Consider the following 56,589-nt stretch of genomic DNA (forward strand, 5'->3'; position numbering starts at 1 on the left):
GCGTCGGAAGGTCCCCGCAGTACGCGTATTCGTCAGATTCATCAGATGCGTCAGACCGTCTCGGCGCGCTGCGCCTGCCGGAAGTCACCCGGGGTGACCCCGGCACGGCGGGTGAAGAACTTGCCGAAGTTGGTGGGTTCGGAGAAGCCCAGCCGCCGGGCGACGACGGAGACAGGGTCGTCGGTGTGGGCGAGTAGCCGTTTGGCCTCCAGGAGCACACGGGCGTCGATGAGCTGCTTGACCGGCTGCCCGGTGGCCGCGAGGCAGGCCCTGGTCAGGGACTTGACCGAGTAGCCGAGCGCGGTGGCGTACTCCTCAGCCCGGCGGGTGCGGCGGTACGAGCGTTCCAGTTCGGCGCGGAACCGTGCGTACACCCCCTGCGGGTCGGCGCGCGGGACCGAGGGGTCCGGGCGGGGCAGGCGGTCGATGTGGAGCAGCAGGGTGGTCAGGAGGGATTGCAGGATCTCCGGGGACACGGTGCCGGGCTGGCGCCCGTACTCGGCGGCGATCTGGTCGAACAGGGTGGCGAGCGCGGTGCGGTCCGGGCCGTCGTCCAGGTCCCAGCGGGTGGGGCCGAAGCCGTCCGCGACCAGGCGGGCCGCCGCGCCGAAGATCGGCGGGGCGACGGTCGGGAAGTCCGCCGTGAAGATCACATGCGGTCCGGTCGGCTCCCCGGCGGCGTGGAAGCGCTGCACCTGTCCGGGGCGTACCCACAGCAGGGTGCCGGGGCGGCACGGAAGGTCGACGAAGTCCACCGTATGCAGGCCGTCACCGCCGGTGACGAGGGTGAGGGTGTGGAAGTCGGCCCGGTGCACACGCTGGAGCACCCGCTCCGGGACGCGTCGCCGCAGGTCCGCCAGGTCCGTGACCTCCAGTCCCGGCACCGGGGCGCCGGGGGCGTGGAAGCCGTAGGACGGGATCGCCTCGGGCTCGGCGGCAGGGTCGGGGGACGGGGCAGGAACCGGAAGGTGTCCGTTTCTGACCATCATGGGTCTTCAGCGTATCTCGCCTTTCGGATACCGCGCGGGCGAGAGTGGAGCAGACCACCCGCCCCATCCATCCCCGTCCCACCGGAGAACGGAGCGACCCCCCATGCACGGCATCGTCACCATCATCGACAAGGGCCCGGTCCGGGTTCACAGCTATATGGCCCCCGACGACAGTCTGAATGTGACCACTCAGCTGATCGAGACCCCCGGCCGGGTCATCGCGGTGGACGCGCAGTTCGCGCTCGCGTACGCGGACGAGGTCGTCGCGTATGCCCGGAGCCTGGGCAAGCCGCTCGACCGGCTCGTCATCAGCCATGCCCACCCGGACCACTTCCATGGCGCGGCCCGGTTCGGTGTCCCCGTCCACGCGCTGGCCTCCGTCCGGGACCAGATCGCCGCGCAGGGCGACGGCCAGGACCCGACCGGCACCGTCATCCCCGTCGCCGACCTGCTCCCGACCCGGGTCGTCACCCCGGGCACCGAGGTCGTCGACGGCGTGACCCTGGAGTTCGTCGCCGTCGCGGGCGGCGAGGCCCCCGACGAGCTGGTGATCAAGCTGCCCGAGTACGGCGTGCTGATCGCGCAGGACCTCGTCTACCACCGGACCCATCTGTTCATGGGCAACAACGACATCACCGGCTGGCAGCGCGCGCTGGACCGGCTCGCCGCCGACCCGGCCTACGACACCGTGCTGCCCGGCCACGGTCTGCCCGCCGGGCGCGAGGTCTTCGCGGACGTGGCGCGGTATCTCGCCGACGCCCGCGAGCTGCTCGGCGACGACGGCGAGGCGTACAAGAAGGCGATTCTGGCGCGCTACCCCGACTGGCGCGGCCCGTTCCTCGTCGACATCGGCAATCAGTACCTCTTCGGCACACGGGCGGGCTGAGCCGGGCGGAGCCGGGTCCGGCTCCCCTCCGGACGGGAGCCGGGCGGAGCCAGGTCCGGCTCCCCTCCGGACGAGGACCCGGCTCGCAGGGACTCGCCGGGGAACCGTCCGAGGGCCCGGACGCGCCGCGAGCGCGCCGGGCCCTCGTCACGCACTGCGGCGCGGCGGCGGTCTCAGGTCGTCGTCATGTGCCAGAGGTGGTCGGGCCGGTCGCTGCCGTCGGTCTTGCAGGGCCACTGGATGACCTTGGCGCCCGCGGTGTGGCTGTTGCCCTCGACGGCGAGGCAGTGCCCGCTGAAACCGTTCACCACGCGGTACTGGCCCCGCCCGGTCCGTTCGACGAAGTACCAGAAGTGTTCGAGGACGTTCCCGCACTCCGACTGGACCGCCTGGGTGCCGGGCCGGCTGTTCCCGGGCGGCATGGAGAGGCACAGCTGCTTGTCGTTCGCGGTGCGGTTCTTGCTGACGACGCGGTAGATCACACGGTCCTGGTAGGTCCAGGGCTCCACGGCCCACCAGTGGTCGACGTTGCCGGCGCAGCCCCACTGGATCAGCCCGGTCCCGGGCCGGTTGTCGGCGCCCTGGACCGCGAGACAGAAGGTCCCGTCCGTCCCGCCGTTGCGAAGGTGAAGCCAGGTGACGGGCGCCCGGGTGGCGGCCGGCACCCCGGGGACCGACCGGACCGGCGCGCCGTCCAGGAGGGGTGTCCCCGCCGGTGCCGTCGCGGGGACGGGGACACGCTCGGACGGCTCCGCGCCCGCGGCCGTGCCGGGGGCGGCCTGCGCCGGGAGGCCGACTGCGGTGGTCAGGGCGAACGCGATCGCGCCGAGTACAGCGGAACGCAAGCGCATGGAGGTACTCCTCTGCAAGCATGCCGACAAAGCGGCGTACTGATGAGTCGACAACGGGGCGCGGAGGACCATTCTTCGCCGGTAGGTACGGCTCCGCCTGTCCTCTTCCAGCCACTTAGCCGGGCCGCCGGGGAACCACTCCGACGGGAAAGCGACTTGCCGGACGGGGACACCGTCCACACGACCGGACCCCGGGGAACAGCCGGGCGGGAAGTGGGTTCGCGCCACCGCGGGCTCGCTCCGCGTACCCATCGGGTTTCAGCCATCGGAAGGCGTCTCACGCTGTCCGGTGCCGCCGGTTCTCGTACCCTCACGTCCCGCGCCCCGTCCCCCGTACGCTACGCAGAGCCCCTTATCGCCCTGCCTGTCACTTTTATCCGACACCTTCGTCCCGCACTCGACGTTCAGCACGCCCCGCCCGCACTCCGCACCCCACCCTCCGTATGCTCACGCAAAGGAGAAACCGTGCAGCCTTTCCCCCGTAGACGCTTCCTCACGGCCGCTTCCGGCACCGCGGTCACCGGTCTGCTGGTCCCGGATGCTCTCGCCCAGTCCGCCGGGGCCGTTGAGGCAGCCCCACCGACGGCACCGGCGACCCGGGGCGCGGAAGCGGCGGTGGCGGCCGGACCGCCGGGCGGTGTGGTCGAACTGCGTTTCACCGAGGCGACCAACGGCGCCGCGTCGGCGACCGCCGACGGCCGGCGCCTGGTCGCCGAGGTGCAGAACATCCTGTGGTCCCTGGACCGGGACGGCTCCCCGGCCGTGCCGCTGACCCCGCCTGATCTGGAGCCCACCCGTCCGGTCATCTCCCCCGACGGCCGGGAGGTCGCGATGGCGGCGTACCGGGGCGGCTTCTTCTCCATCTGGGTGATGCGGACGGACGGTTCCCGGCTGCGCCGCCTCACCGGCGGCCCCTTCGACGACCGTGGACCCTCGTGGTCGCCCGACGGCACCCGGATCGCGTTCTCCTCCGAACGGGGCGGCGACCCGGTCGCGGGCAGCCCGTACCGGATCTGGACCGTGAACGTGCGCGACGGCGGGCTGACCCGGCTCACCGGGCTGCCGGGGCAGCAGGGCCCCGCGCAGGACGGCCCCTGGGAGGACTTCGACCCCGTCTGGTCCGCCGACGGCTCGCGCGTCCTCTTCGTCCGCGGCCGGTTCACCGCCCCGGCGCTCGTCTCCCGGACGATCGCCTCCGTACCGGCCGACGGCGGCGGCGGTCCCGTCGTCACCGAACACACCGCCACCGAGGGCAATCTGCTCACCCCCGCGGTCTCCCCGGCCGGGCGGACCGCCTGGCTCCGCAGTGTTCCCGGACCGGCCCGGCCGGAGACGATCACCCTCTTCGTCGACGGTGAACCGGTGGCCCTCGACGGCGATCTCGCCCCCGCGCCGCCGCGCTGGATCGGGGACGAGCAACTGCTGATCACGCTCGGCGGCCAATTCCAAATCATCCGCCCGCACCGGGAGCGCACGGGCACACTCGTCCCGCTGGACGCGACGCTGCGGGTGCGCCGCCCCGCGTACACGGTGAAGACGTACGCGCTGGAGGCCGAGCGGCCCCGCCCCGTGCGCGGGGTCCACCTCCCGCAGCTCTCGCCGGACGGCCGGACGGTCGCCTTCGCCGCCCTCAACTCCCTGTGGACGGTGCGCGCGTCGGGCGGCGCGCCGCGCCGGATCGTCCGCTCCTCCCCCACCGCCTACATCCAGGGCCCGGTGTGGACACCGGACGGCCGCGCGCTGATCTACACCGACGACCGCGACGGGCTGAACGCCGTCCGCCGCCGGGACCTGGCCGACGGCACGGAGACGGTGCTCGCTGCGGGCGGGCGGGTGCAGGGCGTGCCCTCGCCGGACGGCACCCGGCTCGCCTGCCTCGACATGGCGGGCAACCTGGTCGTGCGCGACCTCGCCGCCGGGACGGAGCGGACGCTCGTCGCCGCGCTCGGGGCGGGCGGACTGCCGGGCCGTCCAAGCTGGTCACCCGACGGCCGCTGGATCGCTCTGTGCGATCGCAACCGGCTGAACCACCGCTTCCGCGAGGGCCACAATCTGATCCGGATCGTGGACGCCGCCACCGGCGCGTCCCGGCTGCACGGGATGGGCCCGTATGTCTCCCTCTCCGACCGGTATGCGTCGGGCCCCGTCTGGTCGCCCGACGGCCGCTGGCTGGCGTGCGTCAGCGAGTCCGCGCTGTGGCTGCTTCCGGTCGGTCCGGACGGCGTCCCCAGCGGCGAGGCACGGCGGCTGAATGACGAGCCCGCCGACCACCCCTCCTGGTCAGGGAACTCCCGAACGCTGCTGTACCAGTCGAACGGGCGGCTGCGGCTGCTCGGCATCGACGCCTCGGGACGGCCCGCAGGGGCGCCGCGCACCGTGCCCGTCTCGCTGGACGTCCGCCGACCCGCCCCCGTTGACACCGTTGTCCACGCCGGGCTGCTGTGGGACGGCACCGGTTCGGCGCCCCGCGCCGACGTCGACATCCTCATCCGGCGCGGACGGATCACGGCCGTCGAACCGCACCGCGGGGGACGACGGGCCGCCCGTCGGGTCGACGCGTCGGCGCGGACCGTCCTCCCCGGCCTGTGGGACGCGCACACACACCCCTGGCAGTACACGTACGGGGCCCGGCAGGGCGCGCTCCAGCTCGCGTACGGCATCACCACCACCGTCTCGCTGGGCGGTTTCGCGTACGAGCAGGCGCGGCAGCGGGACGACATCGCCGCGGGCAGGCTCCTCGCCCCCCGGCTGCTGACGGCGGGTGAGCTGCTGGACGGCTCCCGGGTCGGCTACAGCATGGGGCGGGCGCACCGCACCCGCGCCGGGCTCTCCCGCTCGCTGGCCCGCGCCACCGCCCTCGACTGGGACTTCGTCAAGACGTATGTCCGCGCCCCGTACGACTACATGGAGGCGGCGGCCCGCCGCGCGCAGGAGCGGCTGGGCGTGCTCAGCGGAAGCCACCTGTGCTCGGCGGGGATCCAGGCCGGACAGGATCTGACGACGCATCTGGTCGCGACCGAGCGCGCCGAGTACGGGCACGGGAGCAGCGGCGGCGGATACACGTACGAGGACACCGCGCGGGTCTACACGGACGGGCGGTTCCATCTGATCGCGACGCCGTTCACGGCGGCGGCGCTGCTCGGCGCCGATCCCGGGCTGGCGGCGGACCCCCGGGTGCGGGTGCTGATGCCGCCGTGGGACGTGCAGTCGGCGGACGCGCGGGCGGCCCGGCCGCCGTCGGCGGCGGAGCTGGAGGTGCTGGCGCGGGAGGTCGGCGCGTACCGGCGGATTCTGCGGGGCGGCGGCGATGTCGTCCTGGGCACCGACGCGCCCCTGGTCCTCGTGGGTCTGCATCAGCATCTGGCGATGCGGGCGCTGCACCGGTACGGGCTGAGCGCGGCCGAGGTGCTGACGACGGCGACGGCGGCTCCCGCGCGGGTCTTCGGCGTGGAGCGGGATCTCGGCACGGTGGAGACGGGCAAGCTGGGCGATCTGACGATCGTCGACGGGGACCCGTTCACCGACTTCGACTCGCTGATCCGCGTCGACGCGGTGGTCCGCGCCGGTACCGTCCATGAGCGGGCCGCGCTCATGGACGCGTACCCGGCGCGGACCTACGCGGCCCCGTCGTCCGCCCCGCTGTCCGGCCCGGCGTCCGGCCCGGCGGGCGACGGCCACGGGCACGACCGGAGCGACGCCGAGGGCTGGGCGGCGGTGGCCGAGCAGATGACGCGGGACGGGTGCTGCGGGACGTCGGCGTACCACTGACGCGGGGCGGGTACCCGGCCCGGGGCCGCGACCACGCTCTCCCCGGCCTGCGTCACGGAGGTCGTCGAGCCGGCCCCGGGAGACCCCGCCGCCCCGGGCCGCACGCACCGGACCGCTGGGGGCGTGCAGGCGCCCACCTCTGTGCGGCACGGGGCGACGGGAGACGGCGGGGGACAACGGGAGACGAAGACCGGCCAGATCAGCGTCCCTCGGGCAGGGGGCGCCTGGCCGGAGTCCGCCTTCTCAGTCCAGCGGCCGTTGAGAATACTCAGGAGTGATCAACGCTCCGCCGTCGCGCGCGGCCGGCCGCCTCCCCGCATCCGGCCGCGCCGCCGCCCTGTGCGCCCCCGCTGTCGGCCCTGCGAGGAGATCCCCCGATGACCATCTCCGTTCCCCAGCTCGACTGCCCGCTGAGCCGTCCGGTCCACCCGGAAGGAGAACGGGCCGACGCGTACGCCGTGGAGTGGTTGCGCGGCGTGGGCCTCATGGCGGACGAGGCCGACGCCGCCCCGGTCCTGGCCGTCGGGCTCGGCAGGCTCGCCGCGTGCTATGTCGACGAGAACGCCTCCTGGGACACGTTGGCCTTCATGACCATCCTGATGGCCTGGTACGCCGAGTACGACGACCGCGCGATCGACTCCACCGGCGCGATCGACGGTCTGACGGACGCGGAGGTGGCGGAACTCCACCGCGCCCTCGGGGAGATCCTGCGCGACCGGCCCGCACCCGACCCCTCCGACCCCGTACAACGCGGACTGGCCGACGTCTGGCGGACGCTGAACGGCCTCGCGTCCGACTGGGACCGCGCTGCCTTCGTCGACACCACCCTCCGCTACTTCGAAGCCAACCGGTACGAGCGGGTCAACATCCGCCGGGGAATCCCTCCGACTCCTTCCGCCCATATCGGCATGCGCCGCCACGGCGGCCATGTGTACGGCATGTACATCCTGGGTGCGGCGGTCAACGGCTACCGGCCCGAGCGCCGGGTGCTCGACCACGCCGCCGTCCGCGAACTGGAGACCCTCGCCGCGAACTACACCTCGTGGGCGAACGATCTGCACTCCTTCGCCCGCGAACACCGCATGGGCCAGGTCAACAATCTGGTCTGGTCGGTCCACCACCACGAGGGGCTGACCTTCCAGCAGGCGGCGGACCGGGTCGCCGATCTGTGCGACAAGGAACTGGCCGCCTATCTGGAGCTGCGGCAGACGCTGCCCGAGTTGGGCATCCCCCTCACCGGGGCCACCGGACGGCATGTCAGGTTCCTGGAGGACATGATGTGGTCCATGGTCGACTGGTCTGCGCGGAGCGCGCGCTACGACGTCGTGCCCGAGGCCGCCTGAGCCGCCACGGGCGGCCCGCCGCGGCGGGCCGCCCGTCAGGAACGCGCTCGGCCGACGGTGGCCGCGGCGGTGGTGGCGGGGGCGCCGAACCACCGCGGCAGCCGGCCGAGCAGTTCCCGCTGGTCCTCGCCGACCCATGCGACATGGCCGTCCGGACGCAGCAGCACGGCGGGGACGTCCAGCTCGGCGCCGGCGTCGACGACATGGTCGACGCGGTCCGCCCAGCCCGCCACGGAGAGGCGGCCGGTGCCGTCGAGCAGCAGCCCACGGCCGTGGTGCATCCGCCCGTAGAGACGCCCCCGCCTCAGCCCCACGTCCCGCAGCCGACGGCCGAGCAGTTCATGTCCCTCGCCGAAGTCGTAGCGGACCCCGATCGCGGTGATCTTCTCGATCAGATGGCGGTTGACCTCCTCGAAGTCCATCAGTTCCGCCATCAGTCGGCGCACCGCCCGGGCACCCGGCTCGGCGGACAGCAGCTCCGTCTGCGCACGGGTGTTGTCGAGCACGTCGGCGGCCACCGGGCGGCGTTCGGTCTGATAGCTGTCCAGCAGCCCTTCCGGTGCCCAGCCACCGACCTCGGCGGCGAGTTTCCAGCCGAGGTTGAACGCGTCCTGAATGCCGAGGTTGAGGCCCTGCCCGCCGGTCGGCGGGTGGATGTGCGCCGCGTCGCCCGCGAGCAGCACCCGGCCGACGCGGTAGCGGTCGGCGAGCCGGGTGGCGTCGCCGAAGCGGGAGAGCCAGCGCGGCGAGTGCACGCCGAGGTCGGTGCCCGCGAAGTGGCACAGCCGCCGTTTGAACTCCGCCAGGGTCGGCGCGACCGTGCGGTCCTCGGCCACCCCGTCGGCGGGCACGATGACGCGGTGCACCCCGCCGTCCATGGGGACCGCGCCGAACAGCGCCTGTGTCCTGCGGACCTCGGCGGTCACCGTGGCCAGCTCCTCCGGTGACACGGTCAGCTCCATCTCGCCGAGCAGGGTCTCCACCCTGGTGGGCTCACCGGGGAAACCGACGCCGAGCAGTTTGCGCACCGTGCTGCGACCGCCGTCGCAGCCGACGAGCCAGCGCGCCCGCAGCCGCGCCCCGTCGGCCGTGTCGACGTCCACCCCTTGCGCGTCCTGGCTCAGGCCGACCACCTCGCAGCCGCGCAGCATCCCGGCGCCGAGTTCGGCGGCGCGCTCGGTCAGCAGACGTTCGGTGACGGCCTGCGGGATGCCGAGGACATACGCGTGCGCGGTGTCCAGCCCTTGGGGCCACGATGTGCCGATCCCGGCGAAGAAGCCGCCGGTCGCGTGTTTCCGGCCGTGCGACAGGAAACGTTCCAGCAGACCGCGCTGGTCCATCGCCTCCACGCTGCGGACATGCAGGCCGAGTGCGCGGGACTGCCCGGTCGGCCGCTCGTTCCGCTCCAGGACGACGGTGTGCACGCCGTGCAGCCGCAGCTCGCACGCGAGCATCAGCCCGGTCGGCCCGCCACCCACGACGATCACGTCAATCATCACAACCCCCTGTCGGCCGGGGTTTCCGGCCTCGGCCGGTGATTGTGCGGCACGGCGGGGGCCTTGCGGCAAGGCCCCCCACGCGCTATACGTTGAGCATGGCAAGGAGTGGGTACTCGCCTTGTCCTTCCCTTTCCGGCAGCCGTGGTACGGCGGCGATACCGCGATCACGGCCCCCATCCGACGGGTGGCGTCCCGCTGGCAGGCGGCGGCACGCGCCGCGTTCCCCACACCTCTGCGTGTCCGCAGACGACGTCTGCGGTGTGATGACGTCTTCGGTGGCCGGATGTCTCCCCGGCGGCCGGACGGCGCGTGACGGCGCATTCCGCGTCCGGCTGCCGGAGCGCGCGCCGTATTCAGGCGCTCCATGCGCCCGGAGGGCTGCCGTCCGCCGTTCTGAAACCCTCCGCACGCCCCTACGCTGTCGTCAGCGACACCCCCTTTTGTCCCGTTGCACCCACAGCCCCCGCCGCCCCCGGAGCCCCCACCATTCCGGAGCCCCCGCAGTCCCCGCAGTCCCCGCCTTTGTGCGCAGGAGACCATGTGACCGTCGCAGACCGCCCAGCCCGCCGCCCCCCGCTGCACCGCACGGTGACCGGCGAGGTGGGACCGCCCCGTCTTGTCGACCTGCCGGACGGTTCGCCCGCCTGGCTGGTGAGCAGGCCCGCCGAGGTACGGCAGGTGCTGTCCGACTCCCGTTTCCGGCGCGCCGCCCTCTGGTCGGGGGACGGCCCCTCGCTGTCGGCGGTGCCGGATCTGGTGAGCAACCCCGATCTGATGTTCAACCAGGACGGCGAGGACCATCTGCGGCTGCGCCGCACCCTCAGCCGCGCCTTCACCCCGAGGGCGGTCGCCCGCTGGGAGCCCTGGATCGCGGCGATGGTGGAGCAGTGCCTCGACCGGCTCGCCGGGTGCGAACCCCCGGCCGACATCGTGGCCGAGTACGCGCTGCCCCTGCCGGTGATGATCATCAGCAGGCTGATGGGCCTGGACCCCTCGGTGCGGGGCCGGTTGCGCCACTGGGCCGAGCACGCGTTCTCGGACGGCTCCCACGACGGCGAGGACGTCGCCTCGGTGATGGCGGAGTTCACCGCGTTCGGCGCGGATCTGCTCGCGCGGCGGCGCCGGACGCCCGGGGACGACCTGGTGAGCAGCATCGTCCTGGCCGCCGAGACGGAGGGCGGGATCCCGGAGGCACAGCTCGTCCAGCTCGTGTGCGGTCTGGTGGTGGGCGGTCACGACTCCACCATGACGATGGTGAGCAACTGTGTGCTGTACCTGATCGGCGAGCGCCCCGAGTGCTGGGCCCGGCTGGGCGCGGACAGGGAGGCGGCGGAACGGCTGGCGGACCGGATGCTGCATCTGATCCCGCTCGGCGACGACAAGGGCAGCGCGCGGCACGCGGCCGAGGACATCGAGGTCGGCGGGGTGACAATCCCGGCGGGTTCGGTGGTCCTGGCCGACTGCGCGCTCGCCAACCGCGATCCGGAGACCTACTCCGCCCGCCCCTTCGACGACCTCTTCGCCCCGCTGGAGGCCCCGTCCCTCTCCTTCGGCGCGGGCCCGCACTACTGTCTGGGCGCCTGGCTCGCCCGGCTGGAACTCCGTCTCGCGCTGCACCGCCTCGCGGCCCGCTTTCCCGGTCTGCGTCCGGCCGAACCCGTGGACCAGGTGGAGTGGCGGCTGGGAAGCACCTCGCGCGGCCCGCAGCGATTTCTGGTCGCCTGGTAGGCCGCGGGTCCGAAAATCGTTCTTCTGTCGTGGAAACATGGTGCGCTGCTTTGATTTCACACAATTCAGCGGATGATCGCGGGAATTCACGGCGTGATAAGTGATCACGCTTTACCGATTAACCCGCCCCCGTGAAGGATGTGCGACGTCATGCACACGACTTCCCGGAGAGGGACCATCATGCGTTCACGCCGTACTCTCGCCACCACCGCCGCCGCCGTGGCCTGCGCCGCCGCCGCTCTCGGCACGGGCACCGCGACCGCCGCGACCACGTCGGCCGCCACCGCCCCGGGCGGCCCCGTGCCGTCCTGCGTCTCCGTCGTGGTGCAGAGCCCGGGCCCGGTCACCAGGGTGCAGTTCACGAACAACTGTCAGACGGCGGTCCAGGTCGGGGTCGCCACGAGCACCGATCCGGCGTCCTTCTGCGTGCGGCTCGAACCCGGCAACCGCTACCTGCTCGCCACCCAGGGCAACTTCGTCCGCGCCTACTCGTGCTGACCGCCTGACCCCCGGGGATTTCCGGGACTCCCCGGGGGATTTCCGGTTCCTTCCCAGGGTTTGCCGGGAAATCCCGGGGAATTCACGCTCAGCGGCTCAGCGCGGTCTCACTCCGCATGTGCGAGAGTTTCTCGGGATTGCGCACCGCGTAGAGCCCGGTGATGAGACCGTTGTCCACCTGCACCGCGACGACGGTGTCGATCGCGCCGTCGAACCGGACGACCAGCGCCGGGCGGCCGTTGATCTGCACCGGTCCCAGTGACCCCACGGCGGCGATCCTGCCCAGTCCCGCCGTCAGCAGCCGGGCCACCCTCTCGACCCCCACCACGGGGTGCGGGACGGCCGGTTTGATCCCTCCGCCGTCGCCGAGGAAGACGACGTCCGGCGCGAGGATGTCGAGCAGCCCCTGGAGGTCGCCCGTGTCGACGGCCCGCTGGAACGCGGCGATCGCGTCCCGGGTCTCGGCGGGGGAGACGACTCCGCGCGGCCGTCGCGCCGCGACATGGGCCCGTGCCCGGTGCGCGATCTGGCGCACCGCGGCCGGGCTCTTGTCGACGGCCTCGGCGATGTCGTCGTACCCGACCCCGAACACCTCCCGCAGGACGAACACCGCCCGCTCGGTCGGCGTCAGGGTCTCCAGGACGAGCAGCATCGCCATCGAGACGCTGTCGGCCAGCTCGATGTCCTCGGCCACATCGGGCGTGGTGAGCAGCGGCGCGGGCAGCCAGGAGCCGACGTAGGACTCCTTGCGGCGGCTGAGCGCGCGCAGTCGGCTCAGCGCCTGGCGGGTGGTGACGCGGACGAGATAGGCGCGCCGGTCCCGTACGGTGCCGAGGTCGACGCCCGTCCAGCGCAGCCAGGTCTCCTGGAGGACGTCCTCCGCGTCGGCGGCCGAGCCGAGCAGTTCGTAGGCGACGGTGAAGAGCAGATTGCGATGGGCGAGGAAGGTCTCGGTGGCCGCGTCCACACCGCTACCGCCGCCGCCACCTCCCTCGCCACCGTCACCGCCACTGGCGCTTCCGCCCCCGGCGCGGCCCGCCCCGCCGTCGGTACGTTCGTCGCGTTCGCTCCTCATGGGCTGCTCCTGCCTCTCGGCTCTCGACGGTGCCATGCGCACAGGACGCCCGTCACCGCGATCGTGTGACGCCGTTGAGCGATGGCGTGCATCACATCGCGGCCCTGTCACAGGGGGCGGTCCACCGGCGTCCCATGGTCGTCCGATACGACCCACCACGCGTGAGGACCCCACCATGGACCTGAGGTTCGATCTGTCCGGAAACAAGCTCTTCGCCGCTCTCTCCCGGCGGTTCGCCGGTGCCGCGCTGGTCGTCCACCAGTCGACGCTGCCGAAGTCCACACAGGAGCTGGTCTCGTTGCGGGCCAGCCAGATCAACGGCTGCGGCTTCTGCGCCGACATGCACACCAAGGAGGCAGCGGCGGCGGGAGAGACGGCGACCCGGCTCGGCCTGGTCGCCACCTGGCGCGAATCCACCGTGTTCACCGAGGCCGAACGGGCCGCGCTGGCCCTCACCGAGGAGGGCACCCGGCTCGCCGACGCCCACCAGGGCGTGTCCGACGAGACCTGGGACCGGGTGCGCAAGCACTACGACGACGACGGGATCGCCGCGCTGATCTCTCTGGTCGCCCTGATCAACGCGGCCAACCGGCTCGCCGTGATCGTGCGGCAGAAGGGAGGTTCCTACGAGCCCGGCATGTTCGGCGCGCAGTTCGGCTGACGGTCCTGAACGGCCCCGCCGAACGGTCCGCATGAACGAACAGTGCGAACGAAGAGCGTGAGCGAACGACGTGAACGTCCGCGTGAACGGTCCGCGTGAACGAACGACGTGAGCGGTCCGCGTGAAGGAATCAAGCGAATGATTCGGGCGGACGGTCCGAGGAGCGACCCAAGCGACTCAAGCGACTGAACCCCCGGCATGGTTTCCGCAATTCTCCTGTGCCGGTGGGCCGGTCGGGATCTCTCCGATCATCTGGAGAGCCCACGCCGCCAGGGCCGGATCGATCAGGGCCGGATCAATGTCCTGGTCATACGGCAATGGGATCAACGTCACCGGCGGGGCCCAACCACGGCCCCGTTCCCCGGTGTCGAGGCCACCGCCAGAACCTCCCGGAAGACCCGACGCGGTTCGGCCGTGAACAGTTCCCCGCGGGCAGAAAATCACAGTCGGAGTCACGGAACGCCGGACCCGCCGAAACCGATGACCGCGCTCAGGACACCGACGCGGCGGCAGGGACGGAAGAGGCCCCGAGCCGAGCCGAGCAGCCCGAGCGGGCGGCCCGGTGACGGCCCGGGGTCCCTCGGCTCAGAACCTGCCCAGATTCAGACCGTTCTGCACTGCCCTGACGGTGGCGGGACCCCACAGCCCGTCGACGGTCAGCCCCGCGGCGGCCATCCGGTTCAGATGGGTCTGCAACGCGCGGACCGTGCCCGGCCCCATCGCCCCGTCCACCGTCAGGGACGCCCCGCCCCAGGTGTTGAGATGGCGCTGGAGCCCCCTGATCGAGTCGGGCCCCCAGACGCCGTCGGCGGGGACACCGACGGCCCGCTGCACGGCGGCGACGGTCGCCTGACCGAAGACGCCGTCGACCGCGAGCCTCGCGCCCTCGTCAAGCCAGGCGTGGTACGCGGCCTCGGTCGCGGGTCCCCAGAGTCCGTCGGCCGCGACCCCCACCCGCTGCTGGAGCCAGCGCACACCCGCGTCCGTCGACGGCCCCCAGACACCGTCGACCGCCAGTTGCGGCGTCCGGCCGAGGTCGTTGACGGCCCGCTGCTGCGCCGCGACCGAACGCACCGACGTCATCCCCCCGCCACCACCGCCACCGGAACCGCCCCCCGTGTAGGCGGCGTACGCCTGTTCCGTCGCGGGTCCCCAGAGTCCGTCGGCCGCGACCCCCACCCGCTGCTGGAGCCAGCGCACTCCCCCGTCCGTGAGCGGCCCCCAGACTCCGTCGACCACCAGCTTCGGCATGTGTCCGAGGTCGTTGACGGCCCGCTGCTGCGCCGCGACCGAACGCACCGACGTCATCCCCCCGCCGCCACCGCCACCGGAACCGCCGCCCGAGTCGTCCCGCACGGGAAGGTCGTCCCCCTGCATTCCGCCCTGGACCCAGGCGCGCAGCGCCGACCCCGGGCAGGAGGTCGACTGTCCGGGCAGCCCTCCGTGCCAGGTCCTGGCGAGGCTGCGGCCCGCGAGCTCGCAGGCCCGGGTGTACAGGCCGCGGACGGCCGTCGCGACCCGGGGGCCCGCGTCGCCGTCGCCGCCGATGAAGCACACCCCGATATGGCTGGTGTTGTGGCCGGTGGCGTGCGCGCCCTCGACCGTCCAGCCCCGGCCCTCGTAGATCCGGCCGTCGCGGTCGACGAGGAAGTTGTAGCCGATGTCGTCCCAGCCCCGGGAGTCCATGTGGTAGTTCTGGATCTGCCGGGGCGTCTGGGTCGGCGGACCGGCCGAGTAGTGGACGGTGAAGCCGGTCCGAGAAGTCCATGGGACCCGCGCCACGGTGCGCGGCGGACGTGCTCCCCAGCGGTAACGGGCGTGGATCACCAGCTCCGAGCCGCCGGGGGTGCCCTCGTTGCCGGGCTCAAGATCCCCGTTGCCCACGGACTGGTAGAGGTTCCCCGGGCACTCCGTCCGGTAGAGATCGCGGTGGCCCCTGATCCGGGGGCCCGCGCTGTGGGTGGAGCGCAGGAAGCCGATCAGATCACGGATGCCGTAGCGCATCTGGAGGCTCGGGTGGTCGTCGAGCCGCAGCAGGCCGCAGATCGCGAAGTAGTCCTGGTTGGCGCCCGTGGTCTCGTCCCCGTTCGCGGCGGAACGGACCGACGGCCCCCGGCCCTCGAAGATCCCGCCGTGCTGGCACACCAGGTAGTTGTAGGCGATGTCGACCATCTCAGGGTCGCGGAAGGCGATGTTCTGGACCTCTCTGACCTGCTGGAAGCAGTCCGTGGTGTGGTCGGCCGAGGGGACGGAGCCGTTCCCCAGGTGGTGGATGGCGGCCCCGCCGTTCCAGGGCTGCCAGGAGTGGGCGTCGTACGGGCGTTTCGGGGGCTGCGCGCCCCAGGTGTGCCGGGAGATGATCTGGATGGACCGGGTGGAGGCCCCGTAGCGGGGCGGGGGCGCGGTGAGCCCTCCCGGCTTCGCGAGCGCCCCCGGGCCCGCCGGGGCCGCGTACGCGGGGGTGCCGCCGCCGGACAGCGCGGGGAGGACCAGCCCGGCGAGGGCCGCCGAGCCGCCGACCAGGGCCCCTCGGCGGCTGACGCCCGGTCTGCCGCCATCGGCCGGACCGGTGATGCGTTCGCCGTACGAGCCGCTGCCGCTGCTGCCGTTGCCGTTGGCGTCGGGCAGAGCGATGCCGCTGTCGTCGGACGGGGCGGTTCCGTGCGGGGAGTCGCAGGACGTGCACATGGTGGTTCCCCCTTGGACACGAGGACGGTGGCGTGCGCGCCCCGGACACCTGGGGTGCGCCGTGGATCAGGGGCCCACTCTGCCGCCCGTCGCGCCGATGGCTCCACCTTTTGCGGTACGGCGCAATGGCCCAGCCCGTCCCCGGCATTGTTCTCCCTGCGAAATTCCGTGGCGCAGAGGAAAGATCAAGACTGTTTGCAGGGCTCAGCAAATTTGCCACCGGAGAGGTGTGGCGGAGCCGTCGAGCGCATCGGGGGAGTGCGTTTCCCCCGCGGCATGCCGACAGTGCCGGGGATTGTTCCCGGAAACCGTCGTATCGATGGGAGTCCTACGGTACGTAGATATATCCGGCCGGACGGACTCCACCATCCAAGCAACAGCGTCCCGTTTATTAGGCCGGAAAGCACCGGTGTTCCTGGCGGTCGGTCACCGACGACTCACACAATGTCAAGCATGAAATTCAGCTATGCGATGCTACCCGACCACCCGCTCGACGAGGCCCTGACGACCATCGAACTCGCCGACGATCTGGGCTTCTACGCCTGTTACGCGACGGACGAGACCTGGCACAAGGACCTGTGGGTCCTCTTCGCCGCGGCGGCCTCCCGGACGAACAGCATCCGCTTCGGCCCCAGTGTCTCCCCCGTTCTGCTCCGTGAGCCGAGCCATCTGGCCCAGGCCCTGGCCACGCTCGACGAACTCTCCGGTGGCCGGGCCGAAGCGGCCCTCTCCTGCGGGAACGCCGGTCTGCTGGAGCAGTACCGGATTCCGCTGAAGGGCCAGAAGCCGCTCTCCCGCACCAAGGAAGCACTCCATGTGGTGCGGACCCTGCTGGACGAGGGGACGATCACGTTCGATGGCGAGTTCTTCTCGTACGACGGTCTGTTCACCTTTGCCCGTCCGGTGCAGGAGCGGTTGCCGCTGAAGCTCGGCGCGATGCGCGGCCCCCTCTCCTTCGAGGCCGCAGGGGAGTTCTCGGACGGCTGTCACCACGCCCTCAGCTACACCCGTGAGGCGTACGAGTACATGGTGCGGCATCTGACGATCGGCGCCGAGCGCGCGGGGAAGGACGTCTCCTCGCTCGACATCGGCGCCTGGGTCGTCTTCGCCACGTCGATGGACGGGGACGCGGCGCGGGAGGCCGCCCGCAGCATGGTCGGCATCTACGCCTCCGCGATGCCCGACGACCAGCTTCGGCGCAACGGGGTCGACCCCGAGGAGCTGCGGCCCGCCATCGAGGCCATCCGGGCCGGGGACCTGGCCAGGGGTATCGAGCTGACCTCGCCCGAGGTGACGGAGCGGCTGTCGGTCTCGGGCACCCCGGCCGAGTGCGCCGAGAAGATCAAGACGCAGCTCGCGGCGGCGGGCGTCAATCACACGATCTGCGCGGTGACCGACCGGACGCTGGTACGGGCCTTCACCGGGCGGCACCTCCCGCAGGTGCCGGGTGCGGCGGAACAGCTCCGGCTGATCCACGACCACATCATGCCCGCCTTCGCCTGACGTTCTCCGGGGGCGTCAGGCCGACGGCCCCGGGGTACCGGTGCCGGCGCCGGTGCTCGTACCGGCTCCGGTGCCGGACGGCCGTGTCCACGCCATCGTGAAACAGGTCGGCACGACCGACGCCGCCGCCATGTCCCTGCGGTACTGGCGCGGGGAGCGGCCGACGATGTCGCGGAACGTACGGCTGAAGGTCCCGGTGCTCCCGAAGCCCACCGCGAAACAGATGTCCGTCACACTGCGGTCGGACTCCCTGAGCAGAAACATGGCCCGTTCGACCCGGCGGCGCTGGAGATAGCGGTGCGGTGTCTCGCCGAACGTGGCTCGGAATGTACGGGTGAAGTGTGCCTCGGACACATGCGCGATCCTCGCCAGGGCGGGTACGTCCAAGGGCTCGGCGTAGGCGCGGTCCATGGCGTCCCGGGCCCGGAGCATTCTGCGGTTGGTCTCTTCAGCGGCACGACTCACGGCGCCATCAGACCACAGCCGCCGTCCGCCACCCGCTCGCCCTCGTCCGCCAGCGCCCCTCCGCGTCCGCCAGCGCGCGTTCGCGTCCGTCGCTTTTCCGTCCCGACGGCGTCGCACACCGATTCCAAGCCGGTAAAAAAGCTCCCAAGTGCGGTTATGTCGCTCGTCAACGGTCCATCGTTGTCCTGTGAACACCACCCGACCCGTCCGGCTCCGCCGGGCGACGGCAACAAGGGGGCAGCGTCAGCATGACCGTCAATGGAGTGGATGTTTCGGCGTACCAGCCGACGTATGCGACCAAGGGTCTCGACTTTGTCTTTGTCAAGGCCACCGAAGGCCACACCTGGACGAGTCCGGTCCAGGGCAAGCAGGTCACCGCCGCGCGGGACGCGGGCACCGTCGTCGGCTTCTACCACTTCCTGTGGCCCGGTGACATCGGTGCCCAGGCGGCGCACTTCGTCGGGCAGTGCGCGAGCCGCCCCGGGGACATCCTGGCCTGCGACTGGGAGACCACCAGCGACGGCACCGCCGCGAGCTGCGCGGAGAAGGACGCCTTCCTCGCCGAGGTGAAGCGCCTCCGGCCGGGGCTGCGCACGGTGCTGTACTGCAACACCGACTTCTGGCACCACCGCGACACCACCTCCCACTGCGGCGACGGGCTGTGGATCGCCGACGTCACCACGGCGGGCCACCCGCGCGTCACCCACCCGTGGACGTTCCACCAGTACAGCTCGGCGGGCGGCATCGACCGGGACGTCGCCGACTTCGCCGACCGGGCGGCCCTGCGGGCCTGGGCGGCTGAGCCGCCGACCGGCGCCACCCCCTGACACCCGTCACAGGCGGGCGCGGCGACCAGGGCGGGCCCCGGCCTGCCCCCGTGCGATACCCCGGCGACAGCCTGTCCGGAGCTGTCCGCCTTCGGCTGATGGGCTGAAACCGGGGCGGCGCCCGGGAGCGGGGCGCGACAGGAGGGGAGTTGTCCGCTGGGCCCGGCAGCGGCGACGGCATCGCCCCGGTCGGGTCCCCAGCGGCCGGACACCCCCGGCCCGGCCCCGGTCACAGACCCGGCCGCGGCCGGGGTTACGGTCACGGCCATGATCATGAACACGCTCGTCGCCAGCGGAGAGGGGTCGGCCCTTGGAGATGTCGAGGAAGGCGTCGGCGCAGCCGCCCACACCGCCCTGGGGGCGCTCTCCCCTGCGGCCTCCGCCCTGAACGCACCCGCCGCCGAACTGCTGTCGATCGCCCTGCTGCTGGCGATGCTGGGCTGGGCGGTGGTCCGCCCCCGGGGTCTCTCCGAGGCGTTCGTCGCCGTACCGGCCGCCGGGGTGGTCGTCCTCACCGGGGCGCTCTCCTGGGAGCACGCGGCCGAGGAAGTGGCCCGGCTGGGCCCCGTGGTGGGCTTTCTGGCGGCTGTCCTGGTCCTGGCCCGGCTCTGCGACGACGAGGGGCTGTTCCACGCCTGCGGGGTGTGGATGGCCGACTTCGCCCGGGGGCGCCCCCGCCGGCTCCTGGCCGCGGTCTTCGTCGTCGCCTCGGTCGTCACCGCGGTGCTCAGCCTGGACGCGACGGTGGTCCTGCTGACGCCGGTGGTGTTCGCCACCGCCGCCCGCCTCGGCGCCCGCCCGGGGCCGCATGTGTACGCCTGCACCCATCTGGCGAACACCGCGTCGCTGCTGCTGCCGGTGTCGAACCTGACCAATCTGCTCGCGTTCACCGCGTCCGGGCTGAGCTTCACCCGTTTCGCCGCGCTGATGGCGCTGCCCTGGCTGGTCGCCATCGGTATCGAGTACGCCGTCTTCCGCCGGTTCTTCGCCACCGACCTGGACGCGGGCGCGCAGGCGCCCGCCGTCCGTGAGCGTCCGGAGCTGCCGCTGTTCGCGCTGGTCACACTGGGCTGCACCCTCGCGGGCTTTCTGGTGGCCTCCTTCGCCGGTGTCGAGCCCGTCTGGGTCGCGGCGGCCGGTGCCGCCGTGCTGGCCGTCCGTTCCCTGGCCCGGCGCCGCACCACGCCCGCCGGGATCGTGCGCGCGGCGGCGCTTCCGTTCCTCGCCTTCGTCCTGGCGCTGGGCGTCGTGGTCCGCGCCGTCGTCGACAACGGGCTGGCGGCGGCGCTCGGGCGGCTGGTGCCGGAGGGGACCTCCCTGGTCGCGCTGCTGGGCTTGGCCGCGCTGGCGGCCGTCCTGGCGAACGCCCTCAACAACCTGCCCGCCGTGCTGGTACTGCTGCCGCTGGCCGCGCCCATCGGTCCGGGCGCCGTGCTCGCCGTTCTGCTGGGCGTCAACATCGGACCCAACCTCACCTACACCGGCTCCCTGGCCACCCTGCTGTGGCGCCGGGTGGTCCACGCGCACGACAGCGATGTGGATCTGCGCGAGTTCACCCGGCTGGGGCTGCTCACCACGCCCGCCGCGCTCGTTGGCTCGGTGGTGGCCCTGTGGATCTCGCTCCGGCTGGCCGGGGGCTGAGCGGGGGCCGCCACGGAGACAGGAGCGGGAGCAGAGGCAGCAACAGAAGAGCGGCAGAAGCTGGAGCAGAGCAGAACGGAGGCCGTGTCACCGTGACCGTCATCGCCTGGATCGTGGAGGGTACCTGGCCCGCCTGTGTGGACGCGGCCCGCGCCCACGCGCCCGAGGGTGCCCGGATCGTACTGCTGCACATCACCGGCGGCGAGGCGGGAGGCGCCGCCGCCCACGGCGCCTACGCCGGGCTCCTCGGCCGGGGCCGCCCCCACCACGACCCCGGGACCGCCGTGGACCGGCTCGCCTCCGCGTCCGCCGAACGTCTCCTCGCGCGGGCGGCGGAGCGGCTGGGCCGTCCCTGTGTCCGCAGCGAGCGCACCGGCCGGGTGGAACGGGAGGTCGTCGCCGCCGCCGAGGGCGCGGAGCTGCTCGTCCTCGCCCGGGACGGGGACCGCGCCCGCCTCGGCCCCCGCAGCCTCGGCCCCGCCGCCCGGTTCGTCGTCGACCACGCGCCCTGTCCGGTCCTGCTGGTCTGGCCGGAACTCGCGCCCGGCACGGACACCATCCCGCCACCGCCACCGCCGCCACCGGGGAGTCGCCACCCGCGGCGATGAGCGAACCATCTCGGCCGGTGGGTCGCTTGAGTCGCTTGAGTAGCTGCCCTGTGAAAGGGAACTGATCACCGCTCAGAGAGCCGTGCGGGCGACCCGCTCGGCCCCGTGCGGGGTGGTGTGCCGTGCCGGTGGGCCGGACCTCCGGGGAACGGGCCGAAGCGCCGGTCGGGGGCCACGCACGGCTGAATCCGTGGGCTCAGGTGACAGCCGGGGGGCCAACGGGCCGAAGTCGACGGTGCAGGTCGACACCCCCTGCCTGTAGGGCCGTTCGATACGCCGTCCCCGCGCTGGACGGTGAGCGGCCGACGGCCGCACCGGGCCGTGGCGCGTTCGGCGGGCTGCGCTACGACGCGGGGAGCGCGGCGGAGTGTAGCGGGCAGGACACTCCGCCGGATCTGGGTGAGATATTTCCCGCCAACGTACTCGGCGACCGCGGACCGAGGTACCCGGAGTGCCGGAGCCCGGCTGCGGACCGGGGTACCGGAGCCGTTCCGGGGGACGGCTCCCTGCCGGGGACGACTCCCTGCCGGGGGACGCGGGCGGAGTCCGGCCATCCACCCCCGGCGCGGTCTCAGGCCACCTGCTCATGTGTCCGCGGGCGATGGAACACCTCGCCGGTCCGGGCTCAGAGGCCGAACCAGGTGGCCAGTGCCGCGGTGAGCGTGTGATCCGGCTCGGGGGCGTCCACCGTGGAGATCCACGCGGTGTGTCCGTCGGGCCGGATCAGCACCCCTTGGGGCGCACGGTGTCCGGGGCCGCCGGGGAACCGGACGCGGTACGTGTCCACCCCGCGTTCCGCGCCCGGCGGCAGGGCGCGGGCGCCCCCGGTGAGGAACACCGGCCGGGCGGGCGCGAGCAGTTCGGCGACGCTCGTGGGGCCGTCGTCGGTGACGAGCCGCAGATTGGGGGTGAGCCTGCCGAGCCAGGGGTGGTCGCCGGGGATGCCCGGGTCGTAGTGGAGGTTTCTGCCGGAGACCAGTCCGGCCAGGTGCGCACCGGCCTCGGGCAGCGCCGCCAGCTCGCCGAAGAGGTCCCGCAGCGGCTCCAGGGCGGGATCGTCCCGGCCGAGGAGTGTCTGCGCGCGGGTGGTTCGCAGCACCTGGGCCCCGGCCCGGTGGCGTTCCCGGTGGTAGCTCTCCAGCAGTCCGTCCGGCGCGTCGCCGCGTACGGTCGCCGCCAGTTTCCAGCCGAGGTTGACCGCGTCCGCGAGCGCCACATTGACGCCGACGGCACCGCCCGCGGGTGGCTGGATATGGGCGGCGTCTCCGGCGAGGACGATCCGGCCCATGACATAGCGGTCAGCCTGCCGTGCCGCGTCGGAGAAGCGGGTGAGCCAGCGCGGCCGGACGAGCCGCACTTCGCTGCCGGGGCCGAGCACCCCGTTCAGCACCTGTTGGAAGTAGTCGGGCCGTACGGGTTCGTCGCGGTCGGCGGGCGGGGTCGGTTCGTCGAGGACGATCCGTACATGGCCGGGGCGCGGGATCACGAAGACGGTGCCGTGCGCGCCTTCGGTCGCTCCCGGCGGGAGCGCGGACGGATCGGCGAGTTCCACATCGGCGAGGAGAGTGAAGGCGGTGGCCGGGGTGCCGGGGAAGCCGATTCCGGCCCGGCGGCGGACGAGGCTGCGGCTGCCGTCGCACCCGGCGAGCCAGCCGAAGCGCCGCCGCCGCGCGGGGCCGCCGTCGGCCGGGCGGAGGGTCACGTCGACGCCGTCGCCGTCCTGGGCGAGGCCGGTCAGCTCCTGCCCCCGTACGACGGTCACGCCCAGTTCGGCCAGGCGCTGTTCGAGGATCTCCTCGACGCGGGTCTGGGGGATGCCGAGCAGATACGGATGGTCGGTGTCGAGCACGCTCAGGTCGAGGGGCCGGGCCGGGTCGGCGAACAGGGCGTACGGGACGGTCGGGCCCTCGGCCAGGAAGCGATCGGCGATGCCCCGGCGGTCCAGCAGTTCCAGACTGCGGGCGGTGAGGGTGAAGCCCCGGCAGTGCGGCGAGCGCCGGGGCAGCCGGTCCACGACGGTGACCTCGACTCCGGCGAGCGCCAGCTCCGCGGCGAGGGTGAGCCCGGCGGGCCCGGCTCCGGTGACGAGGACCGTGCGGGGGCCGGTCCGGGAACGGGAACGGGAACGGGAACGGGAACGGAGCCCGGGATGGACTGTGCGGGGCTCGGGGCCTGTCCAAGGTCCGGGCCGGGGTGTGTCCGCCGGGCTCATCCGGGCTCCCCCGCATCGGTGCTCTTGCCGGTGCCGGACTCGGGCCAGGCCAGTCGGCCGGTCCCGATCTCCTCGGAGATCTCCTCCAGCCAGCTCAGCTCGGCCTCGCGCATCCGTACGGCGTACTCGGCCTCGATCACGAAGAGTCTCGGCACCTCCCCCGTCTCCAGGGCCGCCCGGTGCCCCTCCCGTATCCCGTCGAGCGCGGCGCGCACCCGGTCGGCCCGTTCGCGCAGTGCCTCGGCGGCCCCGTCGGGCCCGAGGGCTCCGAGGTAGCCCACCGCCGCCAGGAATCTGGGGTACTCGTCGACCGGGACGCGGATCAGCTCGTCCACCCAGCGGATGAACTCCGCGCGCCCGAGCGCGGTGTGCCCGTACACCGTCCGCTCCGGCCGGGCACCGACCCTGACCGTCTCGCGCTCCTCGATCCACCCGGCCCGCTCCAGGGCCCTGACCACGTCGTAGAGGGAACCGGTGGTCACCTTGACGACGCGGTCCACACCGCGTTCGCGGAGTGTCACGGCCAGGGCGTGGGGGTGCGCCGGGGCCTCCAGCAGCAGCCCGAGCACCGCGAGTCCCAGGGGGTTGGACACAGGACGGCGTGCGGGTCCGCCACTCATCGTTCACTCACTTCGTATTACTCGGTTCCGAGTAAGTTGGGTGGGAGCCGAGTGGAACAGAGAAGTGGGGCCGCGGTCAAGGGAGTTCGAGGAGCACAGCCCGCGGGCGGGCACCCTGCGCAGGGTGCCCGCCCGCGGGCTGTGCTCCCCCGTGGACGGGGAGGGCTGACGCTCAGGATGTGCCGTCCGCCGCCGCCTGAAGTGCCGCGATGTCCAGCTTCCGCATGGTCATCATGGCCCGCATGGCGCGCTGCGTGCGGGCCGGGTCGGGGTCGGAGAGCAGGTCCTCCATCATCTTCGGCACAACCTGCCAGGAGAGCCCGTACCTGTCCTTGAGCCAGCCGCACGGCCCCTCCGATCCGCCGTCGGCGGTCAGCAGCTCCCAGTAGCGGTCGACTTCTGCCTGGTCGGCGCACTCGATCAGCAGGGAGACCGCCTCGTTGAAGGTGAACGCCGGGCCGGCGTTGAGCGCGACGCACGGCAGGCCGTCCAGCTCGAAGTCGACCGTCATGACCGTGCCCGCCGGGAGCGGCCCGGCCTCGCCGTAGTGGGTGACCCGGGTGATCCGTGAGTTCGGGAAGACCGAACAGTAGAACTCGGCGGCCTCCTTGCCCTGGGTGTCGAACCAGAGGTTGGGAATGATCCTGGGCATCGCACTCTCCTGCTGTCGTCCTGGCGCGGGCCTGCCCGCGTGGTCCGGTGGGGCCGTGCGCCCCGCGGAGTCGGGGTACGGCCCGTGCGGGGCGCTCATCCGTACGACTCCCACCGCACTCGGAAGTCATCGCTCGCGGAACATCTTCTCCAGGAGTCCCGGCGGGGCACGCCATCCGGCGGGGCACGGCGCGCCGGACGGGCCAAAGGCCACCCACACGAGAGGCAGGGGCTCAGCCCGCCAGGATGTTGGGCGTGTCGGACAGCAGCCCCACGGGCTGGGGCTCGGTCACCCGGACCGGGGTGCCGAAGTCCGACAGGGTCAGGGTCGACATCACCGTGGCCGCTCCCGGCATCACGAGCGACACCCGGGTGCGCACCGCGCGCCCCCGGTCGTCGATCCAGATCTCCGCGCTGACCGGCAGATCGTGGCCGAAGGCGGTACGCAGCTCGTCCAACTGCTTCCGGCCCTGCTTCGACATGCCCATGAGAAGCGCGCTGTGGTCGAGTATCCCGCCGTAGTGGTCGACCCGGGCGCCGTTCAGGGTCTGCTTGTCCCCCGAACGGACCTCGCGCATCCTCGCCACCTGCCGCAGGGTGTGCTCGGGGTCGTTGAGCGGGGCGCGCAGCAGGTAGTTGGCCCGCGCGGAGTCGCGTGACCTGACGGCCCAGTCGCGGTTCACGCCCGCCGGTGCGAGGTTGCGCATATAGATCCGGCCGTCGGCGAAGATCTCCTCGCCCTTGTTGCCGCTCTGGACCGCCTCCACCTCCAGCCTGCCCCGGTCGCGGGCCATGTCGAAGCTGCCGTCCGCGCGGATCTGGAACCGCTCGCCGGGACCTCCGTCGAGGTCGAGCCGTACGGTGAAGTCGGCGCTGGTCCCGGTGGTCGCGGCGATGGCGGCCCGTACGACGGCGACGGGGTCCTCCCGTTCCGTCGCGGCGGCGCTCTTCGACGGCGTACCACCATCGGCGCCGACCGCCGGGGAGGCACCGGCCGCGCCGCCGTCCGCGTCGGTACGGGCGCATCCCGTGCCGAGCAGGACGACGACGGCGGCGGTGGCAGTGGTCAGGAGCAGGGGGCGGCGCATCGGGGGCTCCGGGAGTCCGAGGTGAGGTACATCCGTCGGACCGCTGGGTGCCGGAAGGCAGGAGCGGGGAGAACCGGGCTCTCGTGACATCGCGCGTCGACCGATGGTGCCGACGGGGTGTCAAGCGAGTCAAACCCTACCCCACCTGGGCCTTTACGCTGGAAAAGGCCCAGGTGGGTCCTGTGCGCGGGCCCCTGCGCGCCGAGGTCGGACGGCGGAGGACGACGCGAGCACCGACTCAGAACGCCGACTCAAGCGCAGGCTCAAGCGCGGACTCGGCTGCCGTCCGGAGTGCGAGCCGGTTCCCCTGCCAGCTCCGGGCCAGCCGACGGTCATGGCTGACGATCACCAGCGTTCCCCCGTACCCGGCGAGCGCGGTCTCCAGTTCCTCGGCGAGAACGAGCGACACATGGTTCGTGGGCTCGTCCAGGAGCAGGACGTCCCACGGCTCACTGAGCAGCCGGGCGAGGGCGAGCCGCTGCCGCTGCCCGGTCGACAGGGAGCCGACCCGTACGGAGAGCTGCTCGCGGTTGAACAGCCCCAGCGAGAGCAGCCGTTCGGTGTGGTCGGCGGGGTGCCCCGCCCGGCCCCGGGCGAACGCGGCCGACACCGTCTCACCGGGCCGGTCGAAGCGCGGCTGCTGCGGCAGGTAGCCGATCCGGCCGCGCCGGGTCACGGTGCCGCCGTCCGGGGCGACCTCCCCGGCCAGGACGCGCAGCAGCGTGCTCTTGCCCGCCCCGTTGGCGCCGGTGATCAGCAGCCGGTCGCCCGCCTGGACGGTGACGCTCGTCCGGTGGAGCCGGTCCGCGACGAAGACATCGGTGGCGTCGAGGACGGCGCCCTGTCGCAGCCTGCCGGAGCGGAGTACCGGCGCGAACCGCAGCGGCTCGGGCGGCGGCGGGACCGGCGCGGCGAGCAGCCGGTTCAGCCGCTCCTCGGCCTGCCGGACCCGGCCGGCGAGCGACTGCTGCACCCGCCCGGCCGCCCGGTCGTAGGCCATTTTGTTGCCGTCCTTCATAGCCCGCCCGGGGGCGACCCGCCGCGCGGTGGTCGCGGCGGCCTCGCGGACCCGGTCCACCTCGTCCTGCCACTGCGTGTGTTCCTGGGTCCAGCGGCGGCGGGCCGCCGCCTTCTCCGTGAGGTATCCGGCGTAGCCGTTGCCGTACCGGACGACGGTGCGGCGGTCGGCGTCGACCTCCAGCAGGCTGGTGGCGACCCGTTCCAGGAAGGCCCGGTCGTGGCAGACGGCGACGGTGGTGCCCCGGCGGGTGCGCAGATGGTCCTCCAGCCAGTCGAGGGCCGACTCGTCGAGATGGTTGGTCGGTTCGTCGAGGAGCAGGATCTCGGGGCTCGCCGCGAGGACGGCCGCGAGGCGGAGCCGGACCTGCTGCCCGCCGGAGAGGCCGCCGATGGCACGGTCCCGTTCGAGGGAGCCCAGACCGAGGCCGTGCAGGGCCCGTTCGACACGGGCGTCGGCCTCGTAGCCGCCGCGCAGCTCGAAGACGGTCATCAGCTCGCCGTACTCGGCCATGACGGCCTCGTCGCCGTCGGCCATCCGCGTCTCCAGGGAGCGCATCCGCCGCTCGATCGCGCGCAGCTCGGACAGGGCGCCGTCGATGACTTCCCGCACGGTGGCGCCGGGGGCGAGGTGCCCCTCCTGGGCGAAGTAGCCGATGCCGCCGTCGGCCTGGACGACGATCTCGCCCTGGTCGGGCTGTTCGCAGCCGGACAGCAGGCGCAGCAGGGTGGTCTTGCCCGATCCGTTCTCGCCGATGATCCCGGTGCGCTCACCCGCGGCGAGCGAGCACGTCACCGAGTCAAGGACGAGCCGGCCGCCGAGGGACTTGGTGACGGCGAGAGCGGTGATCTGTGTAGGCATGGGGCGACTCCGAAGCATTCGAGGACGGGACGGCCGCGTGGGGCCGGAGGGTCGGGTGAACGCTTCGCTTGAGCACGGGGCCACTCCTTAAGTCGACGACTGTTGCATTAGGATGGTGGCATGCCGACAGACCGCCGCGCAAGCGGCTTCTCGAACGAACCTTCCGGGGACCCATCGGCCGGAGATCCCGCAGCCGGAGGCCCCCCGGCCGATGGGTCCGCCGCCGCAGACCCTGCCGCCGGTGGGCCTCGCCCCCGCAGGCGCCCGGGCGGCCGGACCGCCCGCGTCCGCGAACAGGTCCTCGAAGCGGTCGGCGCCCAGCTCGTGGAGCACGGCTACGACGAACTCACCGTCGACGCCGTCGCCGCCCGCGCCGGAGTGCACCGCACCACGGTGTACCGGCGCTGGAAGGACGTCGGCGGCCTGCTCGCGGACGTCCTCGACGCGGCGGGCGACGACACCTGGCAGCCGCAGGACACCGGTTCCCTGGAGGGAGATCTGACCGCCCTGAACGAGGAGATCCACCAGGGCCTCACCGCGCAGCCGTCGATCACCACCGCGCTGATCGCGGCCTCCTTCCGCTCCGAGGAGGCGGCGGAGGCCCTGCGCCGCTTCTGGGACGACCGCTACGCCCGCTGCGAGGTGGTGATCACCCGCGCCGTCACCCGCGGCGACCTCCCCCCGACCACCCTCCCCCGCCCCCTCCTCATCACCGCGACGGCCCCCCTCTACCACCAACTCGCCCTCCTCCACACACCCCCTGACCCCGCCCTCCCGGCCCGCGCGGCCAGGGCCGCCGCGCTGGCGGCGTCGGCGGGAGCCTTCACGGCGGTGGCCCCGCCCACATAGATGTGGGGCCCCGGTGCCGGGGCCCCACGGGGTTCGGTCAGAGCTGTTCGGCCGCGCCGGTGCCGAGGAGTCCGAGGACGGACAGGCAGGTGACGGTCATGAGGCAGGACCAGGGCAGCCAGAGGAAGGCGCGGAACGCTTTGCGCTTCACCGGTCCGCCCCGTCGTGGGGGACGTGGAGTTCGCACCACACCCCGGTCTGGTCGGTGGTGAGCCCCCACGCGTCGGCGCACGCGGCCACCAGGTCCAGCCCGCGCCCGCTCTCCGCGTAAGCGCTTCTCGGACGCTCGCCGGGAAGCGTGACCACGGTCCCGTCACCGACCTCGACCCGCACCACCGCCCCGGCCCGGGACAGCCGTAACCCCACACGCGCCCCCCGCCCGTGCACGAACGCGTTGGTGACCAACTCAGACACCACCAGCTCCGCCCGCTCGACCACCCCCTCGGCCCGCCAGTGCCGCAACCGCGCCCGCACAATCCGCCGCGCCCGCCCCACCCACTGCCGATCGGCATCGGGCAACGGCTCACCCGGACGGCCGTACCGCGTCATCGACACCTGACACGGACCGAAGACAGAAGGAGAACGGGGAGTGTCAGCCGTCGACACGGACGCGGCTTCCGCAAGGCTCCTTATCGAGCCCACAGCGACGAATGGCATGGCGAGACCCCTCCGGTGAACGAGGCAGACAGCGGACATCAGCGATGGGCAGCGACGCAAAAATCATTTCCGCTTGTCAGACCTGCTGGATGTCTCCAGTGAAGCGGGACAGCCCGATCGGCGACCAGAGAGCACAAGAGGGAAATACGTTCAATGGCGTTCAAGAAGGTCCCGGGCAGCGCTAGCGTTGTGCCGTGAACCGGCTGCCCAATGAGCCCCTCCGTGAATTGATCAAGCAATCGGGACTGAGCTACGAGGAGATCGCCCGAGCGGTCAGAGCCGTCGCCGCAGAGTCCGGCGATGCCGTGGTCCGTACGAGTAAATCGAACATCGCTTACTGGGTGCGGGGCACACCACCCAACCCGCGGACCGCCCTTTACCTGCGGGAAGCCCTCTCCCGGGCACTACGCCGCCCGGTCTCCTTCGTCGACATCGGCATCTCTGTTCCGTACGACGATTCCGAACCGACGGATCTGGGGCTTACTGTCGAAGACGATCCAGTGGAGACACTGGGGCGCATCGGGAGGGCCGACATCGAACGCCGTAACTTCCTCACCACGACCGCCTATTCCGTGGCCGCCGCCTCACTGCCCCTCGGAGCAGCCGCCGACGCTCATGCCCGTACCCGGCAAGCGGTGCGCGGTGGCGTCGCCGGGGACGAGGAGATCCGCGCCGTCCAGGACATGGTGGCAATGTTCACCGGGATCGACGAGCGACATGGCGGCCAGCACGGGCGGAGCACTGTCGTCCAGTACCTCACCAGCGATGTCGCCGCGTTGTGCCGGGCGCGCTTCCGTACCGGGCGACAACACGACGACATGCTGTGTGCGGCGGCTTCCCTCACCTACCTGGCGGGCTGGAAGGCGTACGACGCCGGTGAGATGGGGCTCGCACAGCGCTACTACCTTCAGGCGTACGCCCTCACCCAGGAAGCCGGAAATCTTCCGCACCAGGCGTTCACACTGCGGATACTCGCGCACCACGGCATGGACAACCAGCGGCAGGAGCACGTTCTCGGCCTCGCGGACACAGCACTGGACCGCGCCCACGGCCGGGTCAGCCCCGCCACGGAGTCGGTGTTTGTCATCTGCCGGGCCAGGGCCCTCGCCGGAGCCGGGCCCAGGCAGCACGGGAAGGCCCTCGCCGAGGCGGAACGGGCCAGGGCGATGGCCGAGACGTCCGGCGCCGGGGACATGGCGGGATGGGCGTCGATGTGGGGGGCGGCCTCGGCGACGGTGGCCAGCCATACCGCGAAACTCTATGAGCAGGTCGGGGACCATGCGAGCGCCGAACGGCACTACGCGCGGGCGCGGCAGCAGTACGGCGGCACCACACACCGTCGGATCGCCGCGCTGTCCGCCGTGTCTGAGGGGCACGCCCAGTGCCGACAGGGCCGGATCGAAGCCGCATGCGACACCTGGGGCCAGGCCCTCGACGCCATGAAGGGAATCCGTTCGGCTCGTACCGTCAAAGCCGTGCGCGGCATGCGGTCCGCCGTCGCTCCGCTGACGGTGCGCGGCGCCCGCCCCGCCCAGGAATTTGACGAACGGGCGCGGCTCTGGCTACGCACGACAGTCTGAACGGAGGTGGAAGGCCTCACTGCCGACTGCAGATAGGGGAACCGTGATCGAGCCTGCCCACGATCAGTGTCTACACCGGCTGCGGCACTCGGCCCAGCCAGCATTCGGCAGTGGACATGACCAGGCGCGGCACAGGTCGCGTACGTCATGGCTTACGCCAGGGGCCAGCCGCACGAAGTTCGTTCTCAAAAGCCCCAGGCGTTACGCTGCACTGGGCCGTGCAGTGGCCCCGGTGCGTGGAGGACGGGTTCTCGATGAGCAGGGAAAATTCCGTGGTCAAGCGAACGGTCGATGTTGTCGTGCTCACCATGAACGACCGGGACCAGGAGTTCCGGGCAGCGATGTCATCGGTTCTCGCGCAGCAAGGCGTCGATCTACGTGTGGTGATCGTAGGAAACGGCGTGACACCCGATTATGTACCCGAGGGAGTGCAAAGCGTCGCTCTGAAAACCAATACCGGTATTCCGGAGGGGCGGAATGTGGGAGCCCAAGCCCTGGCCGCCGGTGGCGCCGAGTTCGTACTGTTCTTCGACAACGATGCGATCCTCCCTGATCCGCACACCCTGACACGGCTGATCGAGGAGTTCGACAGGCATCCGAACGCGGCGTATGTGCAGCCCCGGATCACCGACCCCGCCACGGGTGAGACGCTGGGCCGGTGGGTTCCCCGCCTGAGGTCGGGTGATGCCCGACGCTCGGGTGTCGTCACGGTCATGGCTGAGGGAGTGGTGCTCGTGCGCCGGGCGGACTTCGCAGCCGCAGGCGGCTGGCCCGGGCATTTCTTCCTCTTCCACGAAGGCGTGGACCTTTCGTGGCGGCTGTGGGATCTCGGGAAGGTAGGCTGGTATGCGGGGGACATCGAGGTACATCACCCAGCGACGAACCCGGCCCGCCACGGCCCGTTCTACCGGATGGTCGCCCGCAATCGGGTCTGGGTCGCACGCCGGCGTCTTCCGGCGCTGCTGGTGCCCGTCTATCTGGCCGTCTGGGTCGTGATCAGCGTGTGGCGGTTCCGCTCTTCCAAGAACCTGAGCGTCTTGTTCAAGGGTCTCGCCGAAGGGCTGCGCGGCGGGCACGGGGAGCGTCGGCCGATGTCGTGGCGGACGGTGTGGCGGCTCACGCGTGCAGGCCGACCGCCGATCGTCTGAACCCTGGACGCACTCCGGTGCCGACTTCCCGTCAATTGACTCCGGCGACCCTTTCGTCAAGATCTCGCACGGCGGAGAGGCCCGTACGGGTTCCCATGGCGCGCACCAGTTCCTGGAGGGGACCGATGGTGCGCTGTGAGCTGATCTGGTCGGTGAGATCCAGAGCCTGATGGGCCGTGCTGCATGCTTCTTCCCAGTGTCCTTGGCGCCACTGTGCGTCGGCTTGCCGCACGAGGTAGAGGGCGTGAGTACGCACCGCGCCTCCGTCGAACGCCCGTGCGGCGACGGCGAAAGTGGCTTCCGCGTCGCGCGGAAGGCCCATGGCGAGTTGAGTGGAGGCCCTCGACCCCTGGAACTCGGCCATGTCCATCCAGTACGCCCACTCCGGCTCCCCGTCGCCCTTGCTCTGCTCGACTCGGTGCAGATGACGCTCGGCGAGATCCAGATCGGCCCAGCAGCGGTTGTCTCCGAGGTGGGAACGGGCACGGGCACGTCGGGCGTAGACGAGTGCTTCAACACGGGGCGAGGCTTTGCCGCGTACCGCGCTGAGGGCGGCGGTGGCCATATTCTCGGCCTCGGCGGGACGGTCACAGTTGTAGGCGGCTGCCGCCCAGAAGGTCAGAACGTGTGCGCCCAGAGCCGGGTCACCCGCACTGTGCGCCAAGTGCAGAGCAGAGGTGAAGGTCCGGTCGCTGCAAGCTCCGTGGACGTCAAAGAGAGCCCAGGCACGCATACGCTCCAGGTCCGCCGCTGCGGCGTACAGTCGCCGCGCGTGATCGAGGGTGCAACTACGTTTGGCGAGAAGGTCGGCGACCAGCTCGTTGGTTGTGGCCGTGTCGCGGAGCAGGGTACCGCCACCGTCTTCGTCGTCGGCACGGCGCAGCGCGCGGACTTTGCGCTCGATGTGTGTAACAGCGGCTTCGCCGATCCGCCGACCACTGGTGATCTCACCTGCGGCCGCCGGGTCGGCCGTCAGCCAGGAGAAGAGGCTTGAGGTCAGGGTCGTCGAGCTGCAAATGAAGGACCGGCGATGCATGTCACTCCCGACTGAGTCTCTGAGCGCGTCCAGCGCGCCTTGGGGGGTCCAGGGAAAGTCGGTGAACTGCTGAAGCGGATCGAACTCAAGCCACACCGGCCAAGGATGGGTGTCAACGAGACGGGGATCGATGTCGAACAGCTCGGCCAGCAGTCGCTGCGTCTCTGTCGCGGGCTCACGGCCGTTCTCCCAGCGCAGAACGCCAGAGGGGGCGGTACCCAGAGCCGGCCTCCGCTCGGCGCTGAGTCTGCGCAGCGCATGAGCCAGAGCAGGCCGTGTCATGTTGCGGGCCTCACGAGCGATGACCAATCGGTGGACCTTCGGCACGGTACCTCCCGCAGAGACTCGTCGCGAGCCTGGCTATCCGAACGACGTTAATACTCCGCTGCCCCCCGCGACAGAGCACGGGGCAGTGCTCCGACAGTGCTCGGTGCCGCACGAGAGCGGCACTGCCGCCACCGCTTCCCGGATCAGGCCGACGAACGCCACGGTGGGACCACAGCCGGAAGCCGCTGTCGACGTCAAAGCCCGCCCGCCGAGCCGCACCACCCCAGGGAGAGCCACGTCCATGCCCGCAGGACTGCGTGTCGTCGTCGGTTCTGACCGTGCCGGTGCCGCTTACTGCACCGTCCTGGTCGACCATCTGCATGATCAGCCTCGCGTCCAGCAGATCATCACCACTGGAACCGGCGAAGGCGACGTCCGGCCCTATCCGGAGATCGCCTTGGCCGCTGCTCAACTGATCGGCGTCGGGCTCGCGGACCGTGCCTTGCTGGTCTGCCATACCGGCGTCGGCATGGCGATCGCCGCCAATAAGGTCACCGGAATCCGCGCCGCCACTGCCCACGATCCGCTCAGCGTGGAACACGCCGTCACCCACAACAACGCCCAGGTGCTGTGCCTGGGAGCCGGTGTCATCGGTCTGGCCCTGGCACAGCAGCTCACCAAGTCGTGGCTGAACCACTCCTTCGACCCCGCTTCCCGCGCCGCCGCCAGGATCGCTCTGATCACCGATGCCGAGCACCGTCGCCGGTCCGCGCTGTACTGACGGTCTCTTTCCCAGCACCCTTCGCGACTCAGGAGAACATTCGTGCCCACAGACCCCACCACCGTTCCCCGCTGCAAGGCGCCACGGCGCTGGCCCGACGAACCCGCCCAGGGCGGCTGGTACACCGACGCCGAAGACGCCGCGATGCGCGAGGTGATGGACGACTCGCTCTCCTGGCGAACCGGCTGGCGCGGCACCGAGCGAATCACCTCCTTCGAGGACGCGTTCGCGGCGAAAGCGGACAGCCGTTATGCGATCGCCTTCAACGGCGGCGGACCCGCCCTGGAGATGGTCCTGCACTGTCTCGGCCTCCAGCCCGGCGACGAGGTGATCTCCTGCGGGCTGAATTTCGTCGGCACTCATCTGCCCGTCCTCCACCAGGGCGGCACCCTTGTCCTGGCGGAGCCCGACCCGCTCACTCTGAACCTGGACCCCGTCGACGTCGAGCCCCGGTTCACCACCCGTACCCGAGCAATCCTGGTCACGCACTGGAACGGCCTGGTCGCAGACCTGCGGCCTTTCCTCCGGCTCGCCGCCTGCCATCCTCATCCGCGTCACGGCCCGCCGGTGGTGATCGTGGATGCGGCCCGGGCCTGCGGCGGCACCACGCCGGCGGGGCACCCCGTCGGCGCCGAGGGCTGGGCAACCGTCTTCAGCTTCGAGACGAAGAAACTGATGACCACGCATGGTCAGGGCGGCATGGTCACCACACAGGACGACGCGCTCGCCTCACAGCTCCGTCGACTGCGCACCTATGGACTAAGCCGCCACTGGGGCACCAATCAGCAGCTCAACAAGGCCCAAGCCGCTGTCGGGGCGGTCCAGCTCAGCCGTTTGGACGAGATGAACGCCGCCCGCGTCGCACGTGGTCACCAACGCACCCGCCTCCTGGAAGACGTCCCGTATCTGACACTTCCGCCGACCCTGACCGGCGGGCAGCACCTGTATTACCGCCACAACCTGCTCGTCCCCGAATCCTGGGCCGGTGCCGGACGCGACGCACTCATGGAGACCCTCGCCGAACGCTACGGGCTCGGCAGCATCATCAACGACCCGCCCACCTACACCAGCCACGACTACATCCATGCCCGCACCCACGGCCAAGCGTGCCCCCGTGCCGAACAGCTCGCCGCCCGGCTGCTCTGCCCCTGCCTGCACCCACTGATCAGCGACGCCGAAGAGCAGGAGATCTGCGACGCGATCCGAGAGGCCGCCGAGCAGGTCGCCCGGGCCTTCGGCACTGTCTGACCCAGCAGCGCCGCTGTCTGTCCCCTCCATGGATCTCCGCCCGTTCCTCCGCTGACGAAGGAAGCCGACACCATGTCCCAGCTCGACCTGGAAGCCGCTGCCATCCAGTCCCGTGAAACCGTGCTCGGCACCCCATATCCCACCGAACATCGCGAGAACGACCTGCGGATGGTCTTCCTCTTTCCCTACGGCCACGGCTACTCGTTGATGTGCAACGGCCCCATGGCCTTGTACGACCTCATCAACCGCGACCAGAGTCTGCCCGCGTACGCCGAGCGGGCATTCCAGTATGATTGCCTCATCCGGGACGGCAACCGGCTCATCACACCCAACGATGAGATCTACCGGAGCGTCGAGTCCCCCGCTCCGGTCCACGAGGCCGACATCGTCGGGGTGTCCGTGACCAACGCCGGCGACATGCACTCGGTGTTCCGGCTCCTGGACCTCGCCGTAATTCCGCGCCGTACCACCGACCGTGTCCCCGGCAGGCATCCCGTGGTCGTCGGCGGCCAAGGTGGCCTGGCCAACCCTGAAGTACTGGCCGATTACCTCGATGTGGTCGTCCTCGGCGAGGCCGAGAGGTCCCTGCCCCGGCTCATTCGCACCGTACACGCCCACCAGTGCTCCCCTGACCCTGGTATCTCGCTGTACGAGCTGCTCGCCAAGATCCCCGGTCTGTACGTACCGTCCCTGTACGAGTGCGACCTGGTCGCCGGAGGCGGAGTCAGCGCGGTACGGCCCAAGGCCGTCACCGTACCGGCCGCTGTGCGCGCACAGTGGCTCGCACTGGACGATCTCCACAACGCCCACTTCGTGTATCCGATCACGGACGGTACCGCCGCTGGAATGATTCCACTCCTCGGCTGCCGCCACGCGTGCTTCTTCTGTACCCTGCGCACCCCACCCTTCCGTCAGGCGCCACTTGAGGTGCTGCTTCGTTACATCGACCGCGTCGAAGAACTCGGCGTGCCGCTCATCATCATCAGCGCCCCTACGTTCACCCAGTATCGGCACCGCACACGGCTCCTTGAGCGAATCCGTGCCTACCGGGACCGCGCCAGGGCCCGAGGCATCAGGGTGAGCGTCATCATCGGCTCGGTCCGAGCGGACGAGATGACCTCCGACTATCTGCGGGATGTCAACGAACTCGGCGACTTCGGGCATCTGTTCACAGAGCTGAGCCTGACTCAGGCCCGCGGCATCGTCACCATCGCGCCCGAATTCGCCGATGCCGAACTGGTCTCTCTGTACGGCAAGACCATGCCGCCCGAGCGCGTCGACCGCGCCATCGACCAGTGCAGGGAAGCCTCCGACGTCATCGACACCGTCATGCTGTATTTCATCATCGGGGCCCCCGGCGAACGCCGGGAGGACCGTCTCGCCATAGCCGACAGGGCCCGCGATATCCACGCCCGCCTCGACCGGCCCGATGCCTCGGTCATCATCAAACTGCATCAGTTCATGCCGGAGCCGGGTACCCTCACTCAGCGGCTGCCCATGACCGACCCCGGCCTCATCGACGGGTACGTGGAGGAGATCACCGACCGGCTTCGCCGACTCGTCGGCGAGGAGACCTTCGCCGAGCACTATCGCGTCCTGTACGGAGAGGCCAACCGCCTCCACCTTGAAGCAGTCTGCTTACGCGGAGACCGGCGAGTCGGCCACGCCTTGGAAGACCTCTACAAGAGTGGTGCCGACCTCACTCGCCTGGATCGCAGCGATCTGCTGAGCTCGTTGAACGCCCACGGCCTTGATTTTGAACGACATCTACGGCTCATCGACGACCCGGTCCTGCCCTGGCACACCGTCAACGAGGTCGACACTGTGCAGGAGCAACGCGTGACGGCCGCGATCGGGAAACGGATGTCCGACCGATGACCTGCCCGGTACCCGGTATGCCGCTGCCTGCCGACAAACATCGGCTCCCGGCACTGACCGACCCCGCCGAGCACGCCGCCCACATCCGCACCCGCCGCCCCGATGCCGACCTCGCCCATACCGCAGGCGTCGTCCTGCTCTACCAGTCCTCTTTGATCGAAGAAGTAACGCTCCGTATCGGCACTCACCCAGTGGACCGCTGGGTATCCGCCGACCTCCACCTGAGCCACGACAATGTCGTACTCTGCTCCGGCTTCGGACGCGGCGCCCCAGCCGCGGGCCTCATCATCGAGCAGCTCATCGCCTTCGGCGCCCGCGCAGTCATCACCATCGGTACCGCCGCCACCCTGGCTGAGGGCCTGCACCCAGGAGATCTGGTGATATGCCGTGACGCCCTGCGGGGAGAGGGCCTCTCCCACCACTACCTGGCCCCCGGTCGCTACATCACCCCTGACACCCATTTGACCGGTCTTCTGGCTGCCGAAATCGACGGGAACGGCGCCAGAGTGCGCCAGGAGCGCGTCTGGACCACTGATGCTCTGTACCGGGAAACCGCGACCGAAGTACAACAGTTCACCGCCGAGGGCGCGATGGCTGCCGACATGGAAGCCGCCGGAGTACTCGCCGTCGCCCACTTCCGGCACATCCCGGCCGCAGCCGCCTTCGCGATCGCGGACTCACTCGTCTGCCGCACACCGCGCCACGACTCGCCCAAGACCCACAAGGGCCTCGTCACACTCTTTGACGCCGCTGTCCGCACTCTCACTCGCCGCCTCCCGTCACCGGCGGGAGCCGACAGCAGGAGTCCTCGCGCCCGCGGGCTCAGCCCTGGGACTCCGCCGGAGCAGCCGGGGTAGGGGCCGGGGTGAGGCCGAGGCCGAGACGGGTGAGGATTGCCTCGACGACGGGGAGGGCCATGACGCGGGTGATGGCACCCGCGATGGCCAGGGCGCCGGCCACCCACGGAAGGGTTTGCGGGATGCCGGACGCCTCGACGATTCCGGGCAGCATCGCCGCCAGGCCGATGGCGGTCTGGAGCACGGTTCGGATCGGACGCTTCGTCGTGTCCTTCATGGGAGCAGCCCCTCTCGGAGAAGTATGCGCACACGCGTGCGCACGCGGAGGAAATGAGGGAGTGGAGGAGGCGGAGGAGCGGACGTCCTGCGGCGCTCAGTCAGTTCATGCCCTCTCCCTGGCGGTTCGGAACCTGGGAGCGGGGCCCATTGTCAGACCCGTCGCCTACGGTCGTTCCATGACCGAACACGAATACGGGGATCTCGCCCCGCTGCGCCTCTTCGAGTACGACCACCGGCCCGGCCACTACTGCCTGATGCTCACGGACGACGCCATGGTGCCGGTGGAGGACGTCTTCGCCAAGCGGGGGTACGAGGGCTGCGGTTACGGCTGGGCGGGGGTGGCCCGGGTGGTGGTGCGGAAGAGGATGCCGGAGGTGGAGGAGCGGCTGGGGTTCGATCCCGAGGCCGGGATGTTCGTCGCGTACGGGGAGGACGCGGACGCGCTGCGGCGGCTGGGGGCCGAGTTGCGGAAGGCGCTCGCGGATCGGGCCGTGCTCGCGGGGCTCATCGAGGCGGGTGAGCCGGAGTGGTTCGACTGACCGGGTCCGGCGGAACAGCGACCTCCGAACACCCTGACGGGCCCCGATTCGCCCAGGTCATGCCGCTGATAATCTGCCGATCCACCTGGCCGTGAGATGTCCGGCCAGATGTCTCCCGTCCATGGGCGAGCACCGTCCACGGACACCCTGCTCCCAGAGAAGAAGCACGTATGAGCACAGGCAGACGCAGAGTCACCACCGGCGCCGTGGCCACGGTCACGGGTGCCCTGGCCCTCTCGTGTTCACCGTCCCCTCGGCACGGCCTCGGTCGACGGTGACTGGCGCTGGAACTTCGGCGGCACATCGACCACCGGTGCCACCCTCTCGGGCGCGGACTTCGTCGACGTCCGCTGAGCAGGGGGCAGCCGCCCGCCGCCGGATCGGTCCGCCCGTCAGCGGACCGGCTCCGGCCCGGGTCCCTCCGGCACGGGCCGGGGGGACCAGGTCACCGGGATGCTCGCGTACCCGGTGAGCAGCCGGTCCGGCAGCCAGCTCAGTTCGTCCTCGGCGACGGCCAGCCGCAGTTCGGGGACGCGGCGGAAGAGCGCGGGCACGGCGATGTTGAGCATCAGCCGTGAGATGGGGGCGCCGAGGCAGCGGTGCATGCCGTGGCCGAAGGTGAGATGCGGGGTCGCGGTACGGTCGAAGTCCAGGGTCTCGGGGCTGCCGAACCGTTCGGGGTCGTGGTTGGCCGCCGGGATGGCGGGCAGGACGGCGCTGCCCCGGGGGATCGTCGTCCCCGCGACGACCACGTCCTCCGTGGTGATCCGCAGCAGGCTGGACTCGACGGCGTTGGTGTAGCGGAGCAGTTCCTCGATGGCGGGCTCGGGCCGTTCGGCGGCGGCGAGTTCCGCGGCGTGCGCCGGGGAGCGCAGCAGCGCGACCACGATCAGGCCGAGCTGGTAGACGACGGTCTGCAAGCCGCCGATCAACAGGAACATGGCCAGTGCTTCGAGTTCCAGCTCGGTGATCCGCTCTTCCTCGTAGCAGCGGCGGGCGAGGTCGGTGAAGACATTGTCGCCGGGGTCCCGGCGGCGTTCGGCGATCACTTCCCTGAGGTGGTGGTGGAGCAGTTCACGGGCCTCCTCCGCCTCCTGCTGGGTGTGGCCGCTGAGGTCGGTGAGGATTCCGGTCCAGCGCAGCAGCTCTTCCCTGCCGCTGAGCGGGACGCCCAGATATTCCAGGAGGACGGCGACGGGGAGCCGGACACACAGGGCTTCCGTCAGGTCCACCGGCGGCCGTCGGCCGATCAGCTCCGTCAGATGTTCGTCGGTGATCCGCTCGATGCGGGGGCGGAGCCGTTCCACGGTCTCCTGACTGAACGCCGGTGCCACCAGACGGCGCAGCCTGGGGTGTTCGGGCCGGTCCATGTTGGCCAGTGTGGACAGCAGCAGATGGTCGGCGAGGCCCACGTCCCCGCGCCGCAGCCCGGCCAGTTCCAGGCTGCGGGAGAAGCGGGCGTCGGTGAGGACCATGCGCGCGTCCTCGTAGCGGGTGACCAGATAGGTGGGGTCGCCGCTGGGCATGGCCACCCGGACGACGGGGGTGTCCCTGCGGAACTCCGCGTACGCGGCGGGCGGCCGGGTCGCGGGTACGCGCGGGAAGGGGAAGCGGTAGGGGCAGTGCTCCACATGCGGCTCCGGTCGGCGCAGGGCCCTCAGGGCGGGGCCTTCAGTGGCAGGGGACGTTCAGCGGCGGGACATGACAGGACAGGGCAGGACGTACGTCGGCAGGGCGTTCAGCGGGGCCCGAGGAGGGGCCGGGTGGGGCCCGGAGCAGGACCGGCCGCCGGGCTCAGGAACGGACGGGGAGCCCGGACAGCACCTCGCCGAACGCGGCGACGATCTCGGTCGTCTCCCGGTCCGACAGCACGAGCGGCGGGGCCACGGTCAGCGCGCGCGGCCCGCCGCGTACCAGGACGCCCGTACGGTCCCGGATCTGGTCGGCGATGGCGTAGGTGCCCTCGGGCAGCGGGTCCCGGGAGCCGGGGGCGCGGACGATCTCGACGGCGGCGGTCAGTCCGTACTGGCGGGTCCCGCCGACGAGGGGGATGTCGTGCAGTGAGCGCAGCTCCTCCCCCAGCCGGGCCCCGGCCCGTTCGGCGGCGTCCAGCAGCCCTTCCCGTTCGATGATGTCCAGATTGGCGAGCGCCACCGCGCAGCCCACGGGGTGGCCGCTGTAGGTGTGGCCGACGGGGAACCCGCCGTCGCCGCCGAGGGTCCGCGCGATGTCCTCGCTGGTCACAACGGCGCCGAGCGGGAAGTATCCGGAGGTGAGCCCCTTGGACAGAACGGTCAGATCGGGCCGTACGCCGATCCGGTCCGCCGCGTACCAGTGGCCCACGCGGCCGAACGCGGTGACGACCTCGTCCAGGATGAGCAGGATGCCGTGGCGCCGCAGGACCTGTTCGACGCGCGGCCAGTAGTCGGGCGGCGGGGCGACCATACCGCCGAGGGCCAGGACGGGTTCGCCGATCAGGGCGGCGATCCGGTGGGCGCCGATCCGGTCGATCGCCGACTCCAGCTCGTGGACGAGCAGATCGGTGGCCTTCTCGGGGGCCTCCCCGGCGGCGAAGGGGTAGGGCGCGGAGAGCCGGTGGACCTGGCCGGGGTGGGGGCCGAAGCCGGTCGTGTACGGCGGGAAGTCGGACAGCTCGCCGCTCGCGTACCCCGCCCCGTGGTAGGCGCTGTCCCGGGTGAGGATCCAGGTGCGGTCGGGTTCGCCGCGCCGGTGGTGGACGTTGCGGGCCATCCGGAGCGCGATCTCCACGCCCTCCGAGCCGCCGCTGGTGAAGAAGACCCGGCGGGTGTCGTCGGAGCCGATTCCGACCAGGCGTTCGGCGAGTTCGACCGCCCGGTCGTGGGTGTAGTCCCAGAAGACGGTGGAGTACTCCAGGGTGCGCATCTGTCCGGCCGCCGCCTCGGCGATCTCCCGGCGGCCGTGGCCAACCTGGCAGAGCCACATGCCCGCCGTCGCGTCGAGGTATTCGCGGCCCTCGGCGTCCCGCAGTCGGCAGCCCTCGCCCTCCACCATGACGATGCGGCTGTGCTGTTCGCCGGGGAGGAAGGGGTGGAGCAGCCGGGCGCGGTCCCGGTCGGCCAGGGCGCGGGCGTCGGGCCGGGCGCGGACGCCGGCCTCGGCGCTGGTACCGGCCTCGGCGCGGGGGTCATGAGGGCCGTCGACGGCGTCAGGTCTGGTCGTCATGGAGTGTCCTCGGATCGGGGCCGCCCTCAAAGGAGGCGGCATCGGCGGAAGCCCAGTCGGCGGGAACGGCTTCCGTACGGACAGCGCCGTCCTCGTACGGACCGGACGCGGCGGAGGGGCGGAAGGAGAGATCGGCGGTCCACAGCCGGTCGGGAACGAGCCGGGCCCAGCGGTTCTCCCCCGCGGCGGGGCCGTCGAGCCGGAACCTCGGGTCCCACCGGCTCTCGTCCGGGCCGAGATACCGGCTCAGCTTGCGGCGCGCACGCGGTGCGTCGATACCGGTCACCGCTCCCGTGCCGCGGGCGATCACCTGGCGGACCCGGCCGTCGGCCGCTTCGCACTCGTCGACGACCAGCGTGAACGCGGGATCCGCCGCGAGCTGCCGGGACAGGGACGACCAGCTCCCGGTGATGACCCAGAAGGTCTCGTCCTCCCACAGGTACCAGACCGGGCGGACGGAGAGCGGACGGGTGGCGAGCCGGGCGACCAGCGGCCGGGCGAGGAAGGCCGCGACGTCGAACGGGAGTCGGCCCTCGGGGCGGAGCAGGCCGTCCGGTCCGCGCCGGGAGACGGTGCCGGGCATCCTAGGCACCTCCGGAGGGCGCCGCCGCACGCTTCGCACCGGCCGTGCGCACGGCGCGGGCCAGCCGGGCGCACCCCTCGGCCAGTTCGCCGGGGTCCGCCGTCGCGTAGGACAGGCGCAGGGTCGCCCGCTCCGGCTCCCGGGCGTAGAAGGCGGCGCCCGGGACGAAGGCCACCCCCTCCCCGAGGGCCGTGGGCAGCAGTTCCGTGGTGTCCAGGCCGCGGGTCAGCCGGGCCCAGACGAAGAATCCGCCGTCGGGTACGGCGAAGGCGATCTCGTCACCGAGGTGTTCGCGGAGCGCGGCGACCAGGGTGTCCCTGCGTTCACGGTAGAGCCCCCGCAGCCGGGCCACTTGGTGGTCCAGCAGTCCGGGGGTGGTGAGCAGGGCATGCGCCAACTGCTGGGTCAGCGCCGAATTGCCCAGGTCGGCGGCTTCCTTGAGTCTGCTCAACGGGGTGCGCAGCGGCTCGGGGGCCACCAGGTAGCCGATGCGGACGGCGGGGCTGAGCACCTTCGAGAGGCTGCCGAGGGTGATCACCCGCTCCGATCCGCGATCCGATCCACGGTCCGTGACGGCATCGGCGGACGAGGTGCGGAAGCCGAGCTGCCGGTAGGGATCGTCCTCGACCACCACGCAGTCGTACCGTTCCGCCAGCCGGGCGAGCCCGGCGCGCTGTCCGGCGCTGAGGCTGTCCCCGGTGGGGTTGGCGTAGGAGGGGACGACATAGACCATCCGCACCGGCCGTACGGAGGACTCCCGTGCGAGCGCCCGGTCGAGCGCGGTCAGCTCCGGGTCGGACGCGATGGGAACGTCCCGCACCCGCGCCTGGTGCAGGGTGAGGAGCTGGAGCGCGCCGCTGTAGCTGGGCCGGTCCACGAGGACGGTGTCACCGGGGTCGAGCAGGGCCCGGCACACCAGGTCGAGGCCCTGCTGGGAGCCGTGGGTGACCACGATCCGGCGGGGGTGGACCGCCCTGCCCGTGCGGCGGGAGACATCGGCGGCGAACCACTCCCGCAGCGCGGGCAGTCCGCCGGTGTCGGTGTACTGGAGGGCCCCGGGCCGGGTCAGGACCCGGTCGATCAGCGAGCGGACCTCGTCGACCGGCAGGGCCGTTGCGGCGGGGCTGCCCGCGGCGAGCGAGATCGCGCGGTCACGGGCCGCTCCGCGCAGGGCCTCGGCGATCACGGAGGGCGGCAGGGCGGCGCAGTGGCGGGACAGCCGTGCCCCGGCGGGCCGGGGCCCCGGTGTGCTGCCCCCTCGGTCGGGGGTCGTTGTCCTGGCGTCCTCGGGGATCGTCGTCATGGCGTCGTCACCGTTCACACATCCGCGAGCGCGGGCAGCACATCGCGTCCCAGCAGGCCCACGGTGCGCATGGCCGCGCGCTGCGCGATGTCCCCGAACCGCACGTGGAGGCTGACCTCGGCGCCGGGGTACCGCTCGGCGACGAGCCGCAGGGCGTCGCGGGCGTCGGCGGGCGAGCCGACGACGACATGACCCGCGTCGAGCAGATCCGTGAAGGAGGTGGCCCGTACGGCGGCCTCCATCTTCTCGTACCCCGGGTACTGGTCGGAGCGGACCCCGCGCCAGGAGGCGTACGCGGCGAGCTGCTTGCTCCGGTAGTCGTCGAAGTGCCGTTCGGCCTCGTGCAGCGCCTCGGAGCGCTCGGGGGCGAGATAGGCGTGGTAGCTGACGTGGAGCCGGCCGGGGCCGGGGTGGCCATGGGCGGCGCGGGCTTCGTGGTACAGCTTCAGCAGTTCCTGGAGCCGCTGGTGGGAGGCGACGATGGGGATGACCATGAGGTGGTAGCCGCGTTCACCGGCCCAGACGAACGAGTCCTCGGAGACGGTCGCGGCGACATAGACCGGGGGGCAGGGGAGCTGGGCCGGGCGGGGCAGCAGCGGGGGCAGCGGTCCGAAGCGGTGGAACGTCCCGTCCCAGCGGAAGTCGCTGTCGGTCCACAGCCGTACGACGGCGTCGACGCCTTCGCGCATCCGCTCCTTGCTCTGGTCCATCGGCACCTCGAAGGCGTCGAACTCGGTCGGGAGGAAGGCCCGTCCGAAACCGGCGTCGAGCCGTCCGCCGGAGAGGTTGTCGAGCAGGGCGAGCGAGGCGGCCAGCTTGACCGGGTGGCTGAACGCCGGGACACAGGCGCCGGTCACCAGCCGTACCCGGGTGGTGCGGGCGGCGACGGCGGAGAGGAGGGCGATGGGGTCGGGGCTGTAGCCGCCCCAGGGGTGGAAGTAGTGCTCCACGGCCTTGACGTGGGAGAACCCCAGCCGGTCGGCCGCGCCGCACAGATGGAGACAGTCCGCGTAGTACTCGGCCGCCGGGACCTCGTCCGGGCCGAGGGTGGGGAGGAAGTTGAGCCCGATCCTCATGAGCGGACGTCCAGGGAGTGGCAGAGGTTGAGGAACTGCCGGTCGGCATACTCCTGTTTGCTGAGCATCGCGCCGGTCTCGCGGGCGATGGCGTCGGGGATGCGGTGCGGGGTGCCGACGGACTCGGCGAGGAGCTGTACGTCGGCGGCGCGTTCCATGGCGACATGGAGCCAGGCGGCCTCGCCGATGGACCGGCCGCCGGTGACCCAGCCATGGCTCTGGAGGATGACCGCCGAGCCGTCGCCCAGGGTCTGCGCGATCTCCTTGCCCTCGTCCCGGTCGGTCACGGGTCCGCCGAAGCGGGGGTAGACGCTGTGCCGTCCGAAGAGCAGACAGGCGTCCTGGGTGATCGGGTCGAGCGGGCGGCCGAGGGTGGACCACGCCTTGCCGAGCCGGGAGTGGGTGTGCGCGAAGGCGGTGAGGTCGGGCCGTGCGCGGTGGAGTTCGCCGTGCAGCGCGTCCACGGAGGGGTTGAGGGTGCCGTGCCCCTCGGCGACCCGGCCCACGGGGTCGATCAGCAGCAGGTCCTCGGCGCGGACCCGGGTGAAGTCGACCCCGAGGGGGTTGACCCAGTAGTGGTCGGGGCTCGTGGGGTCGACGGCGCTGAAGTAGCCCGCCAGGCCGTGTCCGTAGCCCAGCGCGCCGAACAGCCGGATCGCGGAGACGAGCCGTTCCTTGACGAGCTGCGTCTCGACGCGTTGTGTCTCGACGCGCGGGGCGGGGGGCGTGGCGGTGCTCATCGGCTGTCGGCCTCCGATCGGTGACTGCGTGGGGTACGGCTCTACGGCTGTACGGGATACGGCCGTGCGGCTGTCGGGTCGTGCGGGTGGGCGCGGCTGCGGCGCGGACGGCGGACAGATACGCGCGGGCGCGCGCCGGTCGTCGGGCAGGCGACCGGCGCGCCGTGTGCGAGTGGGGCGGACCGACGCGGATGTGGACGCCTCCGCGTGGGCGGCTGTACGGGGCGGGTCAGGCGTCCGGCGGCGCCGCGTCGTAGACGCAGCGGAATCCCACCTCGTTGTGCCGGTCGGTCAGCAGGTCCTTGCCCCGGTAGTAGGTGGTGAGGCAGACCGGCGGCGAGGTCCAGGTGCCCCCCTTCAGCACATGGAACGCCTCGGGCCGGTTCATGAACTCCACCCCGGTCCTCCCCTTGAAGAAAGGCGCCATGTCCTGGCGGGTGAAGAAGTTGGTCCGGGTGATCTCCCAGACGTTCCCCGCCATGTTGAGCGCCCCGTACGGGCTCGCTCCCCGGGGGTGGGCGTCGGCGGGCACCACGGGCTCCGGCGGCCAGACAAGCGAGGTCCGCACGAGCAGCGCCTCCAGCTCGTCCAGGTCGCGAGGGTTCTCGCCCGGGTAGGCGCTCTCGACGCTGCGGGCCAGCTCCGTGTCCCAGGTGTCGCCCCAGGGGTAGCGGCGGCCGTCCGTGCCGCGCGCGGCCTTCTCCCACTCGTCCTCGGAGGGCAGCCTTCCGCCCGCCCAGCGCGCGAAGGCGTAGGTGTCGTACCAGTCGACGCCGACCACGGGGAACGAGGGGTCGTCGAAACGGGGGTCGCGCCAGTGGGCCGGGGTGTGGTCCTTGCCGTCGGGCTGGTCGGGGTGGGCCCAGCGCTCGGCGCCGCCGCTCCGGACGGCATCGAGGAAGCGCCCGTACCGCTCGTTGGTCACGGCCGTGCGGTCGATGTGGAACGAGGGCAGCTCCACGACTCTGAGCGGGTTGTCGGCGTCGTCCATCTGGAACGGGCCCACCTCGTCGATGCGCGCTCCGGCGATCGAGGGGCCGCCGGGGACCAGGACGGCGTCGCTGAGGTCGGGCTCCACCCGGGCGGAGGCCACCTGGGCGCGTAACCCGGCGAAGTGCTCGTCCTCCAGGCGGCGCAGCTCCTCGGGGTCCCGGGAGCCGAAGATGCCCCACAGGGCGCGCTTGGTCAGCGCGGCGCCGCAGCCGACGGGCTTGCGGGCGTAGGCGGGGCGGCTGAAGTTGCTGGGCCAGCCGGAGATGCGGATCAGATGGGCGGCGGCTTCCGGCAGCCGCAGGGAGTGGACCGCGTTGATGGCCGTGAAGGCGACCCAGTCGACGTCGTCGTGGGTGGCCGCGCAGATGGCCTGCCGGGCCTCGGGCGAGTCGGCGAAGCGGGCGGCCAGGGCGTCGACGCAGATCCGCCGTACGTTCCAGTCGGCGTGGCGGCCGGTTCCCCGGCACAGCTCGGCCTCCAGCTCCGGGGTGGGGGGCTGCCCGGTCACCTCCTTCTCCAGGACGGACAGGCGGTGCGCGTACGCCTCGTTGTCGAGGGAGGCGAGTGCGGGTGCGTCTGGCAGCTCGTAGTGCACGGTGTGGTCCTGTCTCCTTCTTCTTTCGCCCTCGTGCGGGCGGCCCCTGCGCAGGGGCCGTGAGTGCGGCCCGGTCTGCGGGGAGGGGCGGTGGGGGCCGCGGGCGCCGATCGGGGGACGGCGCCCGCGGCCTGCCGGGCCGGGGCTGCGGGCCGAATCGCCCGGGCCCCGGTCCGGTGTCAGCGTGGGCGACGCGTCACCACTTGGTGGCAGCCTCGCCGGCCTCGCGAGAGCCCAGGAAGTCCTCGGCAGTCATGGCGGATCACCTCCTTCCGTTGTTGGTGGACGGACAGGGGGCAGGGGGCGTGGTCCCGCTGTACGGGGACCTGACCGGACCGGCTCCGGCGGAGCCGTCCGGAACCCGCCGGATCAGAACGGGCGGCTCTCCGCGTCCGGGTAGCAGAGCTCGAAGCGGCGCTTGACCAGCTCCGCCTCCTGCTGGTGGATCTCGACGAGCTGAGCCACCGCGTCCCGTCCGACGCCCAGCAGGTCGGCCGCGGCCTCGATCTGCTCCAGCTCACCCGGAGCGAGGACGCCGTCGGCCGCCGAGACGCGGATCGCGTCGTAGAGCAGACAGGCGCCGGACGCCCCCGCTCCCTCGGCCGCCCCGAGAACCTCCTTGAGGTCCCCGTCGCCCGAGTCGGTCTTCAACTCCTCGACCAGGTCCGCCGGGCCGTGCATACCGGCGATCAGACCGACGGCGTACTCACGCTCCTCGTCGGCCAGGTCCCCGTCACCCTTGGCGCAGATGAGCAGAGCCTTGCCGTAGGCATTGAAGTCGGCCACCTGGGGCGCGTTCTTGAAGCCCCAGTAGCTCTGGAAGATCCAGCGAAGACCGATCTCGGCCGCGGTTTCCTGAGCGATCGACACGCAAACCACCTCCTGACATCGCGCTGGGCCCCCATGCGGTTGGGGCCCAGCGATCACCAGAAGATACCTTCAGTAGCTATACGTGATCTGACAGTAACGGTTCTTCGTTCAAATGACCCTATTCTTATGCAGAAATGATTACTTCACGCCATCACGTCCTGAACTGGTTCACCTCGCGGGGATAAAGGGACGATCGGGGGCGCAACGAGCACAATGACCGGTGGACGAGTGGTGGCCGGCCGACAGCCAGCTCGGCGGGGGCGCGGCCGGAGGGAACGATCCTGGGGCGGGGGCCAAGGGATGCCGAACGACATGGCTGACGGGTCGGATCCGACCGCGCGCTTTCTCGCGCGGTACGACGCGGTGCTGCGGAAGTGGCCCGTACCGGTGCGCGCTGTCGAGGTGCCGTCCCGTTACGGAACCACCCGGGTCCATGTCTGCGGCCCAGCGGACGGCACTCCGCTGGTACTGCTGCCGGGCGGTGGGGACACCTCGGCGGTCTGGCATGTCAACGCGGGTGAACTGGCCCGCGAGCACCGGGTGTACGCCGTCGACCTCATGGGCGACTTCGGGCGGAGCACGCACAGCGGGGCACCGCTGCGCGGCACCGCCGACCTCCTGGACTGGCTGGATACGCTCATGGACGCGCTGGGGCTGGACAGGGCGCGGCTGTGCGGCCACTCCTACGGCGCCTGGATCGCGCTGAACTACGCGCTCCGGTCACCGGACCGGGTCGGCGGTCTCGCGCTGCTCGACCCGATCAACTGTTTCACCCGGGCGAGCACCCGCTATCTGCTGCGGGCCCTGCCGCTGCTGCTGCGGCCGTCGCCGGAACGGATTCTCGCCTTCCAGCGGTGGGAGACGGGGCTGCCGGTGACGGACCCCGTGTGGCGGGCCTTTCTGGAGGGCACCGCGTGGGCGCGGCGGTCGAAGGTCCTGCCCATGCGGCGCCCGGGGGCCGAGGCCCTGCGGGCGTGCGCCGTGCCCTGTCTGGTGGTGCTGGCCGGGGAGAGCAAGGCGCACGACGCGCGACGGACGGGCGCCGCCGTACCCGCGCTCATGCCCCGGGCCGAGGTCGTCGTCCTGCCGGATGTGTCGCACCACTCACTGCCGCTCGCGCCGTCGGCCGGGCGGCTGCTGGTGGAGTTCTGGCGGAGCCGCTGAGGGAACGGGCCTTTTCGGCGGGAATGGCCCCGTCCGGCGGCAACGACCGGCCGCCGGGGCCCGCGGGCCGGGACCCGGCGGCCCCTCAGCCGCCCGCGCCGGTCAGCCGCCCGCGGTCGTCAGCCGGAGCTGGGCCTCCGCCTCCGGGGCCAGGCCGAGCCGCTGGAGCGTACGGCCGTACAGCAGCCGCGCGTACATGTCGTCCGGCCACTCGTCCACGAGCGGCTCCAGAACCGTCCGGGCCCGGTTGAGCTGGGCGGACGCGAAGTAGGCGCGGGCCGCGAGCGTGCGCACCCCCCGGTCGTCGGGGAAGTCCGCGAGCAGCGGTGCGAGGAGGGTCAGCGCGCCCAGTGCGTCCCGCTGCTCCAGCAGGGACTCGGCCCAGCGCATCCGGACGGCCTCGGCCGGGGGCTCCGCGCGGGGTGTGTGGCCGTCGAGGAACTCCCCGATCGCCCCGGGTGACTGCGCGCCCGCCAGCGCCCGTTCGCCGACGACGAAGGACGGGGAGGTGCGCACCCCGCGGGCCCTGCCTTCGAGCAGCAGTTCGCGGACGAGCCGTTCACCAGCGTTGGTCTCCAGCAGCCGCGGGCCCTCGGGGAAACCGGCCCGGACGGCGATCCCGCCGAGGACGGCGCGGGAGCCGATGTCGCGGCCCTCCAGGAAGTGCGCGCGCAGCACCCCCTCGGCCACCGCGTCCTGTGCCGCCGCGCCCGCGTGGTCGAGCGTGAGCGCGAGGAGCCGGTGGGCGTCGTGGCTGCTGACGCGCCAGTGGGCGCCCCAGCGCGGGCCCAGGCCCTCCGCCGCCGCGACCCGGGAGACCCTGACCCGGTTCTGGGCCGGGGTCAGCCCGGGGGCGCAGGCGCGCAGCGCCTCGTCCATGAGCGGGTCGCGCAGGGCCTCGTCCAGCGGGACGGCCGCGGCGGGGGCGGTGGGGTCGATGCGGAACGGCCGCCAGACCACCTCGGCGGGTTCGCCTCCGGCCGTGCCCCGGTCGGCGCGGGCCGCGAGGGCCTGCTCCAGACGGCGCTTGCCGATGAAAGCCCAGGGGCAGACGACGTCCGCCCAGATCTCGATTCGCATGCCGCAAGAGTAGGCAACATCTGTCGTGTAGACAACACTTGTTGCCTAAATGGTCGGCGGAGTGCGCCTCTTCCGTACCCTGAGTCCCATACGTCCTCCAGACCACGGACCGACCGCTGCCCACGACCATGACCACGATCACGACTACGACTACGGGAGCAACGCGCGTGCATCAGCTCAGCCAGGACGACATCACTGCCGCAGCCGAACGGGTGTCGGGGCGGGTGCGGCCCGTACTGCTCACTCCGTGGGAAGAGTTCGCGGAGCCCGACAGGGGGGACGACGGGGGGATCTGGCTGGCGCTGGAGTTCCTTCAGCACACCGGGTCGTTCAAGGACCGGGGCGCGCTCAACTTCCTCCGGGCCCACCAGGAGGCCGGTGCGCTGCCCGAGGCCGGGGTGACGATCGCGTCCGGCGGGAACGCCGGTCTCGCGTGCGCGTGGGCCGCCCGTGAACAGGGCGTGCGCGCCACCGTGTTCGTCCCGGTCGGCGCACCGGAGGTGAAGGTGCGGCGGCTGCGCGGGCTCGGCGCCGAGGTCCGCCAGGTGGGAACGGAGTACGCGGAGGCCCTGGCGGCCTGCGAGGAGTACGCGGCGAGCAGCGGGGCCCTCGCCTCCCACGCGTACGACCATCCGCTGGTCGCCGCCGGGGCGGGCACACTGCTGGAGGAGATCCACCGGCAGCTCCCGGACCTGGACACGGTGGTCGTCGCGGTCGGCGGCGGCGGTCTGTTCGCCGGGGTGGCCACCGCGGCCGTGCACCGCGGTATCCGTGCGGTGGGCGTCGAGCCGGAGCACTCCCGGGCCCTGCACGCCGCGATCGGGGCGGGGCGGCCGGTCGATGTGCCCGTGCGCTCGGTCGCGGCGGACTCGCTGGGTGCCCGCCGCAGCACCGCGATGGCCGTGGCGGCCGCCCGGCAGGAGGGCGCCTCGTGCGTCCTCGTGCCCGACGAGGAGATCGTCCGTGCCCGGCGGTCGCTGTGGGAGCGGCGGCGGATCGCCGTCGAACACGGCGCGGCCACCGCGCTCGCCGCGCTGACCGCCGCCGGAGCCGGAACCGGGACCGGAGCCGGGTCGGCGGGAGCGGGCCACGGCTACCGTCCCGGCCCCGGCGAGAAGGTGTGCGTCGTGCTCTGCGGGGCCAACACGGACCCCTCGGATCTGTGATCGGACGACGGTGCCGACGCTGTACGGGGCCGGGCAGTCGGTGGCCTTGAGGATCGCACCGCCGCCCCGGACCAGCGGACAGCCGAACCGAACCCCGTCGACTCGCCCTTGACGAGCCACTGTTCCTCGAAGGTGACCGGAACGAGGAACGAGGAACGGCGGTACGGCGGCGGAACGGCGGCAGAACGGCGACGAGGGCTGTGAGGAAGCCGCGCCCGCCCGGCCACGCCTTCCCCGCGAGCGGTTCCGTGCCGTGGCACCGTGGGACCCGACCCGGGCACCGGCCGGCCGCCCGCCGAGTGAGGCGGGCGGCCGGCCGCGTTCCCGCCAGGAGAGACCACCAGGAGAGGGGTGCCCGCGATGGCCGAGGGCGACAGGCTGTGGACGGTCCACGACGGTGAACGGATCGACGTCCCCGCCACCGTCGCGGGCATCCGTGACGCGCTGCCGGACGAGCAGCGGGAGCGTTTCGTGGCGGAGGTCCTCGCGGCGAACGTCCTCACCGTCGAGCACGTCGTACGGGACTGGATCGTGCGGATCGCGTCCGAGCCGGGCGACGAGGACGTCTTCGCCCGGCTCCGGGCGGAGGACCAGGGGGCCGCGTGAACCGCTACCGGATCGCGTACGCCTCGGTGGCCGAAGCGGTGCTGCGGCAGATGAACGCGCCGGGTGACTTCCGGGCCGCGATGGAACGGACCCTGGGCCGGGACCCGTACGGCCACCGGTCCCGGGCCGTCAACGGGGAGAAGGACCGAAGACAGGCCGTGGTCGCCGGTGCACTCGTCGTCTACTACGTGAGCCAGACCGTGCTGCGGGTGACGGCCGTTCGTCTCATTCCGCCGCCGTGAGGCCGTGGGCCCGGGCACCGGCACTCGCACGGGCACGGGCACGGGCACGGGCACGGGCATGGATGGAAGCCGATGCGGACCGGAACGGCGGTGCGCTGCGGACCGTGGATTTCCACGATGGTCACACGGCGGCGCGGGGCGGAAGCTGAACTCACAGCCCGCACCCGCCAAACGGGTCCACGCCGGAACGACCACCCCGCAGAAGGGCCTCTCCCATGGTGACCGAACGCATGCGGGCCGCCGCCGTCACGGTCACCGCCGTCGCGCTGCTCCCGCTCGCGGGCCCGGCCTCGGCCGTCGCCCCGGCGTATGAACAGACGGTCCTGAACGACTCGTGCGGTGTGGGGAACGAGGGCGGCAGGGCGCGGCTCCACGGCGCCCGTTCCGGCTCGGTCGGCGATGACGACTATGTCGCGCTCTACAACAGAAACCCCCACCAGGCGGGCCCCTACGGCTACCTCGGCGGGGCCTGGCAGTGGACCGCCAAGGGCGACTACACCACCGACCACGGCATGGACGGCGGCGCCCGGTACTGGTGTGCTCGCGTCGGCTACGACGGCGACGGCGAACAGCACGTCATCCTCACCACTCGTGGACCGTTCACCTGACGGTTTCCGCCGGGCGACCGTCCGGGCGGAATCCACCACCGGCCGGACGCCCCCACGCGTCAGAAACCCCGGACCGGTGGTGGTCCTGGTGTCTGCCCGCCGCAGTGAGCCGCTGCGGCGGGCAGACATGTATCGGGTGCCCTCAACGGCCGGTGGTCGCGGCGCCCACGGCGAGCCGGGTCGCGAGCTGGGTGCGCCGGGTCACCCCCAGCTTGCGGTACGCCTTCGTCAGATGGGACTCGACGGTACGGCGGGCCAGGTGCAGGCTGGCGCAGATCTGGTCGTTGGTCAGGCCCTGGACGGCCAGTTCCACGATCCGGCGCTCCGCCGAGGTGAGTTCGTCGACCGGCAGGAGGGCGGGAGAGGGGTCGGTGCGGCGGCACGGGCGGCCGGACTCGGACGCGCGGAGGGCGGCGTCGACGAGGGCGACGAGGCGCGGGGTGAGCGGCCCGGCGCCCGTCGACAGGACATCGGTCGCGGGGCCGGGCGCGGCGGGGAGGAGGGTGCGGGCGAGCCCTTGGGCGTCGCGCAGCGTCTCGCGGCCCTTGCGGCGCCGGCCGGAGACGATCTGTGCCCGTCCGAGGTCGGTCAGGGTCTCGATCAGCTCCGTCGGCGCCGGGGCGGTGCCCAGGACGCGCGCGGCCTCCTCCAGTGTCTCCAGCCGTTCCCGCCCGCCGAGGGTCAGTGCGCGGGCGCGCAGGGCGGTGCCGATGTGGCGGGGCGTGCCCCAGGCGTGGGCGTAGCGGAGTCCTTCGTCGGCGAGGGCACGGGCCTCGGTGTGCCGGGAGAGGTGGGCGAGGGCGATGGCGGCGCCCGAGCGCCAGGGCTGGCCCACGGGGTTGACGAAGCCTCGGACCGCGTGCCGTTCGCCGCATCTGCGGTAGGCGGTGAGTGCCTGCTGCCACTCCCCGCTGTCGAGGTGGATACGGGCCCGGGTGTGGAGGACTTCCTCCCACTCCCAGGAGACGCCGGGCTCGTCGAAGGCGCCGAGCGCGTCGAGGTGGCGGTGAGCCAGGTCGGTACGGCCCAGTTCGTGCCAGGCGTGCGCGGTCAGGGCGCGGAGATAGGGCAGTCGGACGGCGGGGTCGCGGACCCCGTCCAGGAGCGGGGTCAGCCGGTCGACGAGGTGCCGGAACCGGCCGAGTTTCCGTTCCACGGTGGCGTGGACGGTGAACAGGTGCAGATGGGCCTGGCTGGTGAGGTCCAGGGCCACCGGCAGGGCGGGCAGCGCGGGGAGTTCACGGGCGAGCAGGCCGCGCGCCTCGTCGAGGTGGTCGGCCCATTCGAGGACGGCGGCGGCCCCGGCGGTGAACGCGGTGCGCAGCCGGGGGTGCACGGGGGCGTGGAGGCGGGCGGTGACGCGCTGGACGGCGGTGTGCGCGTCGATCCTTCCGGTGCCGCCCTCGTGGATGGTGAGCAGGGCGCAGACGAGGGGTTCGACGGATTCGGGCGCGTGGGGGGCCAGGGTGCGCATCTCGTCGGCGGCGTGGTGCCAGGTGCGGGCGTCCTGGCTGGCGAGCGCGGCGACGCCGACCCTGACGACGGCGGTGAGCTGTTCGTCGTCGATGGTGCGGCCGGTGTCCTCCAGGACCCGGATGGCGGTGTCGACGTGTCCCTGCGCGGCGAGTGCTCCGCTCAGGGCCTCGGAGACGGCGCAGGGGTCGTGGCAGTCGGCGCGTTGCAGGCTCTCGTGGAGTCGGCGGATGCCGCTCCGGGAGGAGTGGAGCATGTCGAGGGCGCTGAGGCGCAGGGTGAGGGAGCAGTGGCGGGCCGGGGCGACAGGTCCGCCGAGGGCGTGGCGCAGGATACGGGCGGCGTGGTCGGGCGCGCCTGTGCGCAGTGCGTGCTCGGCTGCTTCCTCCAGGGTGTGGACGATCCAGGGGGCGCCGGTCTGCGGGGTGTCCAGGAGGAGGGGGGCGATGTCGGACGCCGGTCCGCCGTGCCGGTAGAGGGCGTGGGCGACGCGGTGGCGCAGGAAGGGGAGTTCGTGGTGGTCGGCGGTGGCGAGGACGGCTTCGCGGACGGAGGGCAGGGCGAGCATGGGGGTCAGCTCGGCGAGGTGGCGGCGGGCGGCGGGGAGCCGGTCCGGGGGCAGGCCGGTGAGGGCGGCGGTGAAGTCGGTGGTGAGGGCGGGTTCCTGGTCTCCGGCGGCCGGGGGGTCGATGGTGCCCGGGGGCAGGAGGGCCAGGGCGAGGGCGAGGGGGCGGCGCTCCGGTGCCGCCGGGCTCCGCAGCCAGCGGGCGAGGGCCGTGCGGTAGGGTGTGCCGAGGGGGCCGCCGGGCCAGGAGCCGGACGGTCGGGGGCGGCGGGCGAGGGCGTCCAGCAGCAGGGGGTTGCCCGCTCCGGCGGCGAGCAGGTCGCGGTCCGCGCCGTCCATGCCCTTCTTGCCGTCCATGCCGTCCTTGCCACCCGTGCGGTCTGTGCCACCCGTGCCGTTCGGGCTGGTCGGGCTGGTCGGGCTGGTTCCGGAGCACAGGCGGAACAGATGGGCCGCGGCCCCGGGGCCGAGCGGGGACAGCGGCAGCGCGGTTCCGGTGTCGCCGCACAGCCGTGCGCCGAGATCGGCGCCGGGGGTGTCGGCGCCGGACGGGCGTGGGTCCGCGCAGGCGGTGAGCAGCAGGAGTACGGGGAGGTCCGCCAGCCGGTGGGAGAGATGGCCGAGCCAGCGGCGGGAGGGCGGATCGGCCAGGTCGGCGTCGTCGACGGCGAGCAGCAGGGGGCGCCGGGCCGCGAGCGCGGCGACATGTCCGGTGAGCCGGTGGAACAGGCGTTGTTCCACGGTGGGGCCCGTCTCGCCGAAGGGCAGCAGGACGCCCTCGGGGAAGAGGCCCCGCAGGAGGGAGAACGCGAAGCCCGCCTCCTGCGGGACGGCGCGGGTGCTCAGGATCTGCATCCGGCCAGGGGGTCCGGCGGCTGCCCCGCCAGGTGCCTCGCCCTGCGTCGCCCCGGCGGGTGTCCGGCCGTGTGGCCCGCCGTACGCCGGCCCGTGATTCCGGTTCCGGTCCCGGCTCTCGTTCCGGTTCCGGTTTTGCGTGGGGGCCGTGCGGGTCGCCGTGGCCGGTGCCGTTCCCCGGCGGTCCGTGGCCGTCTCCCGCCGGAGGATCTCCGTGAGGAGCGCCGACCGTCCCGCGCCGACGTCCCCGTACAGCAGCAGCCATCGGCCGCGCCCGGCCAGGGCGGCCGTGGCGGAACGTTCCCCCTCGTCCAGGGCGCTGTCCCGTCCCGCTCCTAACGGCAAGTGCATGGTGTGCCTTCCATGGGTCCCGTCATCGATATCCTTCGTCCGATATCCGAACAGCCTCCCGTTGCGGAGCGCCGGATAGAAGGACGGCATCGGAAGCGATCACGTTGCCACCAGGGAGAAAAGAAAGAACGCGGAACTCCTCCTCCCCATGGGCTCGTTCGCCAAGAACTCTTTGCGAAGAAGTCTTTGCAAAGAACTGTTGGGAGTCTAGGGTGCGCCCCATGAGCGCATCGAACGTGAGTACATCGAGCGGTGAGCCCGAGGGACCCGCCGGGGCGGGGCCCGACCCGGAGTCGGTCGTCCTGGACGCCAAGGGGCTGCGCGCCCTGGCCCATCCCCTACGGGTACGGCTCCTCGGACAGCTCCGGAGACACGGACCGTCGACGGCCACCCGGCTCGCGGAGCGGCTGGGCGTCAACTCCGGTACCGCCAGCTACCATGTGCGCCGCCTCGGTGCGGCGGGCTTCGTCGAGGAGGACACGGAGCGCGGCAACGCACGTGAGCGCTGGTGGCGTTCGGTGCACCGGACCACCTCGCTCACCGACTGGGAGCTGGCCGATCGGGAGCCCGAGGCCA

General features: G+C 72.0%; 49 protein-coding genes (1 of these 49 running past the window's edge). 25 read left to right on the top strand and 24 right to left on the bottom strand.

The features are described 5' to 3' along the window. Positions 1 to 50 precede the first annotated feature (50 nt). Positions 51 to 989: a helix-turn-helix domain-containing protein gene (locus tag CRV15_RS31750; RefSeq protein ID WP_003953186.1), complete on the bottom strand. Its 939-nt coding sequence runs from the start codon at positions 987 to 989 to the stop codon at positions 51 to 53. 103 nt (positions 990 to 1,092) lie between these two features. Here CRV15_RS31750 and CRV15_RS31755 point away from each other — a divergent pair, with 103 nt between their 5' ends. Further along, entirely contained in the window at positions 1,093 to 1,875 is a 783-nt protein-coding gene (locus CRV15_RS31755; RefSeq protein ID WP_009999286.1) for an MBL fold metallo-hydrolase, read from the top strand. A gap of 173 nt (positions 1,876 to 2,048) precedes the next feature. Here the strand turns inward: CRV15_RS31755 and CRV15_RS31760 are convergent, their stop codons facing one another. After that, positions 2,049 to 2,726, bottom strand: coding sequence for an RICIN domain-containing protein (locus CRV15_RS31760; RefSeq protein WP_009999288.1), 678 nt, complete (start codon positions 2,724 to 2,726; stop codon positions 2,049 to 2,051). A 465-nt stretch (positions 2,727 to 3,191) separates the two neighbouring features. Between CRV15_RS31760 and CRV15_RS31765 the strand changes: the two genes are divergently transcribed. Together CRV15_RS31765 and CRV15_RS31770 are read left to right on the top strand one after the other, a co-directional pair. Further along, a complete protein-coding gene (locus CRV15_RS31765) occupies positions 3,192 to 6,494 on the top strand; it encodes an amidohydrolase family protein (protein ID WP_009999289.1) in 3,303 nt (1,100 codons plus the stop codon). A 377-nt stretch (positions 6,495 to 6,871) separates the two neighbouring features. Then, complete coding sequence (locus tag CRV15_RS31770) at positions 6,872 to 7,837, top strand: hydropyrene synthase (RefSeq protein WP_003963279.1); 966 nt, start codon at positions 6,872 to 6,874, stop codon at positions 7,835 to 7,837. 35 nt (positions 7,838 to 7,872) lie between these two features. Here the strand turns inward: CRV15_RS31770 and rox are convergent, their stop codons facing one another. Next, positions 7,873 to 9,333: a rifampin monooxygenase gene (gene rox, locus CRV15_RS31775; protein WP_009999290.1), complete on the bottom strand. Its 1,461-nt coding sequence runs from the start codon at positions 9,331 to 9,333 to the stop codon at positions 7,873 to 7,875. Positions 9,334 to 9,876: 543 nt separating this feature from the next. Between rox and CRV15_RS31780 the strand changes: the two genes are divergently transcribed. Beyond that, complete coding sequence (locus CRV15_RS31780) at positions 9,877 to 11,064, top strand: cytochrome P450 (protein WP_003963281.1); 1,188 nt, start codon at positions 9,877 to 9,879, stop codon at positions 11,062 to 11,064. Positions 11,065 to 11,244: 180 nt separating this feature from the next. Next, on the top strand, positions 11,245 to 11,562 hold the full coding sequence (locus CRV15_RS31785; RefSeq protein ID WP_009999291.1) for a hypothetical protein: 318 nt from the start codon (positions 11,245 to 11,247) through the stop codon (positions 11,560 to 11,562). A gap of 88 nt (positions 11,563 to 11,650) precedes the next feature. Here CRV15_RS31785 and CRV15_RS31790 read toward each other — a convergent pair whose 3' ends face one another. Next, on the bottom strand, positions 11,651 to 12,637 hold the full coding sequence (locus CRV15_RS31790) for an RNA polymerase sigma-70 factor (RefSeq protein WP_003953180.1): 987 nt from the start codon (positions 12,635 to 12,637) through the stop codon (positions 11,651 to 11,653). A gap of 175 nt (positions 12,638 to 12,812) precedes the next feature. On the opposite strand from CRV15_RS31790, the gene CRV15_RS31795 reads away from it, so the two are divergent. After that, positions 12,813 to 13,298 carry a carboxymuconolactone decarboxylase family protein gene (locus CRV15_RS31795; RefSeq protein ID WP_003953179.1) on the top strand — a complete coding sequence of 162 codons (486 nt, stop codon included), beginning with the start codon at positions 12,813 to 12,815 and terminating at the stop codon, positions 13,296 to 13,298. A gap of 585 nt (positions 13,299 to 13,883) precedes the next feature. Here the strand turns inward: CRV15_RS31795 and CRV15_RS31800 are convergent. Next, positions 13,884 to 15,986, bottom strand: a complete 2,103-nt coding sequence (locus CRV15_RS31800; RefSeq protein ID WP_003963283.1) for a peptidoglycan recognition protein family protein — start codon at positions 15,984 to 15,986, stop codon at positions 13,884 to 13,886. Between the two features lie 453 nt (positions 15,987 to 16,439). Between CRV15_RS31800 and CRV15_RS31805 the strand changes: the two genes are divergently transcribed. Beyond that, positions 16,440 to 17,489 carry an LLM class flavin-dependent oxidoreductase gene (locus CRV15_RS31805; protein WP_003953175.1) on the top strand — a complete coding sequence of 350 codons (1,050 nt, stop codon included), beginning with the start codon at positions 16,440 to 16,442 and terminating at the stop codon, positions 17,487 to 17,489. Positions 17,490 to 17,504: 15 nt separating this feature from the next. Here CRV15_RS31805 and CRV15_RS31810 read toward each other — a convergent pair whose 3' ends face one another. Continuing rightward, positions 17,505 to 17,954, bottom strand: a complete 450-nt coding sequence (locus CRV15_RS31810) for a helix-turn-helix domain-containing protein (RefSeq protein ID WP_174391456.1) — start codon at positions 17,952 to 17,954, stop codon at positions 17,505 to 17,507. 248 nt (positions 17,955 to 18,202) lie between these two features. Here CRV15_RS31810 and CRV15_RS31815 point away from each other — a divergent pair, with 248 nt between their 5' ends. From CRV15_RS31815 to CRV15_RS31825, 3 genes are all read left to right on the top strand, one after another. Then, positions 18,203 to 18,781, top strand: coding sequence for a glycoside hydrolase family 25 protein (locus tag CRV15_RS31815; protein ID WP_003953172.1), 579 nt, complete (start codon positions 18,203 to 18,205; stop codon positions 18,779 to 18,781). 267 nt (positions 18,782 to 19,048) lie between these two features. Beyond that, entirely contained in the window at positions 19,049 to 20,422 is a 1,374-nt protein-coding gene (locus CRV15_RS31820; RefSeq protein ID WP_003963286.1) for an SLC13 family permease, read from the top strand. A 92-nt stretch (positions 20,423 to 20,514) separates the two neighbouring features. Then, positions 20,515 to 21,030 carry a universal stress protein gene (locus CRV15_RS31825; protein ID WP_003963287.1) on the top strand — a complete coding sequence of 172 codons (516 nt, stop codon included), beginning with the start codon at positions 20,515 to 20,517 and terminating at the stop codon, positions 21,028 to 21,030. A gap of 625 nt (positions 21,031 to 21,655) precedes the next feature. Here CRV15_RS31825 and CRV15_RS31835 read toward each other — a convergent pair. The 5 genes from CRV15_RS31835 to abc-f all read right to left on the bottom strand — a co-directional run bounded on the left by CRV15_RS31835 (position 21,656) and on the right by abc-f (position 27,480). Further along, on the bottom strand, positions 21,656 to 23,242 hold the full coding sequence (locus tag CRV15_RS31835; protein ID WP_003953168.1) for an FAD-dependent monooxygenase: 1,587 nt from the start codon (positions 23,240 to 23,242) through the stop codon (positions 21,656 to 21,658). Beyond that, positions 23,239 to 23,862 (bottom strand): PadR family transcriptional regulator, encoded by a 624-nt coding sequence (locus tag CRV15_RS31840; protein WP_003963288.1) that lies wholly within the window; start codon positions 23,860 to 23,862, stop codon positions 23,239 to 23,241. Before CRV15_RS31840 ends, CRV15_RS31835 begins: the two co-directional genes overlap by 4 nt. Positions 23,863 to 24,034: 172 nt before the next feature. Next, positions 24,035 to 24,514, bottom strand: coding sequence for a VOC family protein (locus tag CRV15_RS31845; protein ID WP_003953167.1), 480 nt, complete (start codon positions 24,512 to 24,514; stop codon positions 24,035 to 24,037). Between the two features lie 232 nt (positions 24,515 to 24,746). Beyond that, on the bottom strand, positions 24,747 to 25,601 hold the full coding sequence (locus CRV15_RS31850) for a hypothetical protein (RefSeq protein WP_009999297.1): 855 nt from the start codon (positions 25,599 to 25,601) through the stop codon (positions 24,747 to 24,749). Between the two features lie 238 nt (positions 25,602 to 25,839). Further along, positions 25,840 to 27,480 carry a ribosomal protection-like ABC-F family protein gene (gene abc-f / locus CRV15_RS31855; RefSeq protein WP_009999298.1) on the bottom strand — a complete coding sequence of 547 codons (1,641 nt, stop codon included), beginning with the start codon at positions 27,478 to 27,480 and terminating at the stop codon, positions 25,840 to 25,842. 120 nt (positions 27,481 to 27,600) lie between these two features. On the opposite strand from abc-f, the gene CRV15_RS31860 reads away from it, so the two are divergent. After that, entirely contained in the window at positions 27,601 to 28,329 is a 729-nt protein-coding gene (locus CRV15_RS31860) for a TetR/AcrR family transcriptional regulator (protein WP_003953164.1), read from the top strand. A 147-nt stretch (positions 28,330 to 28,476) separates the two neighbouring features. Here the strand turns inward: CRV15_RS31860 and CRV15_RS31865 are convergent, their stop codons facing one another. Further along, the gene (locus CRV15_RS31865) at positions 28,477 to 28,848 is read right to left on the bottom strand and encodes an ATP-binding protein (RefSeq protein WP_230864308.1); all 372 of its coding nucleotides are present in this window, start codon (positions 28,846 to 28,848) and stop codon (positions 28,477 to 28,479) included. A gap of 365 nt (positions 28,849 to 29,213) precedes the next feature. On the opposite strand from CRV15_RS31865, the gene CRV15_RS31870 reads away from it, so the two are divergent. Together CRV15_RS31870 and CRV15_RS31875 are read left to right on the top strand one after the other, a co-directional pair. Beyond that, the gene (locus tag CRV15_RS31870) at positions 29,214 to 30,566 is read left to right on the top strand and encodes an NsdA family TPR-like regulatory protein (RefSeq protein WP_009999303.1); all 1,353 of its coding nucleotides are present in this window, start codon (positions 29,214 to 29,216) and stop codon (positions 30,564 to 30,566) included. 254 nt (positions 30,567 to 30,820) lie between these two features. After that, positions 30,821 to 31,714, top strand: a complete 894-nt coding sequence (locus tag CRV15_RS31875; protein WP_029183258.1) for a glycosyltransferase family 2 protein — start codon at positions 30,821 to 30,823, stop codon at positions 31,712 to 31,714. 31 nt (positions 31,715 to 31,745) lie between these two features. Here CRV15_RS31875 and CRV15_RS31880 read toward each other — a convergent pair whose 3' ends face one another. Continuing rightward, positions 31,746 to 33,077, bottom strand: a complete 1,332-nt coding sequence (locus CRV15_RS31880; protein WP_003953160.1) for a helix-turn-helix domain-containing protein — start codon at positions 33,075 to 33,077, stop codon at positions 31,746 to 31,748. Between the two features lie 241 nt (positions 33,078 to 33,318). Here CRV15_RS31880 and CRV15_RS31885 point away from each other — a divergent pair, with 241 nt between their 5' ends. From CRV15_RS31885 to CRV15_RS31900, 4 genes are all read left to right on the top strand, one after another. Then, positions 33,319 to 33,798: an RpiB/LacA/LacB family sugar-phosphate isomerase gene (locus CRV15_RS31885; RefSeq protein WP_009999306.1), complete on the top strand. Its 480-nt coding sequence runs from the start codon at positions 33,319 to 33,321 to the stop codon at positions 33,796 to 33,798. Between the two features lie 42 nt (positions 33,799 to 33,840). Then, a complete protein-coding gene (locus CRV15_RS31890; RefSeq protein ID WP_003963293.1) occupies positions 33,841 to 35,046 on the top strand; it encodes a DegT/DnrJ/EryC1/StrS family aminotransferase in 1,206 nt (401 codons plus the stop codon). Positions 35,047 to 35,118: 72 nt separating this feature from the next. Further along, positions 35,119 to 36,924 (top strand): B12-binding domain-containing radical SAM protein, encoded by a 1,806-nt coding sequence (locus CRV15_RS31895; RefSeq protein WP_003953157.1) that lies wholly within the window; start codon positions 35,119 to 35,121, stop codon positions 36,922 to 36,924. A 17-nt stretch (positions 36,925 to 36,941) separates the two neighbouring features. Further along, positions 36,942 to 37,781: a nucleoside phosphorylase gene (locus CRV15_RS31900; protein WP_009999307.1), complete on the top strand. Its 840-nt coding sequence runs from the start codon at positions 36,942 to 36,944 to the stop codon at positions 37,779 to 37,781. Here CRV15_RS31900 and CRV15_RS31905 read toward each other — a convergent pair. Then, positions 37,747 to 37,998 carry a hypothetical protein gene (locus CRV15_RS31905; RefSeq protein ID WP_003953153.1) on the bottom strand — a complete coding sequence of 84 codons (252 nt, stop codon included), beginning with the start codon at positions 37,996 to 37,998 and terminating at the stop codon, positions 37,747 to 37,749. The genes CRV15_RS31900 and CRV15_RS31905 overlap by 35 nt on opposite strands. Positions 37,999 to 38,176: 178 nt before the next feature. On the opposite strand from CRV15_RS31905, the gene CRV15_RS31910 reads away from it, so the two are divergent. Next, positions 38,177 to 38,539 carry an immunity 51 family protein gene (locus CRV15_RS31910; protein WP_009999308.1) on the top strand — a complete coding sequence of 121 codons (363 nt, stop codon included), beginning with the start codon at positions 38,177 to 38,179 and terminating at the stop codon, positions 38,537 to 38,539. Between the two features lie 222 nt (positions 38,540 to 38,761). After that, the gene (locus CRV15_RS37595; protein WP_003953152.1) at positions 38,762 to 38,893 is read left to right on the top strand and encodes a hypothetical protein; all 132 of its coding nucleotides are present in this window, start codon (positions 38,762 to 38,764) and stop codon (positions 38,891 to 38,893) included. Positions 38,894 to 38,931: 38 nt separating this feature from the next. On the opposite strand, the gene CRV15_RS31915 is transcribed toward CRV15_RS37595, so the two are convergent. The 8 genes from CRV15_RS31915 to CRV15_RS31950 all read right to left on the bottom strand — a co-directional run bounded on the left by CRV15_RS31915 (position 38,932) and on the right by CRV15_RS31950 (position 47,903). Continuing rightward, on the bottom strand, positions 38,932 to 40,170 hold the full coding sequence (locus CRV15_RS31915; protein WP_003953151.1) for a cytochrome P450: 1,239 nt from the start codon (positions 40,168 to 40,170) through the stop codon (positions 38,932 to 38,934). A 163-nt stretch (positions 40,171 to 40,333) separates the two neighbouring features. Beyond that, positions 40,334 to 41,743, bottom strand: a complete 1,410-nt coding sequence (locus CRV15_RS31920) for an aminotransferase family protein (protein WP_003953150.1) — start codon at positions 41,741 to 41,743, stop codon at positions 40,334 to 40,336. Then, positions 41,727 to 42,326 carry a pyridoxamine 5'-phosphate oxidase family protein gene (locus CRV15_RS31925; protein WP_003963296.1) on the bottom strand — a complete coding sequence of 200 codons (600 nt, stop codon included), beginning with the start codon at positions 42,324 to 42,326 and terminating at the stop codon, positions 41,727 to 41,729. The genes CRV15_RS31920 and CRV15_RS31925 overlap by 17 nt, the downstream gene beginning before the upstream one ends. A 1-nt stretch (position 42,327) precedes the next feature. Then, positions 42,328 to 43,629 carry an aminotransferase-like domain-containing protein gene (locus CRV15_RS31930; RefSeq protein WP_003953148.1) on the bottom strand — a complete coding sequence of 434 codons (1,302 nt, stop codon included), beginning with the start codon at positions 43,627 to 43,629 and terminating at the stop codon, positions 42,328 to 42,330. Between the two features lie 14 nt (positions 43,630 to 43,643). Then, the gene (locus CRV15_RS31935) at positions 43,644 to 44,705 is read right to left on the bottom strand and encodes an LLM class flavin-dependent oxidoreductase (RefSeq protein ID WP_003963298.1); all 1,062 of its coding nucleotides are present in this window, start codon (positions 44,703 to 44,705) and stop codon (positions 43,644 to 43,646) included. Beyond that, the gene (locus CRV15_RS31940) at positions 44,702 to 45,445 is read right to left on the bottom strand and encodes a class II aldolase/adducin family protein (protein ID WP_003963299.1); all 744 of its coding nucleotides are present in this window, start codon (positions 45,443 to 45,445) and stop codon (positions 44,702 to 44,704) included. The genes CRV15_RS31935 and CRV15_RS31940 overlap by 4 nt, the downstream gene beginning before the upstream one ends. A gap of 229 nt (positions 45,446 to 45,674) precedes the next feature. Next, positions 45,675 to 47,033: an SUMF1/EgtB/PvdO family nonheme iron enzyme gene (locus tag CRV15_RS31945; RefSeq protein ID WP_003963300.1), complete on the bottom strand. Its 1,359-nt coding sequence runs from the start codon at positions 47,031 to 47,033 to the stop codon at positions 45,675 to 45,677. 369 nt (positions 47,034 to 47,402) lie between these two features. Beyond that, positions 47,403 to 47,903 carry a tellurite resistance TerB family protein gene (locus CRV15_RS31950; RefSeq protein WP_003953143.1) on the bottom strand — a complete coding sequence of 167 codons (501 nt, stop codon included), beginning with the start codon at positions 47,901 to 47,903 and terminating at the stop codon, positions 47,403 to 47,405. Between the two features lie 300 nt (positions 47,904 to 48,203). Here CRV15_RS31950 and CRV15_RS31955 point away from each other — a divergent pair, with 300 nt between their 5' ends. Then, the gene (locus CRV15_RS31955) at positions 48,204 to 49,067 is read left to right on the top strand and encodes an alpha/beta fold hydrolase (protein ID WP_003953142.1); all 864 of its coding nucleotides are present in this window, start codon (positions 48,204 to 48,206) and stop codon (positions 49,065 to 49,067) included. A gap of 102 nt (positions 49,068 to 49,169) precedes the next feature. On the opposite strand, the gene CRV15_RS31960 is transcribed toward CRV15_RS31955, so the two are convergent. After that, positions 49,170 to 50,147, bottom strand: coding sequence for a DsbA family oxidoreductase (locus tag CRV15_RS31960; protein ID WP_003953141.1), 978 nt, complete (start codon positions 50,145 to 50,147; stop codon positions 49,170 to 49,172). 128 nt (positions 50,148 to 50,275) lie between these two features. Between CRV15_RS31960 and CRV15_RS31965 the strand changes: the two genes are divergently transcribed. The 4 genes from CRV15_RS31965 (at position 50,276) to CRV15_RS31980 (ending at position 52,769) form a co-directional block, all read left to right on the top strand. Next, positions 50,276 to 51,313, top strand: a complete 1,038-nt coding sequence (locus tag CRV15_RS31965; RefSeq protein ID WP_003963303.1) for a threonine/serine dehydratase — start codon at positions 50,276 to 50,278, stop codon at positions 51,311 to 51,313. Between the two features lie 360 nt (positions 51,314 to 51,673). Beyond that, positions 51,674 to 51,919, top strand: a complete 246-nt coding sequence (locus tag CRV15_RS31970; RefSeq protein ID WP_003963304.1) for a hypothetical protein — start codon at positions 51,674 to 51,676, stop codon at positions 51,917 to 51,919. Continuing rightward, on the top strand, positions 51,916 to 52,161 hold the full coding sequence (locus CRV15_RS31975) for a hypothetical protein (RefSeq protein WP_003953138.1): 246 nt from the start codon (positions 51,916 to 51,918) through the stop codon (positions 52,159 to 52,161). Before CRV15_RS31970 ends, CRV15_RS31975 begins: the two co-directional genes overlap by 4 nt. A gap of 215 nt (positions 52,162 to 52,376) precedes the next feature. Next, on the top strand, positions 52,377 to 52,769 hold the full coding sequence (locus CRV15_RS31980) for a hypothetical protein (protein WP_003953136.1): 393 nt from the start codon (positions 52,377 to 52,379) through the stop codon (positions 52,767 to 52,769). 142 nt (positions 52,770 to 52,911) lie between these two features. Here the strand turns inward: CRV15_RS31980 and CRV15_RS37600 are convergent, their stop codons facing one another. Next, a complete protein-coding gene (locus tag CRV15_RS37600) occupies positions 52,912 to 56,103 on the bottom strand; it encodes a helix-turn-helix transcriptional regulator (protein ID WP_003963305.1) in 3,192 nt (1,063 codons plus the stop codon). A 131-nt stretch (positions 56,104 to 56,234) separates the two neighbouring features. Here CRV15_RS37600 and CRV15_RS31990 point away from each other — a divergent pair, with 131 nt between their 5' ends. Beyond that, positions 56,235 to 56,589, top strand: the 5' end (the start) of a protein-coding gene (locus CRV15_RS31990; protein WP_003963306.1) for a helix-turn-helix domain-containing protein. The gene runs 374 nt beyond the window's last position; the window shows 355 of its 729 coding nt (coding positions 1–355); its start codon is at positions 56,235 to 56,237; its stop codon lies beyond the right edge, outside the window.

The organism is Streptomyces clavuligerus, assembly GCF_005519465.1.
GTDB lineage: Bacteria > Actinomycetota > Actinomycetes > Streptomycetales > Streptomycetaceae > Streptomyces > Streptomyces clavuligerus.

What these genes read in the sequence shown, in the direction of transcription:
- CRV15_RS31905 (WP_003953153.1), bottom strand. Translation starts at nt 37,998, where the DNA reads ATGAAGGACACGACGAAGCGTCCGATCCGAACCGTGCTCCAGACCGCC.
- CRV15_RS31910 (WP_009999308.1), top strand. Translation starts at nt 38,177, where the DNA reads ATGACCGAACACGAATACGGGGATCTCGCCCCGCTGCGCCTCTTCGAG.
- CRV15_RS31800 (WP_003963283.1), bottom strand. Translation starts at nt 15,986, where the DNA reads ATGTGCACGTCCTGCGACTCCCCGCACGGAACCGCCCCGTCCGACGAC.
- CRV15_RS31840 (WP_003963288.1), bottom strand. Translation starts at nt 23,862, where the DNA reads ATGAGTGGCGGACCCGCACGCCGTCCTGTGTCCAACCCCCTGGGACTC.
- CRV15_RS31770 (WP_003963279.1), top strand. Translation starts at nt 6,872, where the DNA reads ATGACCATCTCCGTTCCCCAGCTCGACTGCCCGCTGAGCCGTCCGGTC.
- CRV15_RS31930 (WP_003953148.1), bottom strand. Translation starts at nt 43,629, where the DNA reads ATGACGACGATCCCCGAGGACGCCAGGACAACGACCCCCGACCGAGGG.
- CRV15_RS31785 (WP_009999291.1), top strand. Translation starts at nt 11,245, where the DNA reads ATGCGTTCACGCCGTACTCTCGCCACCACCGCCGCCGCCGTGGCCTGC.
- CRV15_RS31970 (WP_003963304.1), top strand. Translation starts at nt 51,674, where the DNA reads ATGGCCGAGGGCGACAGGCTGTGGACGGTCCACGACGGTGAACGGATC.
- CRV15_RS31920 (WP_003953150.1), bottom strand. Translation starts at nt 41,743, where the DNA reads ATGACGACCAGACCTGACGCCGTCGACGGCCCTCATGACCCCCGCGCC.
- CRV15_RS31845 (WP_003953167.1), bottom strand. Translation starts at nt 24,514, where the DNA reads ATGCCCAGGATCATTCCCAACCTCTGGTTCGACACCCAGGGCAAGGAG.
- CRV15_RS31875 (WP_029183258.1), top strand. Translation starts at nt 30,821, where the DNA reads ATGAGCAGGGAAAATTCCGTGGTCAAGCGAACGGTCGATGTTGTCGTG.
- CRV15_RS31795 (WP_003953179.1), top strand. Translation starts at nt 12,813, where the DNA reads ATGGACCTGAGGTTCGATCTGTCCGGAAACAAGCTCTTCGCCGCTCTC.
- rox (WP_009999290.1), bottom strand. Translation starts at nt 9,333, where the DNA reads ATGATTGACGTGATCGTCGTGGGTGGCGGGCCGACCGGGCTGATGCTC.
- CRV15_RS31960 (WP_003953141.1), bottom strand. Translation starts at nt 50,147, where the DNA reads ATGCGAATCGAGATCTGGGCGGACGTCGTCTGCCCCTGGGCTTTCATC.
- CRV15_RS31835 (WP_003953168.1), bottom strand. Translation starts at nt 23,242, where the DNA reads ATGAGCCCGGCGGACACACCCCGGCCCGGACCTTGGACAGGCCCCGAG.
- CRV15_RS31935 (WP_003963298.1), bottom strand. Translation starts at nt 44,705, where the DNA reads ATGAGGATCGGGCTCAACTTCCTCCCCACCCTCGGCCCGGACGAGGTC.
- abc-f (WP_009999298.1), bottom strand. Translation starts at nt 27,480, where the DNA reads ATGCCTACACAGATCACCGCTCTCGCCGTCACCAAGTCCCTCGGCGGC.
- CRV15_RS31850 (WP_009999297.1), bottom strand. Translation starts at nt 25,601, where the DNA reads ATGCGCCGCCCCCTGCTCCTGACCACTGCCACCGCCGCCGTCGTCGTC.
- CRV15_RS37600 (WP_003963305.1), bottom strand. Translation starts at nt 56,103, where the DNA reads ATGCCGTCCTTCTATCCGGCGCTCCGCAACGGGAGGCTGTTCGGATAT.
- CRV15_RS31815 (WP_003953172.1), top strand. Translation starts at nt 18,203, where the DNA reads ATGACCGTCAATGGAGTGGATGTTTCGGCGTACCAGCCGACGTATGCG.
- CRV15_RS31955 (WP_003953142.1), top strand. Translation starts at nt 48,204, where the DNA reads ATGCCGAACGACATGGCTGACGGGTCGGATCCGACCGCGCGCTTTCTC.
- CRV15_RS31925 (WP_003963296.1), bottom strand. Translation starts at nt 42,326, where the DNA reads ATGCCCGGCACCGTCTCCCGGCGCGGACCGGACGGCCTGCTCCGCCCC.
- CRV15_RS31755 (WP_009999286.1), top strand. Translation starts at nt 1,093, where the DNA reads ATGCACGGCATCGTCACCATCATCGACAAGGGCCCGGTCCGGGTTCAC.
- CRV15_RS31860 (WP_003953164.1), top strand. Translation starts at nt 27,601, where the DNA reads ATGCCGACAGACCGCCGCGCAAGCGGCTTCTCGAACGAACCTTCCGGG.
- CRV15_RS31805 (WP_003953175.1), top strand. Translation starts at nt 16,440, where the DNA reads ATGAAATTCAGCTATGCGATGCTACCCGACCACCCGCTCGACGAGGCC.
- CRV15_RS31760 (WP_009999288.1), bottom strand. Translation starts at nt 2,726, where the DNA reads ATGCGCTTGCGTTCCGCTGTACTCGGCGCGATCGCGTTCGCCCTGACC.
- CRV15_RS31980 (WP_003953136.1), top strand. Translation starts at nt 52,377, where the DNA reads ATGGTGACCGAACGCATGCGGGCCGCCGCCGTCACGGTCACCGCCGTC.
- CRV15_RS31900 (WP_009999307.1), top strand. Translation starts at nt 36,942, where the DNA reads ATGCCGCTGCCTGCCGACAAACATCGGCTCCCGGCACTGACCGACCCC.
- CRV15_RS31940 (WP_003963299.1), bottom strand. Translation starts at nt 45,445, where the DNA reads ATGAGCACCGCCACGCCCCCCGCCCCGCGCGTCGAGACACAACGCGTC.
- CRV15_RS31895 (WP_003953157.1), top strand. Translation starts at nt 35,119, where the DNA reads ATGTCCCAGCTCGACCTGGAAGCCGCTGCCATCCAGTCCCGTGAAACC.
- CRV15_RS31790 (WP_003953180.1), bottom strand. Translation starts at nt 12,637, where the DNA reads ATGAGGAGCGAACGCGACGAACGTACCGACGGCGGGGCGGGCCGCGCC.
- CRV15_RS31965 (WP_003963303.1), top strand. Translation starts at nt 50,276, where the DNA reads ATGACCACGATCACGACTACGACTACGGGAGCAACGCGCGTGCATCAG.
- CRV15_RS31820 (WP_003963286.1), top strand. Translation starts at nt 19,049, where the DNA reads ATGATCATGAACACGCTCGTCGCCAGCGGAGAGGGGTCGGCCCTTGGA.
- CRV15_RS31885 (WP_009999306.1), top strand. Translation starts at nt 33,319, where the DNA reads ATGCCCGCAGGACTGCGTGTCGTCGTCGGTTCTGACCGTGCCGGTGCC.
- CRV15_RS31750 (WP_003953186.1), bottom strand. Translation starts at nt 989, where the DNA reads ATGATGGTCAGAAACGGACACCTTCCGGTTCCTGCCCCGTCCCCCGAC.